Raw genomic sequence first — 57671 nt, forward strand, 5'->3', positions numbered from 1 at the left:
GCTTTTTTGATGCTTAAAAAATTATAAAATCTATTAAATGTGGATAACTTCATATAAGGGCTTCTTTGTACATACTCCAGTGTCTTACACCTAATTTTTTTTGTGAACTTAATGTAAAATAGAAGAAATTTCGAGGGAGGTGTTTCCAAGTGAAGAAAGCATATAAATGTCGTATCTATCCAAATCAAACGCAACAACAGTTGTTGGCCAAAAACTTCGGTTGTGTGCGTTTTGCGTTTAATCAACTACTCGATGCGGTCCAAATTGCTTTACTGGAAAAATCCTTCGAAGGTGGATATGGTCAAGTCTATCACCACATTAAACGAGCTGTACCCCTTCTTAAAGGATTAAAGGATTAAAGGAAGTAGACAGTACTGCGTTACAATCCGTTGGAGAACAGCTAGACGATGCCTACCAACGCTGGTTTTCCAAACAAAATGGAAAACCACGTTTCAAAAAGAAAACAACGCGCCAGCTATACCACTAAAAAGGTGAATGGCATTACTATGTCAGCCTGTTTGTGAAGAGGACATTCAACCACTGGCGAAGATAGGGCAATCGATTGGTATCGATGTAGGGCTGACGGAAATCGCTACCCTCAGCGACGCACGTTCATCTCCTCCTTGAAAGAGATGTGGCCATTACGAACACCAATTAGACAAGGCACAGCGCATCCTATCGCGTCGAATTGAACGCGCCAAACGAGAAGCCCAAAATGTCACCTATAACAAAGGTAGCATTCTAGAAATTGTGTTCATCTATGCGAAGTTATGCTCTAAGCTTAAAACTTGATAAAACTCAAATGGATTGGCCTAATCCCCACCAAATTCTAACTAGTCTTCTGTGTAATGAGTTTTTGTGCAAAGAAAGCATCCGGACCTCAATTTGTTGCTTTGAAAGCAGTTTACCATGATTTAGCTATTAATTGATTTTCTCTACCAAAGGGGATTAAACGCAAATAATACAATATGATATATTTTAAAAAAAATGTAGAATTATACTTGAAATATAATTAATTATTGTTATAATTATATTTGTACTTTAAATAGATGCATTGTTCCGAAGTAGCTCAGTGGTAGAGCAATCGGCTGTTAACCGATCGGTCGTAGGTTCGAGTCCTACCTTCGGAGCCATTTTTTTGTCTGTGCTTCCATAGCTCAGCAGGTAGAGTGCTTCCATGGTAAGGAAGAGGTCAGCGGTTCGAACCCGCTTGGAAGCTTACATTTTGAATAGTAAATGTAAAAAAGCCTAGATAACTACTTGCCTAAGAGAAACAAATATGTTATTATAGTTCTTGTCCGATTCTAGTAGAAGTATAAGACGAGTCGTGATTTTATAACCCAGGAGGATTAGCTCAGCTGGGAGAGCATCTGCCTTACAAGCAGAGGGTCGGCGGTTCGAGCCCGTCATCCTCCACCATTTATTTTCATACTTAGCTTTGGAGGGGTAGCGAAGTGGCTAAACGCGGCGGACTGTAAATCCGCTCCTTAGGGTTCGGCGGTTCGAATCCGTCCCCCTCCACCAGTTTATTGGGGTATAGCCAAGCGGTAAGGCAACGGATTTTGATTCCGTCATGCCCTGGTTCGAATCCAGGTACCCCAGCCACAAACATTTAACTTTTATTTAACGGGGCCTTAGCTCAGCTGGGAGAGCGCCTGCCTTGCACGCAGGAGGTCAGCGGTTCGATCCCGCTAGGCTCCATATTTATATATGACAAATTAAACCTTCCGTCTTTAGGAAGGTTTTTTATTTTGCTAAAAAAACAAAGCATAACGTAATCAACACTCCAAAACCCCTGACTCCCCTATATACAAACTTAACTTATTATTTTCATAGTTTCTGAGATAAAATCCTTTTAATGCATCCATCTTTCTATTATGATGATATAAAAAAGTGAGGTGTTTAGCTTGGCTGAAACAATCGTATATGGAGACGTGACATTACGACCATTGAAAGAAAGTGACATTCCGTTTTTATGGGAGTTGTATGATCCCAAAATATTTGAATTTATGTTGAATAAAATAGAAGATAGGGAACAACTCAGTAATTGGTTGCAAGTAGGAATTGATCAAATGAATATTGAACAAACTGCACTTTCATTTGTAGTAGAAAATACCGATACCCATAAAATAATGGGGACGACCCGTATATATGGAATGGATCATACGAATCATGCTTGTGAGATAGGATCTACTTTTTATGGAAAACAGTTTCAGCGAACGCATGTGAATACAACAGCTAAATACTTGCTTTTAAAACATTGCTTTGAACAGTTAGGGATGATTCGCGTCCAATTTAAAACGGATGAGTTGAATGTGACTTCCCAGCGCGCGATTGAACGAATAGGTGGTATAAAAGAAGGGGTTCTTCGCAATGAAAGAATTCGTTCAAATGGCACGGTGAGAAATGCCATTGTTTACTCAATCATTGAAAGTGAATGGACGGAAGTGAAAAATCATCTAGTTCAGTTAATGAATAAATATTCATAAAAATGCTGAGTTGAGCCATTTCCCCTTTAAGATTTACAATAGGTGTAGGAATAGAAGGGGGTATTAAATCATGAACAAGTTAGATATCTCAATAATTGGTGTACCAATGGATCTTGGTCAAAATAGACGGGGAGTCGATATGGGACCAAGTGCTATCCGCTATGCCGGCGTGGTAGAACGCCTACAAGCACTTGGCCACACCGTTAAAGATGAGGGAGATATTGCGATTAGCCATACTCGTAAAGAACAATCTCCAAATACACATTTGCGTAATCTGGAAGATGTGATGGAGGGAAATACAAAGCTAGCAAACAAAGTACATGAGGTGCTATTGGAAGGAAGATATCCTTTAGTGCTTGGTGGTGACCATAGTATAGCAATCGGAACACTAGCAGGGCTTGCAGATCGCTATGAAAACTTAGGCGTTATTTGGTACGATGCGCATGCTGACTTAAATACAGCTGAAACTTCTCCTTCTGGGAATATACATGGAATGCCACTTGCAGTGAGTATTGGCTTAGGTCATGAAGACTTAGTGAATATACGCGCTTACGCTCCAAAGATTAAACCAGAAAACGTAGTTATTATTGGTGCTCGCTCTGTAGATCCAGGCGAACGTGAATTAATAAAAGAAAAGGGCATTAAAGTATTTTCCATGCATGAAATCGATAAGCATGGAATGACAGAAGTAATGAATCAAACAATTGCCTATTTTCAGGAACGTAATGTAGATGGTGTCCATTTATCACTCGATTTAGATGGTTTAGACCCGCTTTATACACCTGGGGTTGGTACACCTGTACCTGGTGGTATTAGTTATCGTGAAAGCCATTTAGCCATGGAGATGCTCTATTCTTCCAATTTGATTACGTCAGCTGAATTTGTGGAAGTAAATCCTATACTGGATGAAAAAAACAAGACGGCGGATGTTGCAGTTGGATTAATGGGGTCACTATTTGGGGAAAGTCTCATATAATAAAAGAGGAAAGCGGGCAAATAGTCTGCTTTTCTTTTTTTATTATCAACACAATGCATGGAATATTTGGTAAAATAAATAATATAGAAAAAAATGAAACCTGTTGCTACCTTAATACGTATAGGTAAGACAGCCGCATGAGGCGGAGGGGAAAATCACGATGGATGCGTTAATAAATAAACGAATAAAACAAGTGTTAAAAGGCGATAAAGACGCATTCGCGGAGATTGTCGACCTGTATCAGCATAGGCTATTTCAAGTATGTTTTCGGATGTTAGGAAACCGTCATGAAGCCGAGGATATTGCACAAGAAGCATTTGTGCGAGCCTTTATCAACATACACACGTATGATCAAAAAAGAAAGTTCTCTACTTGGCTATACCGTATTGCGACGAATTTATGTATCGATCGTATACGAAAAAAGAAGCCGGATTTTTATTTAGATGCAGAAGTAAAGGGTACTGAAGGGCTCGATATGTATTCTCAAATCGCAGCAGCAGATGAACTGCCAGAAGAAGAAATAATGAAACTTGAGCTGCAAGACCGGATACAATATGAAATTAGTCGTCTTCCGGATAAATATCGATCGGCCATTGTATTAAAGTATATGGAAGAATTATCTTTACAAGAGATTAGTGAGATATTAGAATTACCACTTGGAACAGTAAAAACGAGAATTCATAGAGGCAGAGAGTTTCTTAGAAAACAGTTAAGCAGGCAACCCAATTTTTTATAGGAGGGAATCACGATGAATGCATGTCCAGAGCGAATTGTTCACTTAATGCATGAATATTTAGATGGTGAAATAAGCCGTGAACATGAGCTTGAACTTAAATCTCATTTGCAGTCATGCGTGGATTGTCAGGCTCATATGCACGAGTTAAGCGATGTGGTCGCATTTGTAAAAGGAGCAGCTCATGTAGAGGCCCCAACTAATTTTAGTCAAAATGTAATGGCAAGACTTCCAAAAGAAAAATCACATGCTGGTGTTAGTAGATGGTTGCGGCATCATCCGATTCTCACTGCAGCAGCATTATTCTTTTTATTTATGAGTAGTGCATTATTTAGTAATTTCCATGAAGAGCAGCAATTCTCTTTTACCAAACAAGAAAATGTCGTGGTAGAAGGAGAAACGGTTATAATCCCCGAAGGACAAGTTGTAAAAGGCAATCTAGTCGTTCGAAATGGGGATGTTCGAATCGATGGTGAATTGGACGGGAATCTAACCGTCATAAACGGTTCGAAATACATGGCTTCTACAGCAGTAATAACGGGTAAGACAGAAGAGATTAATGAAGTATTTGACTGGCTTTGGTTTCACATAAAAGATGGGGCGAAAGAAGTCGTGTCGTTTTTTGAAAAAGAGGAAACAAAATAATGGGAAGTCTATCCAGTGAAGTGGATAGACTTTTTTCGCCCTAAAATGTAGAGAACTGGGCAACTATGTTATACTTACATGGTATGGATTTGTGATGAAAAGTGGGGGATGCCACATGTCGTTTATGGAGCAGTTTACCAGTTTTATGCCAGTAAACGTAATTGTAAACATTTTAGATGTTTTAGTTGTATGGTTTGTTATATACAAATTAATAACCTTGATAAAAGGAACGAAAGCTGTTCAATTATTAAAAGGAATATTTGTTATTATCGCAGCTCGAGTAGTAACGGACTTTTTAGGTATGGATACACTAGGTTGGTTGCTTGAAAATGTAATTAGTATTGGTTTTTTTGCAATTATTGTGATCTTCCAACCTGAAATAAGAAGAGCGCTCGAACAAATAGGTAGGGGTAAGCTCTTCGCAAGAAGCTCATCCATGCAAGAAGAAGAAGAGAAAAATCGTTTAATAGAGGCGATGACCAAATCTGTAAGCTATATGGCAAAACGTCGAATTGGTGCATTAATATCTATTGAAAGAGAAACAGGTTTAAATGAATACATTGAAACGGGAATTCAGTTGAATGCGCATCTTACTTCGGAGCTTATGATTAATATCTTTATACCAAATACACCTTTACATGATGGTGCGGTTATTGTACAAAAGAATAGTATTGTCTCCGCCGCTTGTTATTTGCCATTATCTGAAAGTCCTTTCATCTCCAAAGAGCTTGGAACACGGCACCGTGCGGCAATTGGTTTAAGTGAAGTAACGGATGCGATAACCATTGTTGTATCAGAAGAAACCGGTGCGGTAAGTTTAACATCTAACGGAGATCTCCATCGAAATTTATCCATGGAAGAGTTTGAAACTCACTTGAAACGCCTTTGGTTTGGACCAACAGAGGAACAGGTAGCTTCTTCTAAATGGTTGTGGAGGGGGAAACAGAATGGATAAAATGATGGGCAATCCATGGTTTTTACGAATAATTGCATTGGTACTTGCCATTCTATTATTCGTTTCTGTGAAATCGGATATGGAAAAGAATAATATGAATACAACTAGCACGTCAGTGGAAGTTCTTCGAGATGTGCCTGTAGAAGTATATTATGACGATGAAAATTCAGTTGTAACAGGAGTGCCAGAAACTGTTACGGTGAATATAGAAGGTCCATCGCAACAGGTTTTTTCCACGAAAGTGATGAAGGACTATAAAGTATTTATTGATTTACGAAATGTAACGTTTGGGGAACATAGAGTAGAATTTTCAACCGAAAACTTTTCAGATAAATTGAAAGTGCGTATCGAGCCTGTAAATGTGAATGTGGTGATTGAGGAACGAGTTTCTCAAGAATTTAATGTGGATTTAGATATGAATGAAAGCTTGTTAGCCGAAAACTATATCGTCAAATCCTATGATATGGAACCGAAAAAAGTAGTTGTTACAGGAGCAAAAAGTATTATCGATAGCATAGGCTATGTAAAAGCTACTATCGTTAGAGACCAGGGAATTAACAAATCGTTTGAACAAGAAGCGAGCATACGGGTACTAGACGCTGATTTAAATAAATTGGATGTAACCGTTGAACCGAAAACGACACAAGTAAAAGTAAATGTCGAAGAATACAGTAAAGAAGTCCCTGTGGTTCTAGTCCCTAAAGGAGTACCTAAAGAAGGGGTAAAGATTAATAAATTGTCAACTGATGTAAAAAATATTAGACTATACGGCCCTCGAACAGTATTAGATAAAATGGGGCAGTTACAAGTTGATGTAGACGTGAGTAAACTAGAGGATACGAGTAGCTTTGATTTGAAGTTAGCAATTCCAGATGGTGTGACTAGATTGTCTCTCGACAAGATTAAAATAACAGCAGATGTCACACCAGCTCCACCAGTTGAGGAAGAAGAGCAAGAGGAAACTGTTTCAACAGTGGAAGAGAAAGCATTTGAAAAAGTTACGATTGCAGTGAAGGGACTACCGGAGCAGCTAGTTAGTAATTTTGAAACACCTACGGATGGAATCGTTTCTGTCGTAGCAAAAGGAACACCCGAGGCTTTGGAAAATATTCAACTAAACAATGTTTCCGTTTACGTAAATGCCGAGAATGCCCAAGTTGGGGAAGTAACCCTTCCAATTCAAATAGAAGGCCCATCTAATATAGAATGGGGAACGTCTGAATCTGAGGCAAAAATAACAATAAAAGAAGCTTAATGCGTAGGACAACAGGTTTTTAAGGAGAGAAGAAGAAATGGGAAAATATTTTGGTACAGATGGTGTTCGAGGAGTAGCGAATTCAGAATTAACACCAGAGCTAGCTTTTAAACTAGGTCGTGTTGGAGGATATATATTAACGAAGGAAGCGAAGGAACGAGCGAAGGTATTAATCGGTCGTGATACTAGGATTTCTGGTCACATGCTAGAAGGCGCACTAGTTGCTGGACTTCTCTCGGTTGGTGTGGAAGTAATGCGTTTAGGAGTCATTAGTACACCTGGTGTAGCTTTTTTAACGAGAGTTATGAGTGCCAATGCAGGAGTAATGATTTCTGCTTCACATAATCCTGTGGCAGACAACGGGATCAAGTTCTTTGGACCAGATGGCTTCAAGCTTTCAGATGAACAAGAAGAAGAGATTGAGCAGCTACTTGATGCAGCAGTAGATGAAATTCCTCGTCCTACTGGAGCAGGAGTTGGTTCTGTATCAGATTATTTTGAAGGCGGACAAAAATATATTCAATACTTGAAACAAACAATAGATGAAGAGTTTGTAGGTGTTCATGTTGCATTAGACTGTGCAAATGGAGCAACTTCTTCTCTTGGAACTCATGTATTTGCGGATTTAGATGCAGATTTATCGACGATGGGTGTATCTCCAAATGGATTGAATATTAATGAAGGCGTAGGTTCTACGCATCCAGAAGAATTAGCTAAGTTTGTCTTAGAAAAAGGAGCAGACGTTGGTCTTGCTTTTGATGGAGACGGGGACCGATTAATCGCTGTGGATGAAAAAGGACAAATCGTAGATGGCGACCAAATCATGTATATATGTGCAAGATATTTAAATGCACAGGGGCGCCTAAACAAAAGTACGGTTGTTTCCACAGTGATGAGTAATATGGGCTTCTATAAAGCATTAGAAACGCATGATATGACAAGTGTGAAAACAGCAGTTGGAGATCGCTATGTAGTTGAAGAAATGAAAAAGAATGGCTACAACCTTGGCGGGGAGCAGTCAGGACATATTGTCTTCCTAGATTACAACACAACAGGTGATGGATTATTAACTGGACTACAACTAGTCAATATTATGAAAGTGACTGGGAAAAAACTTTCAGAGCTCGCATCTGAAATGACAATATTTCCTCAAAAGCTTGTAAATGTACGCGTAACAGACAAGCACGCAGTGACAGAAAATGCGAAAGTAGCAGCTATCATTCAGACAGTAGAAGCAGAAATGGCTGGCAATGGTCGCGTATTAGTCCGACCATCAGGCACAGAACCGCTTGTACGCGTTATGGTAGAAGCAGAAACAGAAGCAGACTGCGAAAACTATGTAAACCGAATCGTGACTGTCGTAAAAGAAGAGATGGGCTTAGCCGAATAAAAATGAATGATACAAAAATCCAGCCCTGTGCTGGATTTTTTTGTTCTAAAAATAAGTGAGAAGGGCTTGGTGTTGCTCCCTTCATACTAAGGGGGCAACCATTTTACGTCTTTTATAAAGCATAAAAGTCGTTTTAACAAAACTATTGATTACATGTTTACTATGATTTATTAGTGGAATAATAAGAGAGAACAAGCAGATAAGGAGTGAGGAAATGGCTAAAGTAGCAACATTAATCACAAATATGTTTGAAGACGTCGAGTACACCAGCCCAGCGCAAGCTTTGAACGATGCAGGACATGAGGTATTTACAATTGAGAAAGAAGCAGGAAATGAAGTAACAGGTAAACAAGGTGAAGCCAATCTTAAGGTAGACTATGGAATAGATGACGTAAAACCGGAAGATTTTGATGCATTATTTATTCCGGGTGGCTTTTCACCAGATATTTTACGAGCGGACGATCGTTTTGTAGCTTTTGCAAAAGCTTTTATGGATGCAAAGAAACCAGTATTTGCAATATGTCATGGACCGCAGCTTCTAATTACTGCAAAAACATTAGAAGGACGAGACGCTACTGGATACAAGTCGATTAAAGTCGACCTAGAAAACGCCGGAGCAACTTATCACGATGAGGAAGTATTCGTTTGTGGCAATCAACTTGTCACAAGTAGAACCCCAGATGATCTGCCAGCGTTTAATAGAGAAATTGTCAAATTGCTGGAGAAATAAATGATTAATGAAAAATGGAGCACCTTCAATCGAAGGTGTTCTTTTTTATTTTGTAAAGTTAATGGAATATTTTTATAATTTTCTGTTATTCTATAACAGAGACGAAATAAATACATAGAGGGGAAATGATTGTGGACTATTTATACCACCCGTTTTCTGCTAAACGACATACTGTTTTTGCAAAAAAGGGAATGATTGCAACATCTCAACCATTGGCAGCACAAGCAGGTTTAGACATATTAAAGCAAGGAGGAAATGCGATTGATGCTGCAATTGCAACAGCTGCAGCACTTACCGTTGTAGAACCCACTTCTAATGGTATTGGAGGAGATGCGTTCGCTTTAGTTTGGACAAAAGACAAGCTACATGGTTTGAATGCTTCAGGTCCCGCACCACAGTCTATTTCTATACAAAAACTCAAAGAACAAGGATATGAGAAAATGCCTATGTATGGCGTCATACCGGTTACAGTACCTGGTGTTCCTGCTGCGTGGGCTCAACTGTCAAAACGCTTTGGCAAACTCTCGCTTAAAGAAGTACTCCTACCAGCCATTCGATATGCAGAAGAAGGCTATCCGTTAACACCAATTCTAGGGAAGTATTGGAAATTGGCATATAATAGATTTAAAGATTCCCTTACTACGGAAGAATTTACTGCATGGTTTGAAACTTTTGCACCGAATGGTAGCGTACCTGAAATAGGGGAAATGTGGTCTTCACCAGGTCATGCCAAAACACTTCTAGCCATTGGAGAAACGAACGCTCGCGACTTTTATGAAGGGAAAATAGCAGATCAAATAGATGCTTATATGAAAAGGCACGGCGGATATCTATCAAAAGATGATTTATCTTCATATAATGTAGAATGGGTAGAGCCTATCTCTGTAAATTATCGAGGTTATGACGTTTGGGAAATTCCACCAAATGGTCAAGGGATGATAGCCTTAATGGCGCTTAATATATACAAAAGTTTAAATATGCCGATTTGGCAAAATGCAGATACATTCCACTATCAAATGGAAGCGATGAAATTAGCATTTACAGATGGCAAAGCATTCATCACAGAGCAAAATGCCATGCCTATAAGCGTAGAACATTTATTATCAGATGAATATGCTAAATCTCGGGGTGTAACTATTCGAGCAGAAGCAAGTAACCCAGAACCATATGAATTGCCAAAAGGTGGAACGGTTTATTTAGCGACAGCTGATGAAGAAGGAAATATGGTTTCTTACATTCAAAGTAATTACATGGGGTTTGGTTCCGGTATTGTCATTCCGAATACAGGAATCGCCTTGCAAAATAGGGGACGTGATTTCTCATTGGATGAAGAACACCCAAATGCTTTGCAACCTGGTAAAAGAACATTCCATACGATTATTCCAGGATTTTTAACGAAGGATGGTAAAGCAGTCGGTCCATTTGGTGTGATGGGTGGATATATGCAGCCACAAGGACATTTCCAAGTGGTGACGAATACGATTGATTACTTATTGAGCCCACAAGCAACGTTAGACATGCCACGTTGGCAATGGGTGAAAGGAAAAACAATTCATGTAGAGCCTGAGTTTCCAAATTATCTTGTGCAAAGCTTAATAAGAAAAGGTCATGATATTCAAATGACAACGGATGGAGGTAGCTTTGGTCGTGGTCAGATTATTTGGAGAAACCCGGAGACAGGCGTTCTACAAGGCGGTACAGAATCTAGGACAGATGGAGCAATAGCAGTTTGGTAAGAGCCTCAATTGGAGGCTTTTTTTCAATTATTCTATTAACCTTTGTTCCATAAAATTGACGTGCATATAATGAGCGTATATAATGAAAAAGTTACTTTTAATGTAAATTCAAAAGTGACCGCGTAGAAATGGAGGAAAGATAAACGCGTTAAAATGAGGAAAACAATTATAGCGCCAGAGCTGAAGAAATTGATCGATATATCTTCAGCAGACGAGGTGGAGGTTATCGAAAATTCGGCGGATGCCTCCCGACCGTATTTGCCCGGTTGTTATTCTTTTTCAGAAACCATACGAGTGATTGTATGACAGAGGGGAAAAGAAGGCATTCTTAGCATAATGAGCATCTCAGGTAAAAAGAGAGGCTTGTTTTGACATGAATGTAAACGGAGGAATATGAATATGTGTGGGATTGTAGGATATATTGGAGAAGCAGATGTAAAGGAAATATTATTAAAAGGGTTAGAGAAATTGGAGTACCGTGGTTACGATTCAGCGGGAATTGCTGTACTTAATGACGAAGGCGTAGTTGTCTTTAAAGAAAAAGGACGAATTGCAGACTTACGTGATGTGGTAGATGAAGAAGTAGATGCAAAACTTGGAATTGGGCATACTCGTTGGGCAACGCATGGTGTCCCAAACCAACTAAACGCACACCCTCATCAAAGCACAACACAACGATTTACACTTGTGCACAACGGTGTTATTGAAAATTATCACCTTATGAAAAAAGCTTATTTATCTAATGTAGAAATGGCTTCTGATACAGACACAGAAGTAATTGTACAGTTAATTGAAAAGTTTTCACAAGATGGATTATCCACCATTGATGCACTAAGAAAAACATTACATCTTATCCATGGATCATATGCACTTGCACTACTTGATAAAGAAGATCCAAATACTATTTATGTTGCGAAAAACAAATCGCCGCTTCTTGTAGGTCTTGGTGAAGGCTTTAATGTAGTAGCGTCTGATGCAATGGCTATGCTACAAGTGACGGAGCAGTATGTAGAGCTTCACGATCAAGAAATTGTTATCGTGCATAAGGATTCAGTTGAAATTCAAAAATTGGATGGCTCTATTGTAGAACGTCCAGCATATAAAGCAGAGCTAGATATGAGCGATATCGAAAAAGGAACATATCCTCACTATATGTTAAAAGAAATGGACGAACAGCCTGCGGTTATTCGTAAAATCATCCAAGCTTATCAAAATGAGCAAGATGAGCTAACAATTGACGCAAATATCTTGGATGCACTGCACCATGCAGATCGTCTCTATATTATTGCTGCGGGAACTAGTTATCATGCAGGTCTTATCGGCAAGCAATACTTTGAGAAAATTGCAGGTATACCTGTAGAAGTGCATATTTCTAGCGAATTTGGCTACAATATGCCACTACTTTCTGCCAAACCGCTATTTTTATTTATCACGCAATCAGGTGAAACAGCAGATAGCAGACAAGTGTTAGTGAAGATAAAAGAGCAAGGGTACCCAACGATTACGATGACAAACGTGCCAGGGTCCACACTTTCTCGCGAAGCAGATCATACGCTTTTACTTCATGCTGGTCCTGAAATTGCAGTGGCATCTACGAAAGCATACGTTGCGCAAGTAGCAGTATTAATGGTAACAGCTTCCGCATATGCGCAAGCTCAAGGCAAAACACTAGACTTTGATGTTGTCAAAGAACTTGGTATTGCAGCAAATGCTGTGCAAACAATTGTTGATTCCAAAGAAGAAATGGAAGAAATAGCGACAGAGTTTTTAGCAACAACTAGAAATGCATTCTTTATCGGACGAAACGTTGACTTCTATGTAAGTTTAGAAGGCGCATTAAAACTAAAAGAAATTTCCTATATTCAAGCAGAAGGCTTTGCAGGCGGAGAACTAAAACACGGTACTATCGCACTTATTGAAGATGGTACCCCAATATTCGCCCTTGCAACGCAACAAGCTGTAAGCCTCAATATTCGTGGTAATGTAAAAGAAGTAGTGGCACGAGGAGCAAACCCATGCATTATTGCAATGGAGGGCTTGGAGGAAGAAGGAGATCGTTTCGTGCTTCCAAAAGTACACGAGCTATTCTCTCCACTTGTGGCTGTTGTGCCATTACAGCTGATTAGTTATTATGCAGCATTGCATAGAGAATGTGATGTGGATAAACCACGGAACTTGGCTAAGTCTGTTACAGTGGAATAGTAATGAATGAATTGATTTTTGTATGTGTTCACGTACAACTGAGTCATACCCTGTACAACTAAGTCGTAACTCAAACAACTTAAATGTACCCCAAACAACTAAATCGTACCCTAAAACAATTTAGTTATGAATGGAAACTGGTTAGATATACTAACCAGTTTTTTTAATTGTCTTGTTAATGACGCGGGCAGAAAGTACCTATTTCAAGTCCTGTTCACTTTTTTCTTTTTGGTCTAACTTTCTTTTGTAGTGTTATTCTTATATTTTACAATCTCATTTAATTTATGATTTTAGAGAAAAAATAATAGCCTCTATCTTTTCCACCCTGTTCATATACGTAAATATCTCTGAAACCTGTACGATCACCGTTTTTGATAACGGGTGATTTTTCGTAAAGTGGGATTGTTTGTGAAATGTTACACTTAAACTAACGGGGCAGTTTAGTTGAAGAATGGGAGTGAAAAGAGTGAAAAAGAAGTCGTTTAAATACACAATAATTGGAGTTACTTCTTTCTTTTTGATTTTATTTGGATTTTACTACTTAATAATAAGGTGCGAGCAAGGAGAGTTCTTTAAGTACGATAAAGGTGTAACAATTGTGATTAATAATACAAGTAAACAAGAAATAACGGATTTAAACTTCTTTTTTTCATTTTATAGCACTTATGATGTGCAACAGGATTTAGGGAATATCGACAAATTAGAACCGGGAGAAACTACGAGTATTTATAGTCGTCACATAAATGGAACTGGAAATGATCGAAGTTTGTATCTTCAATATCCAATTAACAAAGATGAGGGACAAGTTGATAGCCTTGCTTATGTAGCGGCTTATAAACCAAGTAAAGTAGTAGTTATCCTAGAAATAACCGGTACTGATAATAATGGCAAATTATTATTCAGGGTAAAAGGGTATGATGATGTTTCTGGCCAATTTGATTATGATTTGACCTCTGCTAGAGAGTGATCATTTCAATAATGGGGAATAAGTGGTTATATAACTAACCGGTGCTTTAGCAAACAAAGGCGGTGGAATTAGTGGAAAATAGTCGGGATGTTGAGAAATCTATTCGTCGTTTTGATGACTCCTGTTGTTATATTCTTAGAGTTAATACGAATTTTGTTCATAATGGCTATTGTTATTGGCATTTTGGGTTATTTTGTTGGAGAAGTATATTTAGAAATTGGTACTGATATAGACAAATATGGTTGGATGACTTATATCTCTATTCCTATTCTGATTTTTGTACTATATAGAAATAAATTGCAATTTAGCGGATGGTATAAAGGAAAAGGTAGAGAAAAACTACCGAAATTAGTTTCTAGAATACTTATTTTCTAGAATACTTATTTTCACTTCAGTTAGTCTGTTATTCTTACCGCCAGTTCTAAGTTTCTTCTTCAACTAACGGGTGCTTTAACAGAACAACGCTGTCAGTAGATAGCTTTAATTCTTATTCAACTAAAGCAGCAGTTTAGTTCAATAAGAAGTGGTAAAATAATTACTGTACCCTACGTTGTTTAGAGAAAAATATTTACATGCAAAAATTTTCTATTTTACTTACATAAAAAAACGTTTGACTAGGCCTTCTAATCAAACGTTAACAGGTCCTATTTAGTTATTTTCATCCGTTATTCCTACATTCTTATAGATATATTCTTTCAGCTTTTCCTCAGTAAACGCTATTTCGTAGGTCAGAAGGTTATCCTTCACATGAGCTAGTTTGTTTCCATCAGTTGATTCCGATTGAATGTGTAGGATATTATCTATATACAATACACCTTCATTCGTTATGCGTTCTTTGTTATCCTCTTTTGCGCTATCTACCAAACCTTCCTGTTGCAGTTCTTCTACGGATTTTGCGTAATTTTCCTGTAGGCTATCCTGTAAGACATTTTCCAATTCCCTCATCGCTTGTTCCGTGTCTTCTAAAAAATTATAAATATAATAGGCAAGTAATACTTGTTCTTTGAGCGCTAGTTTTGCCATGGAATTTCCTCCTATTTATCGTTGTATAACCATTATTCCTTTTCAGCCTTGTTTTCAAACTTCCATTTTTGGATTTGTTCCTGGTTTGATCAAGGTGTAAATAATGCCTCCAAAAATAAGTAGTATACCGATTGTCTGTAAAATCGAAGGACGGAAATTTAAAATAAGTGTATCAAGTAAAATAGCAACAACTGGATCTACAAAAACTAAAGCGGATATAACTACAGTTGATAGTTTACGAAGACTATCAAAAAATAAGTAATAAACAAATCCCGTATGTATCAAGCCAGTTCCTAATATGTAAAGCCAATTGGATCCACTCAAATCATGAAACACATCAAAACTAACGATTGGAAGTAATATTAAAATTCCTATTGTTGTTTGGACGAAGGTCATAGCATACGCACTTAAACCATTAATCCCTTTCCCAAGTAACATCGTCAACGCATAGCACAGCGCTGACAACAAGGCCCACACAAAGCCTGAACTCATAAAGTCTGTTAAGGAAGTGAAATTTTGAATACCAATAATAAATATACTTCCAAGAAAACAAACGATAATTGCTAATAAGGACGTAAATGTCAACTTTTCTTTTAGAAACAAGCTCCCTAATATTAATACAAATATGGGAGCCAAATTATAAATAGAGATAGCTACCGTAATGGACATTTCCTCAAATGCTTTAAATAAAAATACCCAGTTCAAAACTAAAAAAACACCACAAATAAGCGTTTGTATCACTTCACGTTTCTTCCATACCTCCACTTTATGTTGCCCTGTGATGAACCAACAGAAGCCTAGAAAAAGCGTAGCGCAAATACATCGCACAAAAACCAATTCTACTGCTGGTATACCAGTTTTGCCTGTAAAAAAGCCAATTGAACCGAATATTGCCATTGATAGCGTCATCTTGAACATAGCTGCTCCGTTCATAACATGCCCCCCTTCCTCTTTGATTGGCTTTTAGGTTTAATCCAACGATAATAGCTGGTGCTCTTGAGCTTTTTGTACAGCTTCCATCCGTGATTCCACTCCTAGTTTGGAAAAAATTTTCGTTAATTGGTGCTCAACTGTTCGCTGGCTCATAATTAAATTTCTAGCAATTATTTTATTCGTATAACCTTTTTCTATTTCCCTTAAAATTGCTTGTTCTTTTTCTGTTAAACGTATATTCACTAAAGGTGTTTCTTTATCCTGTACATTGGTAGGAACTTCGATTCTTCTAAGCTGACGAAGTAAACATAGTGGAACAACTACCTCTTCTCTTAATGCACATCTAATAGCTGTTATAATTTGATCTCCAGTAGCTGTTTTGCTTAAAAAGCCAGACACTTTCGCTTCCATCAACAAATTGTAGTGAATCTCTATGTCAAAACCGGTATAAATGAGAATAATCGACTCTGGTTCTTTTTCTCTGATCATTTTCATTAAATCTAATCCGTTCAGTTCCGGCATATATAAATCAATTAAATATACGTGGTATGTCGTTTGTTCCAAATGTTCCATTACCTCTATACTGTTAGTCAATACAGTTACATTCATATCCTGTTGTTGGTTTATAATAACCTTTGTTCCTTCACTTACAGCAGGATGATCATCCACTATTAACACTTCAATCACTTCATTTCGCCTCCGTTTCAACCTCAATTCTGATTTTCATCCCTTGACCTTTAGATGATATTATTTCGATATTTCCATCGATACTTCTAATTCGTTCTTTTATCCCTACGAGTCCCATGGAGCTAAAGGAATATCCTTCATTTGTCAGGTCAACCCCTACCCCATCGTCTTCATACTGAAGTATGATCGACCAATCGACTTGATAAAAGTCAATACTTACTTCTGTTGCGTTAGAGTGTTTCATTGCATTTGTAAGTAATTCTTGGAATATACGATAGAATATTAGCTCTTCTTCTTTGCTAGGGTGAATATTTTCACCTATTGATACATAAAGAAGAAAGTTACAACGCAATTTAGTTTGGCGGATCAACCTCTGTAAAGATACCTTTAATCCTTGTTCACTTAGCAATGGCGGTCGGAGCTCCATACACGTTTCTCTAATGAGATGCACATTATCTAACATCTGTTCTTTCATCTCGTTCAATCTATCCTTAACGCTTGATCATCAACTATTTTGTGTATACTATCCATCTCTCTTAATAGTTGTAATTGTTCCTGTAATATAGAATCATGCAAATCATTGGATAGATTTGCTCTCTCTTTTTCTGAAAGTGCAAATAATAGTTTCGATAACCATTTAGGAGACTCATTTGTTTCTTGCAATTTTAGTTGGTCGATTTGTTCCACTAATCCTTCTATAAGCTTCATATTTTCTACAACTACATTTGCAAAGTAAGCCATCATTTCAATCCAAATTTTCTCATCATTTTTCAATTTCATGCCTGTTTTTTCTCATCACATAAAATAAGTTTCTTAACATGAATGTCACTACCAACAACTACTGCAAAACCTCTTGAAAAAGTGAGGATATTTCCAATCGATTCATATTCCCAATCCACCGTTTCTAATTTCAACAGATTCATAATGGTTTCCGATGATTTAGAATGAACTTTCCAAGTCTTTAAGGATTCATCCTGCTGCATTTCTATAAAAGTTGCACTTTTTACATTCAACGTGTTTTCCATCTCTTTTAATATCCGATCGATAACGATTTGTACTTTGTTTTCATCTTTTGTTTTTTGAAAAAACGTGTACATATTCGTTTGTAAATTACCTCTAACCGAAAACATATACTTTCTATTTCTGTAATCCATCCGTTCTTTGATGTACAAAAAAAGTATGTTGCCGACAAAAAGCATTATAAATATTAAGGAAACTTCTTCTAGAGATGGATTTTCTACTAAAAACATACTAATTATTCCACAAATCAGAGCCGAAAATGGAAATGCAAGTACAGTGTAATATTTAAACCGACTCAAAATGTAGTCGATGTCAAACAGCCTTTCTGTTAATTGAAAATAGATGAAGCTAAAAGGAATGAATAATAAAAACGTTACGGCTATTTCAGCATTCATAATAGGTTCTGATATTAGTACTGCCGGAATTGCATATAAAAACGTAAATGGAATAAAAGCTAAAACAAATAGGAATACAAGTAGGCTAACAGCTTGACTCCCTGGCTTATCTTTATACTGAGAGTAGGTTTTGATAAACAAAGCGATAATAAGAATGAGCAGTAAACTAAATATCCCCAATTCCAACATCGTTCGAGTATCCTTCCATGATGGAACGAATAAAGTAACTAAGTTTGCCACAAAGATAAATAATGGAAGGCTAAATAATTTCCGTAGACTAGATTGACTGATAAAGGTAATTTGAAACCTTTCTAAGAAAATCTTTAAAAATTGGATATAAAAAACAAGACAGCCTACAAGTGTTACTCCGTTAACTAATCGTCCCACTATATCCCCTCGACTCGAAGCACCCGCGCTTCCATATGCCAAAGCAATGCATAGTAAAAACTGGATTAAAACAAGCGCAGATAGTTCTTTCTTTTGTTTTCGATATATATAGAGCGCAACGTATATAGTTAATAATAAATAGACGAGTGGAAAGAATAAATGGGAGAAAAGCTGCTTAGTTTCAGATACATAAGAAACAGTGAAGGTCTTCTCTTCACCGTTTTTATCTATTAAGGTAAAATTCTCTGCCGCTCTAATTAGCTTTTCTTTTATAACTTGATCGTTGTGTTCCGGGCAATCACCATCTATATTTAATAGTATATCCCCCGTCTCTATATCTTGGTTATATGCCCAACCGTCCTCATGTAGTTCGTCTACTATCCAATTGCTATTTTCGTTTTTAACGCTAAAACCAACTAGTGGTGACTGGATTGTAATATACGAAGCATAAAACATGAAAATAAGGACTGTCACTATTGGGATTAATATTTTTTTATCTAAATGTCTCATAGCTTGTCCTTCTTCCCCCTACTGTATTGTCATCCTCCAATAAACAATACACATTGGCTAATACCGATAAAAAATGCCACATGTTGAATTGGTGAATCTTCTGCTATTTCTAACTGGATTAAAAATTCTCCTTCTACATCTGCTCTCCACTTTGCAATTTCTTTGCCATCACATATAAATCGTGACCAGCCTTCCATTTCCTTCTGGATAAGGATTTCTAAATTACCATTTGTAATGATTAAATCTGGTATCAGTTCCTTCCATTTATCGTAAGCTACCATAAATTTTTCTTTTGTTAAGTAGTCGTAAGCTTCAAAATATATGCTGCCTTTTCTCGATACCTTCTTGCATGTAAATACGAGTTGGTTTTCCAAATCATATACATCATATTGTAAAAAATATCGATAATCCATTAGCCTGTCTATCATTTTTTTGAGTCCATTCGAGTAATGCCTTTGAAATTTGTAGGCGAGGATACTTTCTTCATTATATACAGGTGTAATTGGTGTTGTTTCAAGGGTTATTGGTTGTGCATATGTATATTTGTACATGTTTTGTTCTCCTTTTCTTTAACCATAACACAAATAGAACCCCCTTTAGATAGTAAATTCTAAAGGAGGTTTCCTCTTGGATAATTTAATATGTCTTCCAAAACTTTTCAAATGGAATGAGCAGGGATCATCTTGTATTTAATTATTAAATGATCAAATAGAAAACTCAAGATTTATAAAAAGAAGGCGGTTTTTCATCTGCGCTGATGAGGACATGTTTTACAATACTTCTTGCTATCTGTTAAATATGAATAGCAACAAGTACTTCTTCTAACTTCATTTCCTTGCTCCTTGCGGTAATATCTGTTTAATGGATTGATATCATAGTCCCCAAATAAATGGCCCGGAGCTTTATTCATGATAAATTGAAAATCTTCCTTTGACCGATTGACTATCTCTATTGGTACTTCTTCCGTTAAAACTGTTCCATACAGCCAGTATATGTAAACCGCTATATTTTCCCATAGAATTAGTTTTGATACTTTCGTTGTTTGTGAAAGAAGATTGAGTAAAGGAGATATATGCTCCTTAAATAGAGCTTCTATACAATACGATCGCCACTCATCCCTATCACCATGTAATGTTGCCGACTCCAAATGATGAAAGTGGAAATTTGGCAACCAAAGTTTATCATGATCATCTGTTTCTAACGAAATATTTTTATAAGACACGTTTAGCTTTTCATTCCATGCTGTCATTGCATACAAATATATAACCGATAAGAATGAATAGCGTTTCACAAATAAAGATGCCGCAACTTTAGTGTTAGAAGCACCAATATGAGTACAAAGAATGTCTAAATAATTACTTATAGATTGTTCCTCTAGAATTTCACTAATTTCTACAGAAAGGGAAGAATGTATTCTTTCAGTTGTAAGACGCAACTTTCGGAGCTTATCTAATTTAGAATCCAATTACAACACTACTTCCTTTAAAATACATCTACCTTTTCCAAAAGGAATACATAAAGGAGTTCCAAATAGGGGGTCCATTGTAATCTGACAGTCCATACCAAATACATCCTTCACTAAAGGACAACTTACAATATGCTCTGGTTTCCCTTGTGCGTATATTTTGCGATCTTTTATCGCAACTATATTATCCGCATAGCGGCATGCTAAGTTTAAATCATGCAACACCATTACAATAGTCCTTTGCTCTTTTTCATTTAATTCGTATAGCAAATCCAGTATTTCGATTTGGTGTGTCATATCCAAATAAGTTGTAGGCTCATCCAAAAGAATAACATCTGTATCTTGCGCTAAAGTCATCGCAATCCAAGCCCTCTGACGTTGTCCTCCAGATAGCGAATCTACCGGACGATCCTTTAAATCTTCAATCGCAGTAGCTTTCAAAGCCTTTGTTACTTCTTCCTCGTCTTTCTCGGTCCATTGCTTTAACCACGTTTGATAAGGGTATCTCCCCTGCTTTACTAGTTGGAGAACGGTAAGCCCCTCTGGAGCAACAGGAGATTGTGGAAGAATAGACATTTGTTTTGCAACATCCTTTGTAGACATTTTGGCAATTGCATTTCCTTCTAACAAAACCGCTCCATTTTTTGGTTTTAATAATCGAGCAATAGAACGAAGAAGTGTCGACTTTCCGCAACCATTTCCACCAATAAAAACAGTAATTTCACCTTTAGGAATTTGAAGATCTAATTCATTTATAATAATGCTATCCCCATACGAAAGGGTTAAGTTTTTTGTCTCAATCGCTGTCTTCATTTCAGTCACTCCTTTTTTCCAAAATTTCTATATGAATCATCTATGCGTTACGCGTTTTAAACAGTAAATAAATAAAATACGGTGCTCCTATTCCCGCAGTAAACACGCCCGCTGGGATTTCTAAAGGAGAAAACATTGTTCTACCGATTAGATCCGCTAGCATAACTAATATAGCACCAATGAAAGCAGACACGGGTAATAATGCTCCAAACGAAGAACCAACTAATCTTCTTGCCATATGAGGAGCCATTAAACCGACAAATCCAATACCGCCTGCAAATGCAACAGATCCTCCGACAAGTGCCGTACTAATCAATAACAATAAAAAACGGTGACGCTGAATATGCCCCCCGACACCAGTCGCAATATCTTCTCCAAGTTCTAAAATATTTATATTCTTTACCATAAAAAAGGCGATTACAATAAAAATTATAGTCCATGGCACTAATATTGCTACATTGCTCCAGCTTGATCCATATACAGTGCCTGTAATCCAAATGTTAGCCTGACTCGCTCTATATATAGGACCCATGATCATCATTAAAGTCGTTAAAGCTTGCATAAGAGCAGAAATACCGATACCTATTAAAACAATCCTTATAGGTGATACTCCATTTTTCCATGCTAGGAAATAAACGAGCATGGCAATAATGGTTGCCCCAGCAAATGCAGCTAAAGGCATCCATTTTATGCTCACTGTCAAAGCATTGTTCTGGTCACTAAAAAATGCTAAAAAACTTACTACTGCAACGGAAGCTCCACCTGTAAGCCCTAGAACATCGGGTGACGCTAAGGGGTTACGAATGATTCCTTGGAGTATCCCTCCCGCAACCGCTAGAGCCATCCCTACTATTAGTGCAACGATAATCCTTGGTAAACGAAACGACTGAACGACAAGTGTCTCCATTTCTGTTCCTCCACCAAAAAACACTTTTAGAACAGCTAGTGGGCTTAATTTCATATCACCCATTCCTGTACTTAAAACGAAAATAGCTCCTGCTACTATCATCAAAACTATTAAGACAATCGTTGCTTTTTTATCTAAGAGAAAGGATACTCTTCCTTTCATCGGTCTAAAATTTTTATATTGACTCATCGTGCATTAAACCCCCTTCTTGCAATGTAGATAAAGAATGGAGTTCCGATAATAGCAGTCATTACACCAACAGGAACTTCCTGTGGCATGATAATATATCTTGCCATTATATCTGCTACAAGCAAAAGAATGGCTCCTAAAATACCAGCAAAAGGGATGAGCCAACGGTGATCTATTCCAACGATAGATCTTGTTACGTGTGGAATAACAATGCCAATAAAACCGATTGGACCTGCAATCGCTACAGATCCTCCTGCTAGCAGGACGACAATGATAGCAACCATTATTTTTAAAAAATCCTGTATTTAAACCTAAACCTTTTGCAACATCTTCTCCCATAGAAAAAACGTTCATCTTGGAAGAGATGATAAGCGATCCTAACCAACCAATTATCAAATAGGGTAAGACATTAGTTAAAATCTCCATTTTCCTTCCTTCTACAGACCCCGCTAGCCAAAACAAAACTTGCTCGAAGGCAGCCTCATTAATAACTAGAAAGCCTTGGGTAAAAGAAGCAAACATAGCCGAAATTGCTGCACCAGCTAATGTTAATTTCATTGGTGTTAACCCTTCTCTACCCGTAGAACCGATTGTATATACAGCGATCACAGCGACAGTTGCCCCTAAAAAGGAAATCCACGTAAATGCTTGAAGATTCCCTACAGAGAATAATGTGACAGCTAAGACTACTGCGAACCCTGCTCCTGCATTTACACCAAAAATTCCAGGTGATGCAAGTGGGTTTTTAGTTAAAGTTTGCATAAGAACTCCAGAAATAGCTAAACTGCCTCCAACGGCTGCCGCAATTAATGCCCTTGGCAATCTTACAGTTTCTATTATTATATGTTCGTTTGAACCGTTATTATTTTGAAAAGCGTCCAAGACCATTCTCCAAGTTGTATCCGTATATCCGTAAACAATACTTGCACACATTAATAGTAGTAATAAAAAAATGGCAATGAAAAGTACAATTAACCTTTGTCCATTATTTTTTAACAACATTACAAAAACCCTTCCAACAACTTATTAGTAAAGAATTTTACACACTTTAGTCTATTCGATGTTAAATACACTGTCAATGAGTCTGAAAATCATTTTCAATTATATATTGACATGTTCATAGGATGGTTTTATTATAAAAATTGTAATGAAAATGATTATCATTGGCAATATACATAGGGGGAACCATAAGATGAAATCTTTTAAATTCATATTCACCCTTATTTCCATCATGAGCATCTTGTTATTAGCTGCATGTGGAAATACGGACGAAAAGGCAGACAAAGAACAAGATACAGGAAATAAAACAGAAGGCTCGAGCTATACAATTGAACACGCAATGGGATCAACTACTATCGATAAAACACCTGAAAGGGTAGTAATCCTTTCAAACGAGGGAACGGAAGCACTTCTTGCATTAGGAGTAACACCTGTAGGTGCTGTTCAATCGTGGCTAGGTGATCCTTGGTATGACCATATTTCAGATAAAATGAAAGATGTAGAAGTGGTAGGCACGGAATCAGAAGTAAATTTAGAAAAAATTGCAGCACTAAAACCAGATTTAATCATTGGTACAAAAATACGCCAAGAAGCTATCTATGATCAATTAAACGCTATTGCTCCAACCGTTTTTTCTGAGACATTAAGAGGCGACTGGGAAGATAACTTCACATTATACGCAAAAGCTCTGAACCTAGAAGAACAAGGAAATGAAGTATTAAGTCAATTTGATGCACACGTAGAAAAAGTAAAACAAAGCCTGGGCGATAAAGTCAATCAAGAAATATCGGTTGTTCGTTTCATGGCAGGAAAATCACGTATTTACTATACGGATTCCTTCTCGGGGGTTATTTTCGATAAATTAGGCTTTCAACGTACTGCACCACAAGCTGAGCTATTCGAAGCAGATACCAAACTAGGCAACCTTGCAATCGAAGTTGGAAAAGAAGTAATTCCTAAAATGGACGGAGATGTTCTATTCTACTTCACATATGCACCACAAGGTGACCAAGCTGCTCTGGACACAGCAAAAGAATGGACAAATGATCCTCTTTGGAAAAATCTAAGTGCTGTAAAGAGCGGAAACGTTCACGAAGTTAGTGATGCTGTATGGAATACAGCAGGTGGAGTTTTAGCTGCTAATTTAATGTTAGATGAAATTGAAGCTATTTTTGAAAGTAAATAATTTCTCATAAAAGGCATCCTTTCCTCAATATTTTGAGGAAAGGATGCCTTTTGCAATTAATGTATAGAGGAGACAAAAACTATCTTCCGCAACACCCTCCACGCTTAGTGTTTTTAATTACTTTTTTTCCATCTGTTGTAGTGTTTACTATAGTAGGGCTTTGGGTTGCGTTCGTAGAGGATTTCTTTATATATTGAATACTCGCCTTATTTTTTTTCAATTTATTCACCTCCATCGCTATGGTGTAGTATATTAAAACTAGCAAATAAAGGTAGGGCAAATATTATGTCTCTATTAAAAAAAGGCATTCATAATATGTCGGGGATAAAATGTGGTAGCACTTTGCTTCCGGAGGTTCTGACTTAAATGAAACAATCAGCATTTTAACGTCAGGATCAGGATGGTTTATAATATCATGACTAGAAGGTATCGGTGAAGTAGTTGGATGTGAATGATAAATAGCTATTACATTTTCTTTCCGTTCTGCAATTTGCGCAAGCGTTTTTGACACTGCCGTTTCTGAGACAAAAAAATGTCTATCCGATTTTAGTTCATTTTCTAATACCCAAAATGAATTCACTTTTCCATTGTTACCAGCAAGTAGACCACATGATTCATATGGAAGATGATCACGTGCATGGTCTATCACTTCTTTTAATAGAAATTCTGAAATGCGTACTTGGTTCATTTCCACTTTAACCTTTCTTCTGGAAAAAGTTTAAAAATGCAAAAACATCTCTATTTTTTGTTTTGCTTTCTGGCTGTTCTTTTACTGTGGATTCTTCTACTAATTCATTTGTCGGCTCAATTGTATTCTCTAATATCGTCTCTGCTTCATCCTCTACTATTAGTTCAGCCTTATCTTCTGTCACCATATCAACTGTATCCTCTACTACTATTTCACCTGTATCTTCTTCCTCTAGCTCGGTTTCATCTTCTACTATTATATTAACTTTATCTTCCGCTTCCGTTTCAGCTGTAACTTCTACTACCTGCTCAATTTTCTCTTCAACTATTAGTTCAGATTTATTTTCTAGCTCTTCAATCACTGCTTCGTTTTGTACTATATCAAATGATTTCATTTCAGTTGTATTTTCTTCCGACTGAGTATCGTACGTTGTGAAGGAAATAGAAGGACTTATATTTCCTTTTAGTGGTATCGCTTGTTTCAATACGACTCTATTTAATGTGTTCGTTGGTTTTGTATGAAAACTTCTAGACTGACCGTGACTTTTCTTGGAAGAATTACCGCCTATAGATGGGAAACTTCTTCTTCCGATAGACTTGCTAACCATACTTGTGTTTACTATAGGTTCGGGATCGGCCGAAATTTCTTGGACATCGCTTGCATTATGGAAAAAGTTTCTTAGTTGTTTGTAAGAAAGTGGAAGAGTCGGTGTTGGAATCGGAGAAGCTATTGTTTCTGTATGATTGATTGTCGTTTCAGCCTCATTCACATCGTTTTCATTGGTTATATTTATTGAATCATGTAAATCAACTAGGGTATTAATACTTTCAATAAGGTCGTTCACTTCCTCTGATTTTAATAAATCCATAATTACGGAAATATCCTGGCTCAACACCTCTACAGTTTGATTTATAGATTCTATCTGAACTGAAATGTTTTTCACTCGTTCGCCATATTCTTCTTTTTTAATGTTTTCTGTTTCATCTTTTACTTCCACTGGATTTCCAGCCTTTAAGGAATTTAAAGTGTCTCTATAAATAGCAATTTTCTGTTTCAGGTCTTCGATGTCTTGAGTGGAGTATAGCTTAGAATCTTCCATTACTTTCACCCCTTTGCGGTATATGACTATACTATTAATGACGTTTGCTTTGCGTGACAAATTTTAACGGCTAGGCTTAAGCAATTCGCTCTGTCAAATCTGCCCTAATACTTCCCTGAAACTTTGCTTCCATAGTAAGAAGTGTATAGAAGTAAATCACCAAGATTCAGATGTAAATACATTTACCAAATAATCATTTAAACAGTCAATTTTATTAATGCTCTAATAAGCACTTTACCTATACGCTTGAGCACTAACTCCATATGATACTTGTGTAAGCAAAAAAATAATGGAGGTTTTCGCAAATATGCAAGCAAAAAATTTAAGTGGTGGTCAAGAACTTATATGTATAAATGTCGATAAGGTCTATGACTGGATTGTAAAAGAAAGATCGTTTGATTTTGTATTGCCAACAGGAAATATCGTATTTACACCAACAGCTGGAGTACCTACAGGAACTGCTCCAACAACCCTTACTGGTGCGGTAGTTACATGTGAAGTGACTCCCGATCCGGTAAACCCTGTAATTATCGTAGATCGTGAGGATCGTCCATTTGTTATTGATGGAACACCGGTTACGCTACAACAACTTAATATTCGTAAGAACTTTGTGATCAGACTTTGTATCACTTTAGCAGACGGAACGGTGTTGACTAGTGCACCTTCAGTTGTTGGAGGTACCAATGCAAGTCTTCTAATTTCTCGTTGTGAAGTAGTAACTATGTGTGCTCCTGAAGGAACGGATGTTGAAATTACGTACACAGATCTAGACTGCTTCATTTGTACACCTGGAGTACTCACAGTAGGAACTGCAGCTACACCAACTATTCCTGCTGGTTCAATCAATATCGCGGGGTTAACTCTCTCCATCGTAACTTGCCAAAGCATCCAATCTACATTCCCTGTAACTGTTGAATTCTTGGCTGAGTTCTGTGAACCAAGAGAAGAATTAGCAACTGAATGCCCTGCACCTATTCGTCCTTTACAATGCCCTGTTATTTTTCCTTAATGTGGACGATGGTGATAATGGATACGAACCAAACATATTATGAAGAGAGGATATTTCTCTCTTCATTTTTTTGGGATAAAGGGGTGCGAAGCATTGAATTACGATACGAGTGATGTAGTAGTAAAAATGAAAAAGCTACAACATCAAACGAGAACATACTTAGATGAGATAAAAAAATTAGTAGGTGAGCTTGATAGCCCTAGCAAACCGAATATCATAAGCTATTTTACTTATTCATTGGATATATCACATACTCCTTCAGAGGAAAGCCTATGCCTTGGGTCTTACCATGTGATGAATATAGGGAATAAACCGATAACAAATCCTTATTTATGTATCAAAATTTCAAAAGAATCCCCTTTTTCATTCTCAGGGAAGTACGTTTATGAAGATTTTAAGCAGTCATTAAAGGGTCCAGGAGGATGGCAACGCATAAATGAAAAAACAAATAAAGAGGAGTTTTGGCTGAAACCTTTAGGTAAATCATCCATCGAGCCAAATGAAGTCCTTTCGTTCTCCAATTTCCAGATTACATGGTCAGCTGAAAAATCTTATGGAGGCAGTGTGATGGGGTTTGCATATAGCGACCAACTAACAGATGGTATAGCTGCAATTAATCCCATAAGTTTGAATGGAACTATTATTAAACAGGGGGATGAAAATGAGTGACCTAACTGGAAATGAACAGGAAATATTATTAAAAAATCTGATGCGACGATTGATGAAGGACCAACTGGACGAGCTAAAAGAAGAAAAAAATAGAAGCAACAATAGTTTTCTCTTTTTAGAAAACAATACATTAAATATGCTCCTTACTTATATGGTGATGAACCACTCTAACCGAAAGGATGTAGAAGTGGTGGACGATAACAGTAGGTTTTCTCAAGTAAAAATTCTCGAGGAACTTGACCATATTATTGTAGATAACCAACAGCAATTTGAAGAAGTCATCACTATATTAAAAGAAAAGTTATAATTTTGCTTTCTTATCGAACATTTGTGATGGGAGGTAATGGTATGAACAGTGAAGACATCCAAAGTAACGATACCAAACAACTTCAACAAACGATTATTTACTTAAAAGCAGAACTAGCTAAATCGACCGAACGACTAAAAAAATATGATGAGACACCTAATTATGTGTTAATAGAAAAACTGGAGCAAGAAATCTTCCAATTATCAAACGATAAAAATGACTTATCTAATGAATTGTATAAATTACAGGAAGAAATGGAAAAGCAGAGTCTGGATCATAAAGAACGAATATATTTATATGACATGCAAAGAAAAACAGCGATGACCACTATTAACCACCTGGAGAAAACAGCCACTGATTTAAGACAAATGAATAAACAGTTGACCGAGGTTATTAAAGTGCTAAAAGATGGTTTCACTACCGATAAATATAGGGCACAAAAATATGACAAGCAAGTCTCTTCTCTTCATCAAAAAATAGCAGAATATAAACCGACCATGGAACAGCTAGAATATACGCTTGTTCATCTCGTGGAAGAAGCAAACAAACAAGTATCTTCCAAAATTGAAAAATTAGATACCTCCTTCTATGACTATACACAGTCCCAACAAGACAAACAGCAATTATTGAATGAAATAGAAAAGAAAAATGTGACTATCGAAAACCTCCAACAGGAACTATTGAATGTAAAAAAGCTGAACCAAAAGCAAGATTTTCAAGCAGTTACAGAGGAACACTCTCTGCCTGCTAAAGCTCCTGAATCATTTGTACAATTAGAGCATCAAATAAAAGAAGTAATAGGAAAATCACTAGACTACGAAGAAAAATTAGATGCCAAGTTGATCATTATTAATGATTTAGAATATAAATTAAACCAGCTTGCTACAGAAATCGACACCAGAACAAACCCTCGACTCTAATATTCAAAAACATTGGACTAAAAGAGGACTGATCTTAAAAGCCATTATTAATGGCCATTGAGATCAGTCCTTTTCCCCCTTACCTATGACAAATTATTTTACTTTCTTGTAACGATTCATTTGTTGTGATAAAAACAGGAAAACTCCTAGTAAGACAAGCAATCCACCTACAATTTGCCAGCCTACAAGGCGTTCGCCTAAAAAAATTGCTGCAAGTATTGTTGCACCTACTGGCTCTCCTAAGATACTCATCGAAATAGTGGTGGCATTTACATAGTTTAACAACCAGTTATTAATGACATGGGAAATCGTTGGCACGATTGCAAGTAAAACAAAAATTCCCCATTCTTTTGCGTCATATCCTCCCATCGCTACACTTGTTGCGAAGTTATAGACAACCAATGCAATTGCCGCGAACCCAAAAACACAAAAACTATAAATCCAGTGAGACACTTTTTTTACTGCATTTTGTCCGATTAACAAGTATCCAACAACCGCGATAACACTTAAAAAGGAAAGAATGTCCCCTATAATTGCGCTTTTACTTAAACCGAAATCGCCCCAACCGACCATTACTGCTCCTACAACAGCAATACCCATTGTCATTAAAGCTGCGGAGGTCGTTCTTTCTTTATATAAAAATGCTCCACCTATTAATGCGACGATTGGTTGCAAGGCCAGGATAATTGTTGAACTTGCAACCGTTGTTAACTTCAATGACCCAAACCAAAGCGCGAAATGAAGCGCTAAAAATAAACCAGCAAAAAATAATAATAACCATTCTTTTTTTGCTATCTTTTGAAACTCTTGTCTTTTAAACCAAACAACTGGAACTAATAACAAGCATGCCAAGATCATTCGATACATACTTAAAATAGTTGCCGGTGCAGTAGACCATTTCACAAAAATTGCAGCAAACGATATTGCCACAATAGAAATGATTAATGGTAGCACAATGGACTTGGATGTTTTTCCTTCTTTCAATTCTTTACCCCGTTCTTTTAAAGTTCGTTATTTATATAAGTTTTGCACACATATAAATATACTGTATACGGGCTGGAATAGGAAATAGAAATTACTTAAAATGTTCCCGCTTCCATTTTCTATATTTATCCCTAATACCTTTTCCACTTGTCGAGACAAGCAAAGTTGTTGATAATGCTATCCCTGACAGCGCAGTAACGAGGGTAATCCACTCAAAGAAGGTATAGGTGAACACGCTAGACCAATTAAAGTCTTCTTTCCAATCCTCTATTACTAAATTCATCCCATAAATCCCGGAAACAACCGTGTATACTGTTAAGATAAACAATAGCATATTTTGCCGTTTATCCGCTTGCTTTTCTTGTGCACGATATAAATCATCCACAGTTCTCTTTACTTCTACAAAAAGAGGCTTTAAATAAAAAGCTTCACGCAGCATGTTTGTAAGTTCTTTTCCTTCTGAACGGACTGATATTTCTTCAAAGTAATAATGCGAATCAAATTTAGAAATAAGCTCAATTAACTCTTCTACATATTGTTTGTCTTTTTCCCAGCTTACCTCACTATGTTCAAAAGACAATCTCAATAACATAATTTTATAATAAAAATGAAGCAATAAATTATAATAATGAATGCTCATAAACTGTGCTATCTCTTTCTTTAATGATTCTTTACTTTTTACTGAAATAGTCGTTTGAGTATGTAAAGAAGTAATCGTATATGTATTCGGTGCCCATCTATCATGTATCCGCTCCTCTACATAACGGTTAATATATTCTGGATTAGTGCTAGATATAAACTCATTTCCTTCAGGATCCCTGCCATCCAATTGACCCATTCGGAATAATTGATCGTTCGTAATAAGTTGGTCTCCAGCAGCTATTAAAAAGGCTTGTGAAAGCATACGCTCATCCTCGAAAAACGGTAAGCTTCCATAATACCCTGCCATTTTTTTGTTTTTCACTATAAACGATTTTAAAAAAGGACATAGATAATCGAAAATAAGTTCACTCGTTGTTGTGAATGTTTTATTATGCAAATAAATTTTTGTTCCTCTTTCTTCTTCCAGTTTAGGCTCTAAAACACGAAAATGGCTCATAAAGTCCAACACGTTTGTTAAGCTTTCAAGCTCTTTTATCATTTCTGTTCGAATCGTAATAATTCCAATGCCAAAAGGACATAGTATTATATCCAAACTATTTACAGTAAACTTGAATTCGTTATTATTTCCTTTTAAAGCAAATGATTCTTTTATTTCTTTCGAGTATCGCAGAAAACCTCTTTCGTTTACTGACTGTGGAAATAGTTTGTCTTCAATAAAAGGTAAAAAGAATTGATCTAATTCTTGATGGTTTATTTGAATACCTTTCCCATAATATAGGTCTTGTAGCTCATAGTTATCTAAATCGAATAGCTTAAAATTGTGTTTCTTCAACTGTTCCATTATTTTTTCTCTTTCCTTTTCACGAAATGAAAAGGGAAATAAATAATTCATGAAAGCATCTGTTATTTCCAAATGTTGAATACTTTCCATTTTATAGATGACCTCCACAACATAAATGTTAGTTCTTTATACCACTAAGGCTCAAGCTTCAAACAAAAATACAGTCCTTCCTATTATTATTCTTAGGAAGGACCGAACTTTAAATTATTTGATGTTGTTTTGATTGTTTTGGTTATTACGATTGCTATTGCGATTATTTTGGTTGTTTTTATTTTTTTCGTTGCGCTTTTGGTTGTCTAAATTGTCGAAGTTGAAATCCTCTCCGAACTCAAGACCATTATTTTGATTGTTGTTTTGTTTGTTATTATTGTTATTGCGGTTGTTGTTGTTTGCCACTACTGCTCACCTCCTTGACCATATTAGATTGGTCCTTTTAGAAAGAAATATACTTTTTATTTAACTATTTTCTTTTACCATTTTTCTCTTTTTTTACAGAGGGTTTTACTTCTTTTTCTTTAGTTTCTCTGGATATTTCATCTACATCCACTTCTTCAGCAAACTCGGTTTGCAGATTTGTTCGTTGGTAATAACCTGTTTTTTCCTCGGGATTCGTAATTTGGGGTTCAAAAATATGGCTTTCCATATATCGATGTAAAAATAATTCTCCAACCATCAGAACAAGGGCAGATATAAACGAAGCCGTTCCCAAAGCAATTCTTTCGTCAAATATGCTGGAGCCAAGGACCCATACTACGACCATTGCAAGAACGAAATCAGTTATCGCTGCAAGCACATTACCAATTCGCGGCAAGACAAACAAATCACCTAAAAAGCCTACAACGGTTAATACTATGCTTGTAAGTAATATATCCGTAAAGCTAACATTAAAGAACACTCCTAAAATAACCCATAAAACCGCAGTAGTTACTACAAACTTCATTAAAAATGCTTTAATATGCAATTTACTCGCCACACCTTTCTTCGATTATCTACTTATTGTTACTAATTGAAGTACCGTTCATATTTTCCCCATTTTCACTATTCATTTTTCTAGCAAACCATTCATTTAGCTCGTTATAACTCATACCCGAATTTGCATTGAGTCTTTTTACTTCTTCAATGTCCGTCCCAACAACCGTAAACTTTGCCTGCTTCTTTTCCATTTAAAACATGTCCTTTCTAATTTTTCTGTAGTTGTAGATTAGCTGATTTCACCTTAGAACGAGTGCTTCTATACCACTGATAACAGAGGATACAAACTAATCCTACCTCTATAGCATCCCCACCATAATACATAATCATCCCACCCAATTCAGCCTGTACCGAGGATATACCATCAGGTGGATGTGCATAAAGATACTTGGACAATATGGAATGTGCCGCTAAAGCAATTAATAGTACTACAGAACGATAAATAAAGGATTTTCGTTGAGGAGTGGGATCAATATAAATAATGGATATAGTGAAAAGATAACCTGCCAAGAAAATGTGAATGTGGATGAATGCATAAAGTACGACATTTTCATGCATCATTGGGAATAGTTCAGTTGTGTAAAGTAACCATAAAGCTCCGACGTTTATAATTGAAGTAAAAATAGGATTATGAAGGATATTAATTGGTCCACTACGTAAAATATATGAAAGCCGTCTCGCCGATTGAACAGGTAGGGTTCGTAAGAGAAGTGTCATAGGAGCACCTAATGCCATGAAAAGTGGAGCAAGCATGCCAAGCAACAAATGACCAACCATATGTGCAGAAAAATCTTCATGAGAACGATCTGCTATTGGTCCAATGACCGATAAAGATGCACAAACCACACCAATTATCCATAAAACTACACGATAAAAAGGCCACTGTTTTTTCTTTCTATTAGAAATACTTACCGACAGTAAATAACCTATTAAACCTAAAACAAAAGGTGATACCAATAGGATTTGGACAAGATCACTGATTTCATTAGAATGATTATGGGTATGCATATGTCCAACTCCCTCCAATCAACGTCGTGTTCGATTCAGTAAAACAAGACCTATAACAATCATAATAACAGCTGAAATATTCCATATTAAATCATATGGAACAATGTTGACATTATAGCGGATTTGATGGAGCCCCATTAGTTTATGCTGGATAATACCATCATAAAGTTGAAATACTCCGGCCCCCAACAATATGCCTCCAATCCATCTCTTTAGCCAAAATGCATGCCGCCGGTGAAGGTCCGCCAACAAAAACGACGACCCAATTGTCGCAAAAAAGCTAAAAGCATGGAATAGACCATCCGAAACCAGTCCAATATCCTTTGTAGATTTATCATAAAAATGGTGCCAATGCAGTAACTGATGAAATACAACTTCATCGATAAAAGCTATTAATCCAAAACCAAATAAAATACCTGTCCACATATTTTGTTTTGCATAGATCAATTGATTATTCCTCTTGTCAGTCATAGGCACCTCTTTAATAATGAATTTTCTTGTAGTTTCCCCTAGTGATTTAAACTTAAACTCCGTTTTAAAAGAAAAAAGTGAGAGAAAATGTATTTCCCTCACTTTTACTTATTATAGACTTCCTTTGTATGTTAGTTCTTTAACAGACATATGGTCCATTTTTCCTTCTAAAATAGATTCAACATCGGCAAGTGTTTGGGACATGGACACTGCTTTTCCTGCTTGACCGGTGAATGCTTCCGCCACAAAGAATGGTTGTGAGAAATAGGCTTCTAAACGCTCTCCTTTTTCATACGTCTCTAGTTCAGTATCTGGAATTTTATTAATCCCATGTACAACTACAATAGAGCGCAATTCACGATAACGACGTAGAAGCTTTTGCGCACGTTGCCTTAAATTAAAATGACGTTCATCTAAATCGACACCTTCAATAATAGAAGATGTGGAATAGATAGGATGGATAGCTGGATAAAGATGACGCGTTGCAAGATCCGCATCCAATTGCCAAACAGTTTCCAAAGGACCATAAGGCATATCTTCATCTACCACTTCACCAGAAAGGTCTAATAAAATGGTTGTGATGTTATGAATACTTTCTGTCACCAATTTTTCTTGCAAATCTAAAAGCTCTCCAGATACTATATAACTCTTATCCGAAATAAATATAATATTCCCCGAAAGCTCTGCTAATTTAGCAAATGCTTCATCAACGGAGATCGCAACAAAGTCCGCTAACTCTGTTGTACCTTCTAACTCTCTATGCTCAGTAGTCGGCAATAAAAAAACGGTGGTGTAATCACTTTCTTTAAAACGATGCATCAACTCAGCAAGAATGACAAGTTGCCCCATTCCTGGTCGAGCCACTAATCCTGTTGTTCCACCTTTTACTAGTGGTGCAAAGAAGTCCAATGCTTTAATTTGCGTTTCAATCATCTTTAATTTCTCCCCCCGTATGATTAATTCATCCACCGTACAGTTAGCGAGCGTCGCGAGACCTACAAGAGTCTTTACCTCTGCTTTACCTAAATCAATTTTTCCTGTACACAGATTGGATACTGTTGCAGGTCGAATCCCAATCGATTTTGCAGCAGTCGTTAAATTAGGTACTTTTCTTCTTAATAAAGCTACGTTTAACCGAATTTCATCCATTTTCTCCCCTCCTTGTTACTTTTAATAGTAAATTATTTTACTTTAAGAAGCAATATCTTTTCTTTTAAAAGTAATTTTTTTTACGCTAAAATGATTTAAAAAAGCAACAGGTTCATCTCCAATCAAATGGAAGATGAACCTGTTGCTCTTGATATTATTAGCACTAAATTGTATGTCTTTATCCCCAAAACCCCTTATTCTTCAAGTAGTATTTTATAATAATAAATGGTGGCTTGAAATTCGCCAGATACCGATTTCACATAGTTAGGTATCTTTCCAACCTCAATATAACCTAATGAAGCATAGAGATTATTAGAAGGATCTCCCTCTCTTGTATCTAGTATTAATAACGATCTTTCCTCTCTCATTGCCCTCTCTTCTGCACTTTTCATCAATAAGCGAGCTATTCCATTTCGTCGATAATTAGGATGAGTCATTAGTTTAGCAATCTCCGCTCTATGTACACCATTTTGTTTTGCACATCGATGCAACTGAACACTTCCAACGATTCGATTATTTCTTTTTGCTACAAATAGTATTACTTCTGGATTTAATACTTCTTCCCAATAGTTCGTCGCATCTGCTAAAGCTACCGGTGGTAAAAAGCCAATCGACGCTCCATCTTCAACTACTTGAATGAGAAGCTCCGATAATTCTTCCATATGATCTTCTGTAGATATTAATTGCTCTATTGTCACTTCATTCCCCACCGTAATCACCTCAAATTAATACATTTCCTTCTATTTAAATTTATTCGACATAACATTCCTTTGTTCCTTTTATAATAAACAAACTCCTCATCCAATAAGATGAGGAGTTCTCTTTAAATAATTTGATCAATTATCCCGTAATTCATTGCTTCTTCTGCTGTCATAAAATAATCCCGGTCAGAATCAGTTGCAATTTTCTCGATTGTCTGTCCTGTTCTATCTGAAAAAATACGATTAATCCTTTCCTTCATCAAGAGAATTCGCCTAGCGCTAATTTCAATATCACTAGCTTGCCCTTGTGCGCCTCCAAGTGGCTGATGTATCATAATTTCACTATTCGGCAAGGCAAAACGTTTTCCTTTTGTACCTGCTACAAGTATCGTAGCTCCAAAAGATGCTGCTAATCCAGTGCAAATCGTGCGTACATCCGGCTTAATGATTTGCATTGTATCATAAATTGCAAATCCAGCACTTACTGAACCACCAGGGCTGTTAATATATAAAGAAATATCTTTTTCCGGATCCTCTGCCTCTAAAAACAGCAGTTGCGCTACAATATTATTGGCAACTACATCATTTATTTCTGACCCTAAAAAAATAATCCGATCTTTTAATAATCGCGAATAAATATCATAAGAACGCTCCCCGCGACTTGTTTGCTCTACAACATACGGAATAAGATTAGACATTCAAAATCCCCTTTCTATGCTACAGTCGAAAATTCCTTTTGCTTCAACCAAGCTATTTGCGATAATAATGCAGATAACTCTAATTGATAAAATGGAACGAAAAGGATTCCCCCATTTTTCTTTGGAATTGAGATAAGCACATAAGGAGTACTGCCACTCACAAAAGTATGAGCGATTGGGGATGAATGGATACTGTACTGATCGCTTCTAGCATACATAGATGGTTCTTGTATTTCTTTTTGATATAGCCGTAGGACAGCATTTGAATTTTGATTACTTAAAGCAGTTACATATGGCCATAAGTTATCTTCATCCAACTCGTAGGAATAGTCATGTATATTCACTTGTTTTAACTTTTTTCGCGCACGATGGAGGGTTGCTTTTATAGATCCTTCACTATTAGAAAGCAAGCTTGCAGTTTCTTTAATCGTGTAATCGAATCCTAATACGAATAAAACTACCGCTCTTTGTTTAGCCGACAATTCGTTTAACAATACCATAATCGCCGGAAAAACTGACTCCATTTTAGGTCCATTTTCTTGTGCAAATTGAGATAAATCTTGACCCATGTCTTCCTCTATTTTTCGTTTACGGTGTTTATCAATCCATGTATTAGAAGCAATGCGGAACAAATATGCCTTAGCTATTTGCTTTGGAGTTTTCATCCAGCTTTCAAATGCCTTCGCTAAGGTCTCCTGCATTAAATCTTCCCCGTCCCACTTAGTTCTCGTTAGGGAAAAGCAATACTTCTTCAAATCGTGCATATAAGGCATAATTGCCATCTCAAATTCTTCTGTTACTTCAATGGGAGTTTTTTCAACAAGCGGCCGCATGTTTTCCCCTCCTCCAAATTTGTCTTTCACTTATATAAACGAAAAAATTTATTGAAAAGGTACGGGTAAGGAAAAAGAATTATACTTTCTTTATTATTCCCGGTTCATATCGTGTGTTGGTCCTCCTTCGCAGCTCTTATCATTGAAAAATGGAAAAATGATCAACATTATAATGACCATGCAATACTTTGTTGATGATTGATAATTTGTTCAGCAACTAAAACGGGGCTATCTGTTAAGTGTCCATCATCCACTAATGTGACGTACAGATACTATTGCAGTTCTTACGGCAGTATCAATGCAATGTTCTGTTTCACATCATTAGCTAGCAATCCTAGATTGAAAAAGTGTCTTTGAGAGCCAGTGAATCAAAGCAAAAGTAAAAAATACCGAGAGCATCAATATCAATACTGTTGACCAAAAAGATGAAATACCTAACAGAAGGATTACAAAATGAATTAGTACTATCAAAATGATGACTGGAACCCCATAGCAAAGACTAACCAGCACATTTGGATTGGATTTGACAGCCTCGGATGGATTTCCCCATTCTGTACTAGGGTTTTTCTTATCATAAATAGGAGCGAGCAAGTTGTAACAAGTAACAAGGAATAGCACAATCAACATCATCATGAAGGAATCCATATTCATGTATCCCAACAAAGAATACACAAGAAAACTTGTAATGATTGCAATCATACTAGTAGCAGAAGCAACGATCACCTTTGAAAAAAAAATTGTCCTTGCATTGAACGGAAGATAGTTACTCAAGTAAAAATATTTTCCTTCTCTTGAATAAGGGGTGCCACTATTATTATTCATACAACTCAATAACAAAAGCGTATAGGCAAAGTACTTCTCAAAATACACTGATTCTGTATCTAATAAAAGCCAACCTGTTTGAATCGTTATTAATAAAATGAATGAAATCACAGGTGGAAATAAGAGTCCGAGAACAATTTGCATCTTAAAATATGCTTCCGACTGAATAACCCATAACTCTCGTTGCAAATAGTATCCCCATTCGCTTTTTATATTGTACATTCTAGACTTTTTTCTACTTGTTTGACTTATTTCGATATGACCATTTATAAAGTAATTAATAGCAATATTTTTTGTTATCAAGAAAAAGAGGAGCGAGCTTATAATAATTAATAAACCAATGAAGAAGAAAAACATCCAAGAAAAACTACTAGATGTAAACTCGCGTATCATAGTTCCGATGAATGGTAGATGTAAATTCGTTTCATACATTAAGTTCAACAAAATAGAGATTGACCCTTTCAATTCGGAAATACTTGAAAGTTCAATTTCTGAAAATAGGAGGCCCATACCCTCTCTTAAATTTTGCTTGATAAATACTGCAAAAGCTATCATTACCAAAGACACTGCCAAAATATTGCTAAATAAGTACACCACATTACTGACAAAACGATGGCGGAAACGATTAATCACCGACAGAATAAACAATAGGAGCAGTGTGGTAAACAAATTGGAGATCGGTAGAAATAATAGTAGCTTTACTGCCTCAACAAATTCCATTGAAATAACGATGAATAGCAGAGTTGGAATTTGTGTAACAATCGATATGCAGATAGGAACGATCAAGCTGCTACAAACTTTAGACGCAACAATTCGCTCAGGCTTAATCGGAAGCGATGCCATCATATCAAATTCGTGATAGTGAAAAACAGTTGAAATTGACAGATATGAATTAAGAGAGAAAACTAGAATGTTCGAAATGACCAAATTGTATAACATGTATTCTTGTATATCTCCTAAAAAGTAAATTGCCACATTCGCAGCTGTCAATTGTATGTAGAGATAGATAAAGGCGATAATTAGAACAACCTGAAGCATTGTTTGTTTTGGTCGGGAATAGAAAGAGGATATAAAGAACTTTGTAAGTGGGAATTTATGCTTCATTGGCTTGTTTCTCTATAAAGAAGGATTCCAGTGTGCGCTCACCAATTACATTATTAATATCTTCATGTAAAACAATCTTACCATCTTTTAGAATCGCCACAGTACTACAAATTTTTTCAGCTATATCAAGTAAATGCGTAGAGAAAAAGACAGTACCCCCTTCTTCTACATACGCCTTTAAAAGTAGTTTAAACATTAATACTGCAGTAGGGTCCAAACCATTTAACGGCTCATCCATAATAATGATGGGTGGATTAATTGTGAAAGCGGCAATCAGCGACATCTTATGCATCATTCCATAAGAATACGATCCCATCGGATTATGAATTGTTTCATCCATGTCAAAATTTCTAACAAATTCATTCAGCTTTCCCGTTTGCTTATTATCGTATAGTTTCAGGACGAAGTGAATCCAGTCATATCCAGAAATGTTTTTAAATACATTAATCGTATCGGGAATATAGAAGAACTGCTTTTTATAGATAAGTCGATTTAATTTAGAAATACCATTAATAGTGACCATTCCCTCATCAGGTTCTAAAATCCCTGTAATGCTGTTTAAGGTTGTAGTCTTACCTGCACCGTTTGATCCAACGAAACCTAGTATTTCACCTTTTTCAATTTGTAGTTCAACACCTTGTAAAACCTCTTTACTACCATATCGTTTTTTCAAGTTATTTATGGTTAACAACGATTCCTCTCCTCCTATTTTGGTTAATCTTGCTGGAATTTTTTCTGGCTAATCCACAAATGCGAAACTAGCAATGTAAACAAAACCCAGAGAAATGTAATGAATAAATTTACATATATACTAGAATCCACAGAACCAGTAAATAAGAGGGACATAGCATGCTGACTCATTCCTGCCGGATTTATTAAATCAATTATTGGATGAATTCCCGTTATCATTCTACAAATTATTAGAAACACAATTCCTATTAAAGCTATAACACCTTGTCCATTAAATATCGTGCTAATCATTAGAGTGAAAGAAATCATAAAAAGGACCCAGATCAAGTAAATTAGAAGTGCTGAAAGCATATGTGAAATCGGCACATCTGTAAATAGATAGTTGACATATAAGTAAGAAACAAAATAGCCAGACGTTACACTCACTATCACTAACAAAAAATTCGATATGACTTTTCCGGCAATGTAGGACCAGACTGTTACAGGTCTAGTCAAAATAAACGCAAGCATTCCACTAGCTTTATCTGCCTGAATCATCCCCATCATAGAGATAACGATAATCAAAATACCTAGCTGATCAAATTGGGAGCCAAGCGTCGTTGCCAACACTTGACCACCTTCTTGCTGAACCATTGTTGGATCAATCGTAATACCTTGCCCCCCACCGAGTGCCCCTAAAATAGTTGGCAAATAATAAGTAAGCACTGGCTGAGTCATGCCCAAAAATATAAAAACGATTGGTAACCAAATAATTTTAAAGTCACGTATCATTTGAAAGTATTCTTTATTCATCAAGATATAAAAAGGATTCATGCGCTCACCACCAAATTTAAAAATATTTCTTCTAGCGTGTCGTTTCCACTCACTTCAAAATGAACGATATCTACGTCATTATTCAGTGCATGTTGAATTAACAGATTTTTATGTACATCGATGTTATCCATTGTAATTTTCACTTTACTCCCTATCATCTCTGTTTTCTTTACATAAGGCAGCTGACTAACCAATTGAGTCCAAAAATGATCTTTTGGTGTTATTTTGACATATACAACGGGTTCATGGTTGCGACTTATCAATTCAGTCATCGTTGTGTCTTCAATTTTTGTGCCATTTTTAATAATTACGAAACGTTCGCAAATTTCTTCTGCATCACTCAAGATATGAGTAGATAACAAAATCGTTGTTTCCTTTTTAATTTCCTGAATTAAATTTAAAACCTCTCTTCTTCCGATAGGATCAAGTGCGGAAACTGGTTCATCCATCACGATTAAAGCTGGTTTATGAAGCAACGCCTGCGCGATACCAAGTCTTTGCTTCATCCCCCCAGAGAACGTACGAACTTTTCTATTTTGCTCACCAGTGAGTCCTACTTTCGTCAAAATAGTGGGAATATCTTCAATTAGTCTTTTTTTCGAAATGCCCGATAGTTGTCCCATAAATAACAGATTTTCACGTGCTGTCATCCACTGAAAAAAGTTTGGAAATTGAGGTAGATACCCGATCTCTCGCTTCATTTTTGAAATCCTCTTTCCATCCAGAACAACCTCCCCTTCATCCGCATTTAGAATATCCGCAATGATTTTAATTAATGTGGACTTGCCTGCTCCATTTGGACCAATTAGCCCAACACATTGCCCAGTTTCAAGTTCCATCGAAAACTGGTTAACTGCCATTTTATCTTTAAATCGCTTCGTTACATTTCTTATTTCAAGTTTCATCGTTCAGCTTCATCCTTTCTTCCAAGTGCAAAATATAATATCGGTCCAATTGTGTTAAGAAAGAAAATAATGAGTGCCCACATAAGAACGTTTTTTCTTGTCTTTCGATTCCGAAACAAATCGATCCATGCAATTAGAATAAGAATGAAGCCGACCGCCAAAAACGGTAGAATTATTGGCATTATACCCATCCAGTCTAAATCCCCTAATTCTTCTAAACCATAATGCAATTGCATACTAACCTCTCCTTCACTTGTATTCGTTATCATTATTGATAATGATAATATAATAATGAATCGTTTGCAATTATTTTTTTACACATGCTATGATTATTATTATTAATGATAATATTCTCACTAAGAAATTCAAGGAGGTGCAAAAAAATTGGTTAATAAAGCAGAAGTGTTAATGCACCCTGTAAGAATGAAGATTTCTCAGGCACTCATGCGCAACAAGGAAAACGGCTTGACCCCTCTTGAAATGGTAGAAATCATCCAAGACGTTCCACAAGCCACATTATACCGGCATATTCAAGTATTAATGGATGCTGGTGTTATACGAATATTAAAAGAAAAAAAAATAAGATCTGTGACCGAAAAATATTACACGCTTAACGAAGATGCCGCACGACTTAATACGGAAGAGTGGAGAAACTTAAATAAGGATAAGAAGCTGAGTTATATTTCTTACTACCAGTTATCCTTAATGACCCAGTATCAAAATTACCTTTCGAACTTAGAGCAAAAAAACAGTTCTGAGGATCATGCAACTTTCTCGATATTGGAGTTAAAAATGGATGATCAACAATTTGAAAATTTCCAAACTGAATTAAACGATTTAATGCTCAAGTATTACGAGCAAAAAAATGAAGAATCTAATGTTTCAACCCGTACTATAGCAGTGACCATTATTCCAGAATCTAATTCACATTGTTGATGATGAAGGGAATAACAATCAGCATTCACTATATTTGTTTCCAATAAGAACACCTTTTTAGAGTATTATCTAAAAAGGTGTTCTTATTGGCCTGTTGGTAATGTTGTAAGCAGAATATGCTGATTCAAAATTTGCTGATAGTCTTTTTTAGTCTTTTTCAACTTTATCCCTCTTTCAAGCAAAGGAAGTCAAAAACTAGTTATAACAATATCCGAACTTTCGATAGGATTTACTTCTTGTAAATAATAATCCTCGCCTCTCCAATACCTTCGCTCATATTTTTTCAATCGATTATTCATATTCCCTATGTACTCATCCCTTTGTAAAACTCTCTCACTTCGAATTTTCTTTGGGCAATCCAGGTAAACTATATAATCAAAAAAGCCGCTCCATTCTTTTCGCTGAAGGAAGATTCCTTCTAGTAAAATGACAGTACATTGTTCTATATTTATACTTTTCATATAGCATAAATCGTTCTCTTTATCGTAAAACTTTAAATGGAGATGATTTAACCTTTCATGTACTGCTTCAAAAAGTTTTTCTTTTATCCCATGCACATCCCATTGAAGCGAGTAATATTCATACCATTCAGGATGACCCGTATTATACCTGTTCCCTCGCTCTTCAATTAAATCGTCGATATGAATGACTACTACCTTTTGACCTTTAGTAGTAAGCTCTTCAGCAATGATTTCTGTTATCGTCGTTTTACCTGCTCCACTTAATCCGTCAATCCCAATAATGTATGTTCGATTCAGTTCCTTTAAGTGTTTCATTCTTTCCATTATCTTATTTGTAATGTGCATAGCTAATATTCATCTCTTTCTATTACCAATTTTTATGCATACTATCTAGATTTCCGGATTCTCTACTTTGTATATGTTCTGTCTTGCCAGATATAATTGGCGTGTACTTCAGAATGCTTCGTTTGTATGATTTCACCCGGAGCAGTTACTTTATTTAATTATTAGTTCCAAGCGGTTAATGGAAATGCTATAACCCCTAATATATTTCTTAAAAACAGTTGTAGTTTCCATCTGGTTTTCCTTCTTCAGTTAGAATTTAATCCAAAGTGCTTTTGTATAAGCTAATTTAAGTCCAGCCCGTTCCATATTCCGATGACTAGCACTTCCAAAAGTAGCCTCACTCGTAATATATTTTGCTCCTTTTTCAAATGCAACCTGAATTCGCTTTTGGATTAACGTCGATTGCACACCTCTCCCCCGATATTCTGGCAACGTTGCCGCTGCTGCCAGTGTTGCCCTTTCATCTTGTACAAACAAGACAGCAATCCCGGCGGGCATACCCTTCACATACGCTACATAAAATTTCCATCCTGGCACGTCAAATAGAACTTCATTATTTTGCTTTATACTATTTTGAATAAAGGAAGGAAGACCAAAACCATTCACGTAGATAGAAGCAAATAAATCGAAATCTTCTCGATTTAAATGGCAGACCTCTATATCAGGTTGATAGATCTCACCTTTTTCCTCCATACTATCTCCAATAAAGGATGCATGGAAACCAGAATGATAATATCCTTTATTGGTTAGTGCTCTGAATAATGACTCTGAACTATTCATCGGTGTTATTTCAAAACGGAAGTTAATGGCATGTATTTCATAAAAATCAATTATATCCTCTAAGTATGGGATGTCATTTTTGTTTAACCCTCTAACTGTATTAAATGCTGGTCCTGGTATATTTTTCGCAGCAAAAGCGCTTGTTTGTCCTTTAACTAATTGATGCACCCCCATCGGATTCCCCTCTATCGCTTGTATTGCAGAGAGCCTTGACTGTAAAGTTTGAATTTCTGCTTGCTCTACGATGGATAAATCCATTCGAATTCCCCCTTTAAATATGTAAAATCAATTGTCTTTTGAGTAGAGTCAATTAGTGATTGATCGCCTTTTATTAATTCTTATTTACATGGCGTTACGAAAATAATCTACTGCTAATCTTGCTTGTAATAAGCACTTTCTTTATGCTGCTGGACGGTAAAATCTAAAAAGTTGGTATTATTAGTACATAATTCAATTGCTTCATCAAACTTGTTGAGCGCTTGTTCGTGTTGCCCATCATATTTCAATGATTCGTCTAAACGAATGACATTATTTATTTGTTGGCTTTCTCCTCTACTACATTTATGCTTCTTCACCTCATGGGGATGTATTTTTTCTATACGTTCACAAACGATTAAAAAAAAGTCATTTCATCTACTCTAAATACAAATTCGCTATTAGTTGATTATTTCCTTTAACAGCAAAAAGGCGACTCGAATGTAATTTTTCGAGTCGCCTTTACGTCGTTCCTTTACCAAACAAATAAACCAACAATCATCGCACTTAACAAGGAGACAGCCATACCACTTACGATAAGCTTCCATACGTTTTTACCGATAATCGCTGACTTCTTTTCTGATAATACAGAGTTATATGTTCCATAAATCATACCAATTGTACTAAAATTCGCAAATGACGTTAAGAATGTCGTTGCAACAGCGATAGTATGTGGTGGAAGTGTATCTAAGTTATTTTTTAAGTCCATCATCGCTACGAATTCGTTCGTAGCTAATTTAATGCCCATCAATTGTGCTACGTACATAGCATCCTGGAGAGGCAAGCCAAGTAAAAATGCAAACGGACTAAAGATGAAAGAGAAGATTTTTTGTATCGTAAGTCCATTTACAAAAACACCCAAAATCCCATTAAGGCCAGCTGTAAGTGCTACATAACCAATAACCATCGCTAAAATGACGATGACCATATTCATCCCTACTAACATACTATTCGAAATCGTGGAGAAGAAATCCTTTTTCTCCGATTTTGGTGGCACATAAATAATGTCTTCTTCTTTTGTCACATGCACTGGATTTAAAATACTAACTAAAATAAGTGCATTTAAGCAATTTAGCGGGATAGCACTGAATACATATTCCGCTGGGACCATTGATAAGTACGCTCCGAGTATTGATCCACTAATGCTGCTCATGCTCATAATTCCAAAGGTAAGCAATCGGTTGTCCTTTAAAACAGATAACTGATCACGGATAACAGCCAATGCTTCTGTATTGCCTAAGAACATCATTTGAATGGAGAAAAAGCTTTCTAGCTTAGGTAAACGCGACACCTTTGATATAGCCCAACCTCCTTTATCAATAATCCATGTTAATATGCCAAAATAAGATAAAATATCGAAAAAAGTAACGATAAAAATAATCGGAAGCAATGCACCGAAGAAAAAGTCTACAGTTTCATTTGCCATAGCTGATGGAAAAACAAATGCAATCCCTTCGCTCGCACATTCAATTAACCATGTAAAAAAAGAAGCAATCTTATTAATTACCCAACTACCTATTGTAGTACCTAACATAAACCATGTAATGAGCAATTCAAGAAGGAGAAGGGAAACAATTGGTGGCCATTTTACTGCTTTCTTATTCGGTGAACATAAAAAAACGATGCCCATCACAACAAAAACGCCAAAAATGTTTAGCAAAAAGTACATACAAGCAACTCCTAGTTGTGTCTTAAACCAACAAAAAACCCTTACTTTTCATCGCTTCTAAAAAAGAGAAAGAATGAAAAATAAGGGATTCAAAGAGAGGATAGTGTACACTAACCCATCCTCATACTAATTTTAATCATACTTCCTGTAGTCTAGTTTTTTTCGGTGATTAGGTAGAGACGATCAGCCCAGATATCTGATTCTATACAGAAATTTCTTCCCAGTTGGAATGAAGAAATTCTATGCTTCACCGTTCCTATAATCCAAACGTTTGTCCTTATTCGAAATAGTAAAATTACCATACATAATATTTCTTACATATATATGGCATAGTATGAACAGAATATTATTTTTCATACAAAGTAGAATTTATTACGACGAATGAACATTGTATTCACCTCTATTCTTTCATAAAATTATAGAGGTGATAGAGGAGGTAATAGGATGAAAAAAGGTTATTTAGCAAATGGGTTATTTGGTTTAGGGGACAGAATGATCAATGAATTAGTTGCAAAAGAGGTGCGTACAGCGATTCCAGGAGTCGATTTATATGTGCCCCAAGAAAACATGTCCATTAATGACAAAGCTGCTTATGCAGACAGTCTCGCAATTGCAGGAGCGGATATGCAAGCATTAAAAGAAAGCGACTTTTTAGTGGCTGTTATCGACGGTGTTGAAATTGATGCTGGCGTCGCTGCTGAAATCGGTGCATTTTCTATGTTAGATCGTCCTATTTTCGGACTTTACACAGATACACGTCAACAAGGTCGAGATAATACGAAAAAAATTGACGCATTAGTTGCAGATGGAACAGAGAACCAATTTATGTATCGCAACTTATTTGTAGTCGGCTTGATCAAACAAAATGGTATGATTGTAAATTCTGTTGAGCAATTAGGAGAAACACTAAAGAATGCAAAGTTTTAATTTATAGAAGAATCCTGTGGTCAAAATGCACAGGATTTTTTTATACTTTTAAAACTTTATTTTCTCATTCAATATACTTTCATGCCCCTATAAAAATTTACACTGAGCTGTGCACAGTTACAAAGCTCTTTTTCGTTATATCATTATTTGAATATTTGAATTAAAATAAACTATATAAATAGAGAGGAGTGTTGAAGATGAAAAACGTACAATGGTGATTGAAAAGTAAAAGGCTTACGCCATCTCTTTTCAATCTAATTCATATATTTAAAACTATGAAATGAAAAGAGGAATTTTATGTTTTATCAAGATAATGAATTGATCATTCGTCCCCTTCAATTGGATGATTTACCTAGACTTTGGGAATTAGCTTTCAAGGATGAAGCTCCCGAGTGGAAAAAGTGGGATGCACCTTACTATGAACATCAAGCAATCGCATTCGACATTTTTATGGAAAATGCAGCTTCATATATTGCTCGAGATAATTTTTGGGCCATTGAAGTTTCGGGAATCGTTTGCGGTATTGTTTCCTATTATTGGGAGCACGAACCTTCCAAATGGCTCGAGATGGGAATAGTGTTTCATGAGGCTCCTAGCTGGGGGAAAGGCTTAGGGACACGCGCCTTAAAACTTTGGATGACCCATTTGTTTCATACAATGCCTCTGGTGCGTGTGGGATACGCAACATGGTCAGGTAATAAGCGTATGATTCGTGTCGGAGAAAAACTAGGTATGACAATGGAAGCACGCATTAGAAAAGTTCGTTATTATGACGGTCAATATTATGATTCCATTCGAATGGGGATTCTACGCGAGGAATGGGAATCATTAAGAACTGAAATCTCCACAAACATTAGTTTAAAATAGTAGAAGACTAGGTTAGAGATATCTAACCTGGTCTTTAATTTTATCCCGCTTTAACGGGCAGTAAGACTCCCCCTTCAAGATTTAAGAAAAGCGAAAAGACAAGTGGGAGATCAATTGCTGGCATGCGCCCGATGAAATGATCCCAGACTAAGTACGCAACATCGTGTTGCTCCTGCGCAAAGCTCGTCGCAAAATAAAAGAGCGTTTGCAACGTCTGTGTGACCCACATCGTGTGGGACACAACTAACAATCAGTGGGGGATGACGGGGACTAAAAGCGCGACGTCCATGTCGCAACGTCCCCACTAGCACGTCCTGGGCGTCGAAAAACCCCCACTGATGGAAGTTTCACTTTATGTAAGTGAAACCTAGCGATAGGCTTTCTGTTAGTATGAGTACTTATATTTTTGCTATAATACTGAGACAAAAATTTACTTTTGCAGGTGAACCAATATGTTATCCTTTATATTAACCGTCAAACGATTTATAGAAGCATTCTTTAAAGCTTTCAAGGAACCAATCTTTCTATCTCTGTTTACTACTTTATTTTATCCTTCTTTCTGGTACTCTTTTCTATACGAAAAAAGAAGGATGGGACGTATTGGACGCTATTTACTTCTGTGTTGTAAGCTTGATACCGACTGGTGTAGAAACAAACCTCTATCCATCTACGGATCTTGGAAAAGTGTTTACAATGATTTATCTAGTAGTGGGAACTGGAGTCATGTTTATCACCCTTCTCACCTTAGGTAAAACAATGATAAATGCGGAAGCATTAGAGGAAAAAAGAAATAAATTACGTGACAAAGCGAAAAAATAGTTATACACTCCAGAGCCGAAGATTTCATAAAATCTTCGGCTCTTTTTACTCACTATTTCTTATTTTAGAATAGTATTGACTACTCTTAATAATTATATTAATATTATAACAATTTAGTAGAATAAAAAATATATACTAAGAGTATTGATCATCATGCATTAAAAGTAATTGCTCATCCTAATGGAGAGCTTTTTATTTTTTAAAAATTAGCAATATATTTCATATAGTATATTTGGAGGTATTTAGAAATGAAACAAACGACGAAACAATATATAATCGAACGAATGTATAAGGCGTCGCAAGGACTTGCAAATGCGGTACTTGTCACCCTAGGTATCGGCCTTCTTATAGAAACTTTTGGCACGTTCACAGGATGGGAAGGCTTTACCACAATCGGCAAGGCTGCGCAGCTAATGCTAGCACCCGCAATAGGTGCTGGTATCGCCTATCAACTTGGTGGGAATACATTAGTTATTTTCAGTGCCATGGCCTCTAGTACAGTCGGTGCAAATGCACTTCATATGAATGCAGATGGTGCTTGGATTCTTACTACAGGACAACCGATCAGTGCTGTATTAGCTACCGTTTTTGCAGTGTGGGTTGGAAAACGCATTGCCGGTAAGACAAAATTAGATATGCTAGCAATTCCATTCGCCGCTATCTTAGTAGGAGGCGTCGCAGGTGTTGGATTAGCAGCGGTTACTACTCCACTTTTAGAGCAGTTAAGTAGTTTTATCGCAAACTCTGTTTCAGGATCTCCGCTTATGGGGTCAATAGTTATAGGACTTGTTTGGAGTATTTTCCTTATGTCTCCCGCCTCATCCGCAGCTATTGCAATTGCTCTGCAACTTGATCCAGTTTCCAGTGCGGCCGCTTTAATTGGATGTACAGCTCAATTTGCCGGATGGACGGCGATGTCGTTCAAACAAAATGATCTAGGTGCAAATATTGCTCAATCTTTTTTAACACCGAAAGTACAAGTTCCAAATATCGTTAAAAATCCGCTTCTTGTCATAGGACCATTTCTATCTTCTGTTATTTGTGCTCCAATTGCGATATTAATGTTCCATTTTGAAGTTCCTTATACATTAGCAGGTCTTGGTCTTAATTCATTTATCGCCCCTTTAAATATTCTTGCGAACCAAGGTGTAATTGTTCTATTAATGTATATTGTATTAGGTGTCATTTTACCAGCACTCATTTCTCTCACTGTTTATCATTTGCTAAAAGCTAGAGGTTTAGCTAGAACTGGTGATTTACGTATGGAAATTCAATAGTCAATTATATATTAAAGAGATAAGCCAGAGATTTCTGTCTGGCTTTTTATTTTCCCCCTCATTCAATTACTTGTCCAAAGTTCCAAGTTTACTTTCAAAGTAAACAGGGTAAATAGATTTTAAGAGAAAATAGTCTAGGAGTGATTAATAATGGACGAAGAGAAACGCGTTGAAGTACGTCGAGAAGAAAAGTCAGATTCGGGTTTGGTAGGCGCAACATTTATTAAATACGCTGCCTATCTAATTATCTTTTTCGGTATACTGTGGTTTTTAATCTCGTATGTTTTTCCGAAGTTTTAACTTAACTATAAATCCCACATTTAAACTTTAGCGTTGAATGTGGGATTTTGTAATTTTGCTGGAATTGTAAAAGAAAATAGTAAGGAAATCGGAAAGAAATTTTATGAATTATTATTTTCCAAAGCTCCAGATTTGTATAATCTATTTAACCAATCAAAAAAGAGGAATCCAACAAGAAGCGCTAGGCTATGCAGTATATGCAGCCAGAGGATCATATTCATTTTGAAGTATTTAATCCAATTGCCATTTTGGGTAGTTAGAAATAAAGTTTAGTTTTGTTTTTATGTATATAGTAGGTGCTCCAGAAAACCCTATTTACAACTAAAATAGAATACCAATAAAAAATCCCACATTCTACCCGAATGCGGGATTTTCTCACTGTATTAAGCGTTAACTGTTTCTGTAGATAATGATTTTGCAACCGCAGCTACTTTTTCAAGACCTTCAGCAATAATTTGTTCTGCTTTATCTGGCATTGCATTATGACCTTCGATGATTACTTCTTCTACAGACATTCCGAAAACGCCACCGAAGACATTGCGCATGTAAGTAGCTGCCATTTCCATTGGTGCCGACTCAGGTGTAGAGTAGATTCCTCCACGAGCGCTTAATAGAATTGCTTTTTTCTCCGGCATTAAACTGATTAATTGGCCTTCTGGGCTATATTTAAACGCATATCCTGCTTGATAAGTATAATCTACAAAAGTTTGTAATTTCGCTGGAATTGTTAGGTTCCATAATGGGAATGCGAAAACAACTACGTCTGCTGCAGATAAAGCATCCATTGCTTTTTGTTTAGCAGCTAATAAGCGTTGTTCTAAATCTGTTAACTCTTCCCCGTTTTGTGTTTTTCCAAATGCATTAAACAAATCTTGACCAAAGTATGGCATATCTTCTGCAAACACGTCAAAAGTAGTTACATTAAGTTCTTTTGCGTCTTTTACTGTTTCCATAAATGTTTCATACATTTTGCTTGATATAGCTTCCGTCGCTGGACGGTTATTTGCTTTTACTACTAAAATATTCATTGAGTTCTTTCCTCCAAAGCTTTTTCTTATTAGGTTACCTTTAGTAACTAGCATAACGTTTTTTATTCTAGCACAAGCTTCTATTAGAAATCTATTTTAATGCTCAACAAAGATATCATAGATGAAATAGCAATAAAGAGGAACTTATAGTGAAAACTGTTATAATGCTATTTTATTAGAATTCACTTCGCTTTTCTCTAGCCACACTAACGTCTCTTCAAACAATTGCTCTTCAAAAGAATAGCTCGAAAATGTATGATTAGCATCTTTAATATAACGGATATTTCCGGTATTTCCGCGTTTCAATGATTCCGAATAGTAAACAGCGTTCTCTTTTGAAACATCTTTATCTTCCGCCGCGTGAATGACAAGTAGTTGTCCTTTATAAGAATGAATAGCTTCAAGTGGATAATGGTTTTTTAAATCCTCTAAAAACTGCTGACTTACATAAAAACCGTTATAATCAAAAACACCTAACGCCTTAGCAGTTTGTAAAGCTGTATCTCCCAAGATAGCCGTAATATCTTCATATGGTTTAGCAACAGGCGACCACAAAATCAGTTGACGGATTCGCTTATCTACAGATGCCGTTAAAGATGCAACCGCCCCTCCTAGACTATGGCCAATCAAAATAATATTTTTTGTATCCACCTCTTTTAGCGTCGATACATAATCCAGTACTGCTTGAACCTCACTCAATTGCTTTGAAACTGTAACGTCTGCATAATCTCCATCGCTTTCTCCACACCCACTAAAATCGAAGCGAAAAACAGCATAGCCTTTATCTGTAAACTTTCGGGCTGCTTTCACGAATAGTCGATGCTCTCCTACTTTGCTCCCTACAAACCCATGTAAAAGAACAATAAGCGGAACTTTTTTATCTTGGATTCCCTCAGGGAGATGAAGCACTCCAGAAAGGCATACGTTGTCACAAAGAATTGAAATCGATTCAGTCATATTATCCTGCTCCCTTTTTAATTTTTACTATTCTAACTTGTTTACTAGGTATTATAAATTAATGATGTCATTAGGTCAATTCATAATATAAGTTATGATTATTTCCTCCCTTCTCGTTTCTGCTCTAATTAACTGTTTTTCTTCTTACATAAACGAAGAGAATCCCATTTAGTCATTAAAGAAAAGGTCAGAATAAAAACCAGCTAGCACCTCAATGTGGCAACTAGCCGCAAAAATCATATAGGTATCAGATACGATCACAAGTCTTCGATATCCGCTCCTTAACAAACCCCTTGCGCTCCTTAAAACTGTTTGCCCTCATACAGATTTCTCATGCGATCATAAATCTTCGGTATCCGCTCCTTAACAAACCTCTTGCGCTCTTTAAAACTGTTTGCGCTCATAGCAGAAGTCTAGTATGACAATTTCGGCAAGCTTTAAGACGCATTATCCCTATACTTCGTTTCATTAAAAAATATTCTAACTTACTTATGTTACATGTAAATAGTTATCCACATGGCTAGAATTTTATGATTTCCTCAAGCACAAAAAGCCATCTTTTTTAAAAGACGACTGATTTATCCTATAAGGATAGTAATAGCACTATAGACTAATAGCAAAGCCATTACTATATTGAACTGATTTTTATACTTCGCAATAAATTCTTTAAAAATGGAACCAAACATACTCCAGCTGCTAGTTGACATGATAGCTATAGAAGCTAGGATCATTGAATAAAAAAGTAAGCTGAAATGGGAACTATTATACGGAAGAACAAAAGTTGACATGGCAGTTATACCATATAAGATTGCCTTCGGATTTATAAATTGCAGCACCACTCCTACAAAAAAACTATTATTACTGCCCCCATTATTGTCGTTACCAGCATTTTTACTAGTAACGATTTTAATTGCAAGATAAAGCATATAAGCAGCACCTAGGAGCTTCATTATGAATTCTATTTTGGGAAGAAAATTATGAAGCAGTAAATTAAAATATGCGCTTAGGATCAATATTACAAAAAAACCTACGCCTACACCTAAACAAAATTTAAATGTTTTCTTAAAACCATATTTGTTCGCAAATAACATGGCCATAATGTTATTTGGACCTGGGGTAAAACTAGAAACAAATGCATATAAAAGCAATGAAAATAACGGCATAAAATGACCCCTCTCTCTTTCGTATGTTATAATGTCCTATATGATCACTATAACGATTTACGTTTTATTGTACATCATGGACGTTATATAGTGCAACGAGAACAGGAGTGTTTTTATGGAAGAAATACATCTTATCATTGCCAGAAATTTAAAGGATTTAAGAGAGAAAAAGAAACTAAGTCTTGAGAAGGTTGCAGAGTTAACTGGAGTAAGTAAAACGATGATCGGTCAAATTGAAAGAGGAGAATCGACGCCAACGATAACAACTATTTGGAAAATAGCAAATGGGTTAAAGATTTCTTTTTCTACCCTGATAAATATTCCGCAAACAGATACAAAAGTCATTCTACGAAATGATCTACAGACCTTATCCGAAGACAATGGAAAATATCGAGTCTATCCTAACTTTCCCTTTGAGAATGATAGACGCTTCGAGGTTTATTCTGTCGAAATAGAAAAAGGTGGATTCTTAAGTGCGGATGCCCATTTAGAAGGGACTGAAGAGCTCATAACTGTATTTGAAGGGGAACTAACTATATGTGTAAATAAAGATGAATACACAGTTAGAAGTGGTGATTCAATTCGATTCAAGGCGGACAAACCCCATACTTATCATAATTCAGGAGAAGTATTAACCCGATTAAGCATGATCCTTTATTATCCTTCGTAAAAAATGCTATCCCATAAGTCATAAATTGTCGCCTCGTGGGATAGCCCCTTTTCGCCTTATGTCTAAACTTTTATATCTCTTAATTCTGTTGGGTTTAGAATAGTAATTTAACGATTTCCAACTTCTGCTCCTTTATTAATTCCAATTTCAGTTACTTTTTTTCCTCACCAACTTTGATTTATCTCCACTTTTTATTCATTAAATGTAAGCAGCCATTTTTCATGTCTCTTAGAAAAAGGAGAACACTCCTCTAACATCGAATGATATACCAAGAAGCTTTGTATAGATTGTTTAGGAGGAAATTCAATGACAGACATATTAACAGACCATACTGGGCGACCAGTAAACATCTCTATTCCACCAAAACGTATCATCACAATCTGCCCAGCCATTACAGAAACACTCTTTGCGCTAGGTCTAGAGAATGAAATAGTTGGTCGCACTAAATTTTGTATTTTTCCAGAAGGAACTGTCGGAAACGTACCAATTGTAGGGGGAACAAAAGAAGTAAACGTAGAGAAAATACGAGCATTGCAACCCGATCTCATCTTAGCTGAAAAAGAAGAAAACACATTAGAAATAGTACAAGCTCTTGAAAAAATTGCACCCGTGTTTGTCTTAGAAGTTCAGTCAATTGAAGATTCGTATCGATTTATAAAGACGCTCGGCACACTAACAAATAAAGAGTCCGAAGCAAATTTGCTCGTTGACTCTTGTAAAGCTGTATTCCCCTCTTCACGCGGACAAGTGAAAAACGCTGCTTACGTAATTTGGCGAAAACCATATATGGTCGTTGGAGGAACTACTTATATTAATGACGTTCTACATACGATTGGTTTGCATAATCCTTTTGCAAAAGAAAGGTCAAGATATCCCGCTGTCACCAAAGAAGAGTTGGTAGCTGCAAACCTTGATGTCCTTTTACTCGCATCCGAACCATTTCCTTACCAAGAAAAACATATAGCCGAATTTCAAGCATTTCTACCAAACACCAAAATCATATTAGTAGAAGGCGAAATGTTCTGGTACGGATCTAGAATGGAGAAAGCCGGGGCATACCTGAAAGAATTAGTCGAAAGTATTTAAAGCAATATAAAAAGGAATCAAAGCCTTCTAGTTTAAGGCTTACTTGATTCCTTTTTATCTTTATTGCTCAAATAAGTTTTGTTGCTCTTGCAATGCTTTTTTACGTCGATACACTTTTATAGTAGGAACCGCTATAAGAATAGCCGCTGCAAAATTGAAGAAACTAGTATAAGAATTGACTGGACTATCGGCATAACCTGAAATAATCAAGTTTACAATACCAATAATAATATTAAAAACTAGTAATAAGGTGAAAAGTCCAATAATCCGATTAAAGTATGAAACTTTCGAAGCAGTGTCCGTATAAATTCCGAAAGGTCCATCTGATGCTTTTTTCCGAAAGTATACCCAACCTCCGAATTTACTTACTATTTCTATCCCACTTTCCTTTAAAAATTGGAGATATTCATTTTTATCCTTTAAAGCAAGCCCTGCAAGTAACTCGTTTCGATAAATATAAGATCCAGCTTCTCCTTTTACAAATGTAAAGCGAAAGAACTTAAACTTCTCTAAAAGCCATCCTTGCTGTGCCAACTCATTTATCCATTGTTCTTCTTTCTCATAATCCACATACAAGCGATATTTTACTTTTTTCATTTTAGTTTCTCTCCTTTCGTCATTAGTAAACCATTTTCATATAACTCATTTAATCGCTTCATTTCGTATTCCACCATAGTTTTCCCTAAGTCGGTAATAACGTATTCTTTTTTGCGTCCGTCATCATCTAACGCAACAATCCATTTCCGCCCTACTAATGTTTTGATTGCCCCGTAAATGGTCCCTGCTCCTAGCTGAACACGTCCTTTACTTAGTTCCTCTGTCAATTGCATAATTCCATAACCATGTCGTGGTTCATAAAGCGACAACAAAATATAATACACACCCTCTGTTAAAGGTAGATGTTCCTGTCGCACAAATATACCTCCTATCACCTGACGATATATCGACTTCCGATACACCAACTATATCAGTTGTCGATATAGTTGTCAAAGAAAATTTATGTAGTATAAAAAAAGCCACCATTCGTCTGAAAGGTGGCTTGAGTTCATAAAATGCTAGCTATTAAATTTAATTTGATTTCAAACTATAAAGAATCAGGAGGATTCCACCGAACAGACATAGCATCCTTGTTAAAGATATTTTTTCGGCTAGTCCAAATAGAGCGATTCCTGTCGTAATGATTAATATACATGGACCTACTAAAGCTAGTAATGTGTTAATGTAAAAGGCTTTTTCCAAATCATTATATTTTAGCATCAGCATCGCAGCTCCTATATCAATACTTCCAGAAAAAATTCTCAATATAATCATGAAAAGAAGTGCTTTTTCAATCAGTCTTAACTACCCTCTTCCCTATAATTTACCTTATCATCTCCTTTAAATTGTATGCACGCTTATCCACTTTTATCAAAGTTGCTTTTAATAATTAGTGATTTTTCGTGTTATTGCATTCATACGCTAACAACAAAAACCTGTGTAAAATACTTACACAGATTTAACAATAATTTAAGATTGAAGAATTTCCTTATCTCTTTTACCATGCAACACATAATAAACGAAGATTCCTATCACGATCAGCGCTACCAAGGATAGATATAACCCTCTATAACCGATTACAGGAACTAAATAACCTAGTAAGAAAGGTCCTAATCCAAGACCCAAGTCAAGGAAGATAAAATATGTGGAATTTGCCAAGCCCATACGATGAGGCGGCGTCACTTTAATAGCAAGTGCTTGTGTAGTAGATTGAAAATTACCGTAACCTAATCCGATAAACGCAGCTGCCAACAAGAAAATGAAACTGCTATGCGCTTGGCTTAGTAATAACATTCCGACTGCAAATAACACTAATGCTGGATAAGCAACACTATTACCGCCTCTACTGTCCAACATTTTCCCCGTAAATGGACGAGAAATTAATATAATAACTGCATAAACGAGGAAGTAAAAGCTCCCTGCCTTCACTAGATCAATATCTGCGGCATAGGTTGTAATAAAAGATAGTATACCTGAATAAGCCAACGCCATTACTAACATAGCAATGGACACTGGCATTGCTTTGGATTCGAAAAAGCTTGAAAACTTAAATCCTGTGCTTTCAGAATTTGCTACATACTTAATTTGTGGAGCTTTAACCGGAAGTGCAAGAAGTAAACTAACAATCCCCATCACTAACGAAAATATAAAAATACTTGTATAACCAAAAGTAGCTATCAACGCAAGTCCAATCAGTGGCCCAATAGCTGTAGATAA

The 57671-nt window shown here is 36.3% G+C and carries 65 protein-coding genes, 6 tRNA genes, 2 pseudogenes and 1 riboswitch (1 of these 74 running past the window's edge); of the genes and pseudogenes, 32 read left to right on the top strand and 41 right to left on the bottom strand.

Annotated features, from left to right (window positions below):
• Positions 1-149: 149 nt before the first annotated feature.
• The 19 genes from OR571_RS22705 (at position 150) to OR571_RS00945 (ending at position 14453) form a co-directional block, all read left to right on the top strand.
• Positions 150-359, top strand: coding sequence for a helix-turn-helix domain-containing protein (locus OR571_RS22705; RefSeq protein ID WP_348775001.1), 210 nt, complete (start codon positions 150-152; stop codon positions 357-359).
• 699 nt (positions 360-1058) lie between these two features.
• Positions 1059-1133, top strand: a tRNA-Asn gene (locus OR571_RS00860).
• Positions 1134-1146: 13 nt separating this feature from the next.
• Positions 1147-1219, top strand: a tRNA-Thr gene (locus tag OR571_RS00865).
• 124 nt (positions 1220-1343) lie between these two features.
• Positions 1344-1419 (top strand) — tRNA-Val (locus OR571_RS00870).
• Positions 1420-1440: 21 nt separating this feature from the next.
• Positions 1441-1524: transfer RNA gene (locus tag OR571_RS00875), tRNA-Tyr, on the top strand.
• Positions 1525-1530: 6 nt separating this feature from the next.
• Positions 1531-1605, top strand: a tRNA-Gln gene (locus tag OR571_RS00880).
• Between the two features lie 23 nt (positions 1606-1628).
• Positions 1629-1701 (top strand) — tRNA-Ala (locus OR571_RS00885).
• A 197-nt stretch (positions 1702-1898) separates the two neighbouring features.
• Positions 1899-2489 (top strand): GNAT family N-acetyltransferase, encoded by a 591-nt coding sequence (locus tag OR571_RS00890; protein WP_282240990.1) that lies wholly within the window; start codon positions 1899-1901, stop codon positions 2487-2489.
• 70 nt (positions 2490-2559) lie between these two features.
• Positions 2560-3465 carry an arginase gene (gene rocF / locus OR571_RS00895; RefSeq protein WP_282240991.1) on the top strand — a complete coding sequence of 302 codons (906 nt, stop codon included), beginning with the start codon at positions 2560-2562 and terminating at the stop codon, positions 3463-3465.
• A 160-nt stretch (positions 3466-3625) separates the two neighbouring features.
• Complete coding sequence (sigW, locus tag OR571_RS00900; RefSeq protein ID WP_142540986.1) at positions 3626-4201, top strand: RNA polymerase sigma factor SigW; 576 nt, start codon at positions 3626-3628, stop codon at positions 4199-4201.
• Positions 4202-4213: 12 nt separating this feature from the next.
• A complete protein-coding gene (locus tag OR571_RS00905) occupies positions 4214-4843 on the top strand; it encodes an anti-sigma factor family protein (protein WP_282240992.1) in 630 nt (209 codons plus the stop codon).
• A 115-nt stretch (positions 4844-4958) separates the two neighbouring features.
• Entirely contained in the window at positions 4959-5798 is an 840-nt protein-coding gene (gene cdaA, locus OR571_RS00910) for a diadenylate cyclase CdaA (RefSeq protein WP_282240993.1), read from the top strand.
• A complete protein-coding gene (locus OR571_RS00915) occupies positions 5791-7053 on the top strand; it encodes a CdaR family protein (RefSeq protein WP_282240994.1) in 1263 nt (420 codons plus the stop codon). The genes cdaA and OR571_RS00915 overlap by 8 nt, the downstream gene beginning before the upstream one ends.
• A gap of 37 nt (positions 7054-7090) precedes the next feature.
• Positions 7091-8443 (top strand): phosphoglucosamine mutase, encoded by a 1353-nt coding sequence (gene glmM / locus OR571_RS00920; RefSeq protein WP_282240995.1) that lies wholly within the window; start codon positions 7091-7093, stop codon positions 8441-8443.
• A gap of 214 nt (positions 8444-8657) precedes the next feature.
• Entirely contained in the window at positions 8658-9173 is a 516-nt protein-coding gene (locus tag OR571_RS00925) for a type 1 glutamine amidotransferase domain-containing protein (protein ID WP_142540991.1), read from the top strand.
• 131 nt (positions 9174-9304) lie between these two features.
• Positions 9305-10909 (top strand): gamma-glutamyltransferase family protein, encoded by a 1605-nt coding sequence (locus OR571_RS00930; RefSeq protein ID WP_282240996.1) that lies wholly within the window; start codon positions 9305-9307, stop codon positions 10907-10909.
• A 399-nt stretch (positions 10910-11308) separates the two neighbouring features.
• Positions 11309-13111: a glutamine--fructose-6-phosphate transaminase (isomerizing) gene (gene glmS, locus OR571_RS00935; protein WP_282240997.1), complete on the top strand. Its 1803-nt coding sequence runs from the start codon at positions 11309-11311 to the stop codon at positions 13109-13111.
• A 466-nt stretch (positions 13112-13577) separates the two neighbouring features.
• Positions 13578-14078 (top strand): hypothetical protein, encoded by a 501-nt coding sequence (locus OR571_RS00940; protein WP_282240998.1) that lies wholly within the window; start codon positions 13578-13580, stop codon positions 14076-14078.
• Positions 14079-14165: 87 nt separating this feature from the next.
• Positions 14166-14453, top strand: coding sequence for a hypothetical protein (locus OR571_RS00945; protein WP_282240999.1), 288 nt, complete (start codon positions 14166-14168; stop codon positions 14451-14453).
• Between the two features lie 273 nt (positions 14454-14726).
• Here OR571_RS00945 and OR571_RS00950 read toward each other — a convergent pair whose 3' ends face one another.
• The 11 genes and pseudogenes from OR571_RS00950 to OR571_RS01000 form a co-directional block, all read right to left on the bottom strand.
• Positions 14727-15101 carry a hypothetical protein gene (locus tag OR571_RS00950; RefSeq protein WP_282241000.1) on the bottom strand — a complete coding sequence of 125 codons (375 nt, stop codon included), beginning with the start codon at positions 15099-15101 and terminating at the stop codon, positions 14727-14729.
• A gap of 54 nt (positions 15102-15155) precedes the next feature.
• Positions 15156-16034: a DMT family transporter gene (locus tag OR571_RS00955; RefSeq protein WP_282241001.1), complete on the bottom strand. Its 879-nt coding sequence runs from the start codon at positions 16032-16034 to the stop codon at positions 15156-15158.
• 36 nt (positions 16035-16070) lie between these two features.
• Complete coding sequence (locus OR571_RS00960) at positions 16071-16721, bottom strand: response regulator transcription factor (protein WP_282241002.1); 651 nt, start codon at positions 16719-16721, stop codon at positions 16071-16073.
• 1 nt (position 16722) lies between these two features.
• On the bottom strand, positions 16723-17148 hold the full coding sequence (locus OR571_RS00965) for a sensor histidine kinase (protein WP_282241003.1): 426 nt from the start codon (positions 17146-17148) through the stop codon (positions 16723-16725).
• A gap of 53 nt (positions 17149-17201) precedes the next feature.
• On the bottom strand, positions 17202-17501 hold the full coding sequence (locus tag OR571_RS00970; protein WP_282241004.1) for a hypothetical protein: 300 nt from the start codon (positions 17499-17501) through the stop codon (positions 17202-17204).
• Positions 17498-19033 (bottom strand): PDZ domain-containing protein, encoded by a 1536-nt coding sequence (locus tag OR571_RS00975; protein WP_282241005.1) that lies wholly within the window; start codon positions 19031-19033, stop codon positions 17498-17500. Before OR571_RS00975 ends, OR571_RS00970 begins: the two co-directional genes overlap by 4 nt.
• A 29-nt stretch (positions 19034-19062) precedes the next feature.
• Positions 19063-19584 (bottom strand): tubby C-terminal domain-like protein, encoded by a 522-nt coding sequence (locus OR571_RS00980; protein WP_282241006.1) that lies wholly within the window; start codon positions 19582-19584, stop codon positions 19063-19065.
• A gap of 194 nt (positions 19585-19778) precedes the next feature.
• A complete protein-coding gene (locus tag OR571_RS00985; RefSeq protein ID WP_282241007.1) occupies positions 19779-20498 on the bottom strand; it encodes an IucA/IucC family C-terminal-domain containing protein in 720 nt (239 codons plus the stop codon).
• Positions 20499-21311: an ABC transporter ATP-binding protein gene (locus OR571_RS00990; protein WP_282241008.1), complete on the bottom strand. Its 813-nt coding sequence runs from the start codon at positions 21309-21311 to the stop codon at positions 20499-20501.
• 40 nt (positions 21312-21351) lie between these two features.
• Positions 21352-22407 carry a FecCD family ABC transporter permease gene (locus OR571_RS00995; protein ID WP_282241009.1) on the bottom strand — a complete coding sequence of 352 codons (1056 nt, stop codon included), beginning with the start codon at positions 22405-22407 and terminating at the stop codon, positions 21352-21354.
• Positions 22404-23409, bottom strand: a pseudogene (locus OR571_RS01000) (FecCD family ABC transporter permease). Before OR571_RS01000 ends, OR571_RS00995 begins: the two are co-directional and overlap by 4 nt.
• A gap of 190 nt (positions 23410-23599) precedes the next feature.
• Between OR571_RS01000 and OR571_RS01005 the strand changes: the two are divergent.
• Positions 23600-24592, top strand: a complete 993-nt coding sequence (locus OR571_RS01005) for an ABC transporter substrate-binding protein (RefSeq protein ID WP_282241010.1) — start codon at positions 23600-23602, stop codon at positions 24590-24592.
• Positions 24593-24875: 283 nt separating this feature from the next.
• Here OR571_RS01005 and OR571_RS01010 read toward each other — a convergent pair whose 3' ends face one another.
• A complete protein-coding gene (locus OR571_RS01010; protein ID WP_282241011.1) occupies positions 24876-25280 on the bottom strand; it encodes a M67 family metallopeptidase in 405 nt (134 codons plus the stop codon).
• Positions 25281-25287: 7 nt separating this feature from the next.
• The gene (locus OR571_RS01015) at positions 25288-26379 is read right to left on the bottom strand and encodes a hypothetical protein (RefSeq protein WP_282241012.1); all 1092 of its coding nucleotides are present in this window, start codon (positions 26377-26379) and stop codon (positions 25288-25290) included.
• Between the two features lie 307 nt (positions 26380-26686).
• Between OR571_RS01015 and OR571_RS01020 the strand changes: the two genes are divergently transcribed.
• From OR571_RS01020 to OR571_RS01035, 4 genes are all read left to right on the top strand, one after another.
• The gene (locus OR571_RS01020) at positions 26687-27388 is read left to right on the top strand and encodes a BMQ_0737 family morphogenetic spore coat protein (RefSeq protein ID WP_282241013.1); all 702 of its coding nucleotides are present in this window, start codon (positions 26687-26689) and stop codon (positions 27386-27388) included.
• 93 nt (positions 27389-27481) lie between these two features.
• Positions 27482-28057, top strand: a complete 576-nt coding sequence (locus OR571_RS01025) for a hypothetical protein (RefSeq protein ID WP_282241014.1) — start codon at positions 27482-27484, stop codon at positions 28055-28057.
• On the top strand, positions 28050-28364 hold the full coding sequence (locus OR571_RS01030) for a hypothetical protein (protein ID WP_282241015.1): 315 nt from the start codon (positions 28050-28052) through the stop codon (positions 28362-28364). Before OR571_RS01025 ends, OR571_RS01030 begins: the two co-directional genes overlap by 8 nt.
• Before the next feature lie 41 nt (positions 28365-28405).
• Positions 28406-29284 (top strand): coiled-coil domain-containing protein, encoded by an 879-nt coding sequence (locus OR571_RS01035; protein WP_282241016.1) that lies wholly within the window; start codon positions 28406-28408, stop codon positions 29282-29284.
• A 93-nt stretch (positions 29285-29377) separates the two neighbouring features.
• On the opposite strand, the gene OR571_RS01040 is transcribed toward OR571_RS01035, so the two are convergent.
• From OR571_RS01040 to OR571_RS01120, 17 genes and pseudogenes are all read right to left on the bottom strand, one after another.
• Complete coding sequence (locus OR571_RS01040; RefSeq protein ID WP_282241017.1) at positions 29378-30268, bottom strand: DMT family transporter; 891 nt, start codon at positions 30266-30268, stop codon at positions 29378-29380.
• Positions 30269-30359: 91 nt separating this feature from the next.
• Positions 30360-31802 carry a magnesium transporter CorA family protein gene (locus tag OR571_RS01045; RefSeq protein ID WP_282241018.1) on the bottom strand — a complete coding sequence of 481 codons (1443 nt, stop codon included), beginning with the start codon at positions 31800-31802 and terminating at the stop codon, positions 30360-30362.
• Between the two features lie 114 nt (positions 31803-31916).
• Complete coding sequence (locus OR571_RS01050) at positions 31917-32108, bottom strand: hypothetical protein (protein WP_142539244.1); 192 nt, start codon at positions 32106-32108, stop codon at positions 31917-31919.
• 64 nt (positions 32109-32172) lie between these two features.
• Positions 32173-32685 (bottom strand): YndM family protein, encoded by a 513-nt coding sequence (locus tag OR571_RS01055; protein WP_282241019.1) that lies wholly within the window; start codon positions 32683-32685, stop codon positions 32173-32175.
• A gap of 16 nt (positions 32686-32701) precedes the next feature.
• Positions 32702-32875 (bottom strand): hypothetical protein, encoded by a 174-nt coding sequence (locus OR571_RS01060; protein WP_282241020.1) that lies wholly within the window; start codon positions 32873-32875, stop codon positions 32702-32704.
• Positions 32876-32891: 16 nt separating this feature from the next.
• Positions 32892-33692 (bottom strand): cytochrome c oxidase assembly protein, encoded by an 801-nt coding sequence (locus OR571_RS01065; protein ID WP_282241021.1) that lies wholly within the window; start codon positions 33690-33692, stop codon positions 32892-32894.
• Between the two features lie 18 nt (positions 33693-33710).
• Complete coding sequence (locus tag OR571_RS01070; RefSeq protein ID WP_282241022.1) at positions 33711-34163, bottom strand: DUF2243 domain-containing protein; 453 nt, start codon at positions 34161-34163, stop codon at positions 33711-33713.
• 111 nt (positions 34164-34274) lie between these two features.
• Positions 34275-35312: an ATP synthase beta subunit C-terminal domain-containing protein gene (locus OR571_RS01075; protein ID WP_282241023.1), complete on the bottom strand. Its 1038-nt coding sequence runs from the start codon at positions 35310-35312 to the stop codon at positions 34275-34277.
• Positions 35313-35506: 194 nt separating this feature from the next.
• Complete coding sequence (locus tag OR571_RS01080) at positions 35507-35974, bottom strand: N-acetyltransferase family protein (protein WP_481900355.1); 468 nt, start codon at positions 35972-35974, stop codon at positions 35507-35509.
• A gap of 161 nt (positions 35975-36135) precedes the next feature.
• Positions 36136-36711, bottom strand: coding sequence for an ATP-dependent Clp endopeptidase proteolytic subunit ClpP (gene clpP, locus OR571_RS01085; protein ID WP_282241025.1), 576 nt, complete (start codon positions 36709-36711; stop codon positions 36136-36138).
• A 14-nt stretch (positions 36712-36725) separates the two neighbouring features.
• Positions 36726-37544, bottom strand: coding sequence for an RNA polymerase sigma factor (locus OR571_RS01090; RefSeq protein ID WP_282241026.1), 819 nt, complete (start codon positions 37542-37544; stop codon positions 36726-36728).
• 139 nt (positions 37545-37683) lie between these two features.
• A pseudogene (locus tag OR571_RS01095) lies at positions 37684-37862 on the bottom strand (cysteine hydrolase); the annotation flags it as partial.
• Positions 37863-37865: 3 nt separating this feature from the next.
• On the bottom strand, positions 37866-39470 hold the full coding sequence (locus OR571_RS01100) for a hypothetical protein (RefSeq protein WP_282241027.1): 1605 nt from the start codon (positions 39468-39470) through the stop codon (positions 37866-37868).
• Positions 39460-40161, bottom strand: coding sequence for an ABC transporter ATP-binding protein (locus OR571_RS01105; protein ID WP_282241028.1), 702 nt, complete (start codon positions 40159-40161; stop codon positions 39460-39462). Before OR571_RS01105 ends, OR571_RS01100 begins: the two co-directional genes overlap by 11 nt.
• A gap of 23 nt (positions 40162-40184) precedes the next feature.
• Positions 40185-40973 (bottom strand): ABC transporter permease subunit, encoded by a 789-nt coding sequence (locus tag OR571_RS01110; RefSeq protein WP_282241029.1) that lies wholly within the window; start codon positions 40971-40973, stop codon positions 40185-40187.
• Entirely contained in the window at positions 40970-41878 is a 909-nt protein-coding gene (locus OR571_RS01115; protein WP_282241030.1) for an ABC transporter ATP-binding protein, read from the bottom strand. Before OR571_RS01115 ends, OR571_RS01110 begins: the two co-directional genes overlap by 4 nt.
• Entirely contained in the window at positions 41875-42114 is a 240-nt protein-coding gene (locus OR571_RS01120; RefSeq protein WP_282241031.1) for a PLD nuclease N-terminal domain-containing protein, read from the bottom strand. The genes OR571_RS01115 and OR571_RS01120 overlap by 4 nt, the downstream gene beginning before the upstream one ends.
• Positions 42115-42262: 148 nt before the next feature.
• Here OR571_RS01120 and OR571_RS01125 point away from each other — a divergent pair, with 148 nt between their 5' ends.
• On the top strand, positions 42263-42814 hold the full coding sequence (locus tag OR571_RS01125) for a helix-turn-helix domain-containing protein (protein ID WP_282241032.1): 552 nt from the start codon (positions 42263-42265) through the stop codon (positions 42812-42814).
• Positions 42815-43002: 188 nt separating this feature from the next.
• On the opposite strand, the gene OR571_RS01130 is transcribed toward OR571_RS01125, so the two are convergent.
• The 4 genes from OR571_RS01130 to OR571_RS01145 form a co-directional block, all read right to left on the bottom strand.
• On the bottom strand, positions 43003-43620 hold the full coding sequence (locus OR571_RS01130; protein ID WP_282241033.1) for a kinase: 618 nt from the start codon (positions 43618-43620) through the stop codon (positions 43003-43005).
• Positions 43621-43869: 249 nt separating this feature from the next.
• Complete coding sequence (locus tag OR571_RS01135; RefSeq protein WP_282241034.1) at positions 43870-44658, bottom strand: GNAT family N-acetyltransferase; 789 nt, start codon at positions 44656-44658, stop codon at positions 43870-43872.
• 113 nt (positions 44659-44771) lie between these two features.
• Positions 44772-44975: a hypothetical protein gene (locus tag OR571_RS01140; RefSeq protein WP_282241035.1), complete on the bottom strand. Its 204-nt coding sequence runs from the start codon at positions 44973-44975 to the stop codon at positions 44772-44774.
• A gap of 155 nt (positions 44976-45130) precedes the next feature.
• Positions 45131-46324, bottom strand: a complete 1194-nt coding sequence (locus OR571_RS01145) for a nucleoside transporter C-terminal domain-containing protein (RefSeq protein ID WP_282241036.1) — start codon at positions 46322-46324, stop codon at positions 45131-45133.
• 128 nt (positions 46325-46452) lie between these two features.
• Positions 46453-46554: riboswitch (purine riboswitch) on the bottom strand.
• Positions 46555-46768: 214 nt separating this feature from the next.
• Here OR571_RS01145 and OR571_RS01150 point away from each other — a divergent pair.
• From OR571_RS01150 to OR571_RS01170, 5 genes are all read left to right on the top strand, one after another.
• The gene (locus OR571_RS01150; protein WP_282241037.1) at positions 46769-47251 is read left to right on the top strand and encodes a nucleoside 2-deoxyribosyltransferase; all 483 of its coding nucleotides are present in this window, start codon (positions 46769-46771) and stop codon (positions 47249-47251) included.
• 297 nt (positions 47252-47548) lie between these two features.
• Complete coding sequence (locus tag OR571_RS01155) at positions 47549-48118, top strand: GNAT family N-acetyltransferase (RefSeq protein WP_282241038.1); 570 nt, start codon at positions 47549-47551, stop codon at positions 48116-48118.
• A 549-nt stretch (positions 48119-48667) separates the two neighbouring features.
• A complete protein-coding gene (locus tag OR571_RS01160) occupies positions 48668-48937 on the top strand; it encodes a potassium channel family protein (RefSeq protein ID WP_282241483.1) in 270 nt (89 codons plus the stop codon).
• A gap of 248 nt (positions 48938-49185) precedes the next feature.
• Positions 49186-50214, top strand: a complete 1029-nt coding sequence (locus OR571_RS01165) for a PTS sugar transporter subunit IIC (protein ID WP_282241039.1) — start codon at positions 49186-49188, stop codon at positions 50212-50214.
• Between the two features lie 150 nt (positions 50215-50364).
• Positions 50365-50514: a hypothetical protein gene (locus tag OR571_RS01170; RefSeq protein WP_170206507.1), complete on the top strand. Its 150-nt coding sequence runs from the start codon at positions 50365-50367 to the stop codon at positions 50512-50514.
• A 383-nt stretch (positions 50515-50897) separates the two neighbouring features.
• Here OR571_RS01170 and OR571_RS01175 read toward each other — a convergent pair whose 3' ends face one another.
• From OR571_RS01175 to OR571_RS01185, 3 genes are all read right to left on the bottom strand, one after another.
• Positions 50898-51542 carry an FMN-dependent NADH-azoreductase gene (locus OR571_RS01175; RefSeq protein WP_282241041.1) on the bottom strand — a complete coding sequence of 215 codons (645 nt, stop codon included), beginning with the start codon at positions 51540-51542 and terminating at the stop codon, positions 50898-50900.
• Between the two features lie 159 nt (positions 51543-51701).
• Positions 51702-52499: an alpha/beta hydrolase family protein gene (locus OR571_RS01180; protein ID WP_282241042.1), complete on the bottom strand. Its 798-nt coding sequence runs from the start codon at positions 52497-52499 to the stop codon at positions 51702-51704.
• Between the two features lie 578 nt (positions 52500-53077).
• Positions 53078-53662 (bottom strand): LysE family transporter, encoded by a 585-nt coding sequence (locus OR571_RS01185; protein WP_282241043.1) that lies wholly within the window; start codon positions 53660-53662, stop codon positions 53078-53080.
• Between the two features lie 115 nt (positions 53663-53777).
• Between OR571_RS01185 and OR571_RS01190 the strand changes: the two genes are divergently transcribed.
• Both OR571_RS01190 and OR571_RS01195 read left to right on the top strand, forming a co-directional pair.
• Complete coding sequence (locus OR571_RS01190) at positions 53778-54332, top strand: helix-turn-helix domain-containing protein (protein ID WP_282241044.1); 555 nt, start codon at positions 53778-53780, stop codon at positions 54330-54332.
• A 306-nt stretch (positions 54333-54638) separates the two neighbouring features.
• Complete coding sequence (locus OR571_RS01195) at positions 54639-55418, top strand: ABC transporter substrate-binding protein (RefSeq protein WP_282241045.1); 780 nt, start codon at positions 54639-54641, stop codon at positions 55416-55418.
• A 60-nt stretch (positions 55419-55478) separates the two neighbouring features.
• Here the strand turns inward: OR571_RS01195 and OR571_RS01200 are convergent, their stop codons facing one another.
• From OR571_RS01200 to OR571_RS01215, 4 genes are all read right to left on the bottom strand, one after another.
• On the bottom strand, positions 55479-56015 hold the full coding sequence (locus tag OR571_RS01200) for a DUF2812 domain-containing protein (RefSeq protein ID WP_282241046.1): 537 nt from the start codon (positions 56013-56015) through the stop codon (positions 55479-55481).
• On the bottom strand, positions 56012-56332 hold the full coding sequence (locus OR571_RS01205; protein WP_282241047.1) for a PadR family transcriptional regulator: 321 nt from the start codon (positions 56330-56332) through the stop codon (positions 56012-56014). The genes OR571_RS01200 and OR571_RS01205 overlap by 4 nt, the downstream gene beginning before the upstream one ends.
• 154 nt (positions 56333-56486) lie before the next feature.
• A complete protein-coding gene (locus OR571_RS01210; protein WP_400789960.1) occupies positions 56487-56753 on the bottom strand; it encodes a YqhV family protein in 267 nt (88 codons plus the stop codon).
• A 171-nt stretch (positions 56754-56924) separates the two neighbouring features.
• Positions 56925-57671, bottom strand: partial view of an MFS transporter gene (locus tag OR571_RS01215; protein WP_282241049.1) — the 3' portion only. It continues 432 nt past the right edge of the window; only the last 747 of its 1179 coding nucleotides appear in the window; its start codon lies off the right edge, out of view; its stop codon occupies positions 56925-56927.

It is taken from the genome of Psychrobacillus sp. NEAU-3TGS (assembly GCF_029955155.1).
Classification (GTDB): Bacteria; Bacillota; Bacilli; order Bacillales_A; family Planococcaceae; genus Psychrobacillus.

Coding starts and splice junctions, on each gene's coding strand:
- rocF (WP_282240991.1), top strand. CDS start 2,560: ATGAACAAGTTAGATATCTCAATAATTGGTGTACCAATGGATCTTGGT.
- sigW (WP_142540986.1), top strand. CDS start 3,626: ATGGATGCGTTAATAAATAAACGAATAAAACAAGTGTTAAAAGGCGAT.
- OR571_RS00905 (WP_282240992.1), top strand. CDS start 4,214: ATGAATGCATGTCCAGAGCGAATTGTTCACTTAATGCATGAATATTTA.
- cdaA (WP_282240993.1), top strand. CDS start 4,959: ATGTCGTTTATGGAGCAGTTTACCAGTTTTATGCCAGTAAACGTAATT.
- OR571_RS00915 (WP_282240994.1), top strand. CDS start 5,791: ATGGATAAAATGATGGGCAATCCATGGTTTTTACGAATAATTGCATTG.
- glmM (WP_282240995.1), top strand. CDS start 7,091: ATGGGAAAATATTTTGGTACAGATGGTGTTCGAGGAGTAGCGAATTCA.
- OR571_RS00925 (WP_142540991.1), top strand. CDS start 8,658: ATGGCTAAAGTAGCAACATTAATCACAAATATGTTTGAAGACGTCGAG.
- glmS (WP_282240997.1), top strand. CDS start 11,309: ATGTGTGGGATTGTAGGATATATTGGAGAAGCAGATGTAAAGGAAATA.
- OR571_RS00945 (WP_282240999.1), top strand. CDS start 14,166: ATGTTGAGAAATCTATTCGTCGTTTTGATGACTCCTGTTGTTATATTC.
- OR571_RS00950 (WP_282241000.1), bottom strand. CDS start 15,101: ATGGCAAAACTAGCGCTCAAAGAACAAGTATTACTTGCCTATTATATT.
- OR571_RS00955 (WP_282241001.1), bottom strand. CDS start 16,034: ATGAACGGAGCAGCTATGTTCAAGATGACGCTATCAATGGCAATATTC.
- OR571_RS00965 (WP_282241003.1), bottom strand. CDS start 17,148: ATGGAGCTCCGACCGCCATTGCTAAGTGAACAAGGATTAAAGGTATCT.
- OR571_RS00970 (WP_282241004.1), bottom strand. CDS start 17,501: ATGAAATTGAAAAATGATGAGAAAATTTGGATTGAAATGATGGCTTAC.
- OR571_RS00975 (WP_282241005.1), bottom strand. CDS start 19,033: ATGAGACATTTAGATAAAAAAATATTAATCCCAATAGTGACAGTCCTT.
- OR571_RS00980 (WP_282241006.1), bottom strand. CDS start 19,584: ATGTACAAATATACATATGCACAACCAATAACCCTTGAAACAACACCA.
- OR571_RS00990 (WP_282241008.1), bottom strand. CDS start 21,311: ATGAAGACAGCGATTGAGACAAAAAACTTAACCCTTTCGTATGGGGAT.
- OR571_RS00995 (WP_282241009.1), bottom strand. CDS start 22,407: ATGAGTCAATATAAAAATTTTAGACCGATGAAAGGAAGAGTATCCTTT.
- OR571_RS01005 (WP_282241010.1), top strand. CDS start 23,600: ATGAAATCTTTTAAATTCATATTCACCCTTATTTCCATCATGAGCATC.
- OR571_RS01010 (WP_282241011.1), bottom strand. CDS start 25,280: ATGAACCAAGTACGCATTTCAGAATTTCTATTAAAAGAAGTGATAGAC.
- OR571_RS01015 (WP_282241012.1), bottom strand. CDS start 26,379: ATGGAAGATTCTAAGCTATACTCCACTCAAGACATCGAAGACCTGAAA.
- OR571_RS01020 (WP_282241013.1), top strand. CDS start 26,687: ATGCAAGCAAAAAATTTAAGTGGTGGTCAAGAACTTATATGTATAAAT.
- OR571_RS01030 (WP_282241015.1), top strand. CDS start 28,050: ATGAGTGACCTAACTGGAAATGAACAGGAAATATTATTAAAAAATCTG.
- OR571_RS01035 (WP_282241016.1), top strand. CDS start 28,406: ATGAACAGTGAAGACATCCAAAGTAACGATACCAAACAACTTCAACAA.
- OR571_RS01045 (WP_282241018.1), bottom strand. CDS start 31,802: ATGGAAAGTATTCAACATTTGGAAATAACAGATGCTTTCATGAATTAT.
- OR571_RS01060 (WP_282241020.1), bottom strand. CDS start 32,875: ATGGAAAAGAAGCAGGCAAAGTTTACGGTTGTTGGGACGGACATTGAA.
- OR571_RS01065 (WP_282241021.1), bottom strand. CDS start 33,692: ATGCATACCCATAATCATTCTAATGAAATCAGTGATCTTGTCCAAATC.
- OR571_RS01070 (WP_282241022.1), bottom strand. CDS start 34,163: ATGACTGACAAGAGGAATAATCAATTGATCTATGCAAAACAAAATATG.
- OR571_RS01075 (WP_282241023.1), bottom strand. CDS start 35,312: ATGGATGAAATTCGGTTAAACGTAGCTTTATTAAGAAGAAAAGTACCT.
- OR571_RS01080 (WP_481900355.1), bottom strand. CDS start 35,974: ATGGAAGAATTATCGGAGCTTCTCATTCAAGTAGTTGAAGATGGAGCG.
- clpP (WP_282241025.1), bottom strand. CDS start 36,711: ATGTCTAATCTTATTCCGTATGTTGTAGAGCAAACAAGTCGCGGGGAG.
- OR571_RS01090 (WP_282241026.1), bottom strand. CDS start 37,544: ATGCGGCCGCTTGTTGAAAAAACTCCCATTGAAGTAACAGAAGAATTT.
- OR571_RS01100 (WP_282241027.1), bottom strand. CDS start 39,470: ATGAAGCATAAATTCCCACTTACAAAGTTCTTTATATCCTCTTTCTAT.
- OR571_RS01110 (WP_282241029.1), bottom strand. CDS start 40,973: ATGAATCCTTTTTATATCTTGATGAATAAAGAATACTTTCAAATGATA.
- OR571_RS01115 (WP_282241030.1), bottom strand. CDS start 41,878: ATGAAACTTGAAATAAGAAATGTAACGAAGCGATTTAAAGATAAAATG.
- OR571_RS01120 (WP_282241031.1), bottom strand. CDS start 42,114: ATGCAATTGCATTATGGTTTAGAAGAATTAGGGGATTTAGACTGGATG.
- OR571_RS01130 (WP_282241033.1), bottom strand. CDS start 43,620: ATGCACATTACAAATAAGATAATGGAAAGAATGAAACACTTAAAGGAA.
- OR571_RS01135 (WP_282241034.1), bottom strand. CDS start 44,658: ATGGATTTATCCATCGTAGAGCAAGCAGAAATTCAAACTTTACAGTCA.
- OR571_RS01145 (WP_282241036.1), bottom strand. CDS start 46,324: ATGTACTTTTTGCTAAACATTTTTGGCGTTTTTGTTGTGATGGGCATC.
- OR571_RS01150 (WP_282241037.1), top strand. CDS start 46,769: ATGAAAAAAGGTTATTTAGCAAATGGGTTATTTGGTTTAGGGGACAGA.
- OR571_RS01155 (WP_282241038.1), top strand. CDS start 47,549: ATGTTTTATCAAGATAATGAATTGATCATTCGTCCCCTTCAATTGGAT.
- OR571_RS01165 (WP_282241039.1), top strand. CDS start 49,186: ATGAAACAAACGACGAAACAATATATAATCGAACGAATGTATAAGGCG.
- OR571_RS01170 (WP_170206507.1), top strand. CDS start 50,365: ATGGACGAAGAGAAACGCGTTGAAGTACGTCGAGAAGAAAAGTCAGAT.
- OR571_RS01175 (WP_282241041.1), bottom strand. CDS start 51,542: ATGAATATTTTAGTAGTAAAAGCAAATAACCGTCCAGCGACGGAAGCT.
- OR571_RS01180 (WP_282241042.1), bottom strand. CDS start 52,499: ATGACTGAATCGATTTCAATTCTTTGTGACAACGTATGCCTTTCTGGA.
- OR571_RS01185 (WP_282241043.1), bottom strand. CDS start 53,662: ATGCCGTTATTTTCATTGCTTTTATATGCATTTGTTTCTAGTTTTACC.
- OR571_RS01190 (WP_282241044.1), top strand. CDS start 53,778: ATGGAAGAAATACATCTTATCATTGCCAGAAATTTAAAGGATTTAAGA.
- OR571_RS01195 (WP_282241045.1), top strand. CDS start 54,639: ATGACAGACATATTAACAGACCATACTGGGCGACCAGTAAACATCTCT.
- OR571_RS01200 (WP_282241046.1), bottom strand. CDS start 56,015: ATGAAAAAAGTAAAATATCGCTTGTATGTGGATTATGAGAAAGAAGAA.